Annotated in this window: 59 protein-coding genes, 1 tRNA gene and 1 pseudogene (2 of these 61 only partly in view); 44 read left to right on the top strand and 17 right to left on the bottom strand. The window is 61.2% G+C overall.

The features are described from left to right. Positions 1-3 carry the start of a 2-hydroxychromene-2-carboxylate isomerase gene (locus tag Q7S58_RS11455; RefSeq protein ID WP_304825237.1) on the bottom strand. It extends 615 nt beyond the left edge of the window, so only the first 3 of its 618 coding nucleotides appear in the window; the start codon lies at positions 1-3; the stop codon falls past the left edge of the window. A 148-nt stretch (positions 4-151) separates the two neighbouring features. Between Q7S58_RS11455 and glgX the strand changes: the two genes are divergently transcribed. Then, positions 152-2,275 (top strand): glycogen debranching protein GlgX, encoded by a 2,124-nt coding sequence (gene glgX / locus Q7S58_RS11450; protein WP_304825234.1) that lies wholly within the window; start codon positions 152-154, stop codon positions 2,273-2,275. Positions 2,276-2,574: 299 nt separating this feature from the next. Here the strand turns inward: glgX and Q7S58_RS11445 are convergent, their stop codons facing one another. Together Q7S58_RS11445 and Q7S58_RS11440 are read right to left on the bottom strand one after the other, a co-directional pair. Then, positions 2,575-4,311 (bottom strand): CocE/NonD family hydrolase, encoded by a 1,737-nt coding sequence (locus Q7S58_RS11445; RefSeq protein WP_304825232.1) that lies wholly within the window; start codon positions 4,309-4,311, stop codon positions 2,575-2,577. Positions 4,312-4,340: 29 nt separating this feature from the next. Continuing rightward, entirely contained in the window at positions 4,341-6,008 is a 1,668-nt protein-coding gene (locus Q7S58_RS11440; protein ID WP_304825228.1) for an FAD-dependent monooxygenase, read from the bottom strand. A gap of 113 nt (positions 6,009-6,121) precedes the next feature. On the opposite strand from Q7S58_RS11440, the gene Q7S58_RS11435 reads away from it, so the two are divergent. The 3 genes from Q7S58_RS11435 (at position 6,122) to Q7S58_RS11425 (ending at position 8,933) form a co-directional block, all read left to right on the top strand. Then, a complete protein-coding gene (locus tag Q7S58_RS11435) occupies positions 6,122-6,943 on the top strand; it encodes a hypothetical protein (RefSeq protein ID WP_304825225.1) in 822 nt (273 codons plus the stop codon). Positions 6,944-7,141: 198 nt separating this feature from the next. Next, positions 7,142-7,945 carry an enoyl-CoA hydratase/isomerase family protein gene (locus Q7S58_RS11430; RefSeq protein WP_304825222.1) on the top strand — a complete coding sequence of 268 codons (804 nt, stop codon included), beginning with the start codon at positions 7,142-7,144 and terminating at the stop codon, positions 7,943-7,945. Positions 7,946-8,294: 349 nt separating this feature from the next. After that, complete coding sequence (locus tag Q7S58_RS11425; RefSeq protein WP_304825219.1) at positions 8,295-8,933, top strand: peroxiredoxin; 639 nt, start codon at positions 8,295-8,297, stop codon at positions 8,931-8,933. 140 nt (positions 8,934-9,073) lie between these two features. Here the strand turns inward: Q7S58_RS11425 and Q7S58_RS11420 are convergent, their stop codons facing one another. Further along, positions 9,074-10,765, bottom strand: coding sequence for a protease pro-enzyme activation domain-containing protein (locus Q7S58_RS11420; RefSeq protein WP_304825215.1), 1,692 nt, complete (start codon positions 10,763-10,765; stop codon positions 9,074-9,076). A 274-nt stretch (positions 10,766-11,039) separates the two neighbouring features. On the opposite strand from Q7S58_RS11420, the gene rpoZ reads away from it, so the two are divergent. Continuing rightward, the gene (rpoZ, locus tag Q7S58_RS11415; RefSeq protein ID WP_304825213.1) at positions 11,040-11,234 is read left to right on the top strand and encodes a DNA-directed RNA polymerase subunit omega; all 195 of its coding nucleotides are present in this window, start codon (positions 11,040-11,042) and stop codon (positions 11,232-11,234) included. A gap of 127 nt (positions 11,235-11,361) precedes the next feature. Further along, the gene (locus Q7S58_RS11410) at positions 11,362-12,489 is read left to right on the top strand and encodes an RNA polymerase factor sigma-32 (RefSeq protein ID WP_304825210.1); all 1,128 of its coding nucleotides are present in this window, start codon (positions 11,362-11,364) and stop codon (positions 12,487-12,489) included. Positions 12,490-12,516: 27 nt separating this feature from the next. Here the strand turns inward: Q7S58_RS11410 and Q7S58_RS11405 are convergent, their stop codons facing one another. Both Q7S58_RS11405 and Q7S58_RS11400 read right to left on the bottom strand, forming a co-directional pair. Continuing rightward, positions 12,517-12,870, bottom strand: coding sequence for a DUF5615 family PIN-like protein (locus tag Q7S58_RS11405; RefSeq protein ID WP_304825206.1), 354 nt, complete (start codon positions 12,868-12,870; stop codon positions 12,517-12,519). A gap of 2 nt (positions 12,871-12,872) precedes the next feature. Next, positions 12,873-13,310, bottom strand: a complete 438-nt coding sequence (locus Q7S58_RS11400; protein WP_304825203.1) for a DUF433 domain-containing protein — start codon at positions 13,308-13,310, stop codon at positions 12,873-12,875. Positions 13,311-13,315: 5 nt separating this feature from the next. Here Q7S58_RS11400 and Q7S58_RS11395 point away from each other — a divergent pair, with 5 nt between their 5' ends. The 3 genes and pseudogenes from Q7S58_RS11395 to Q7S58_RS11385 form a co-directional block, all read left to right on the top strand. Continuing rightward, entirely contained in the window at positions 13,316-14,047 is a 732-nt protein-coding gene (locus Q7S58_RS11395; RefSeq protein ID WP_304825200.1) for a molybdopterin-binding protein, read from the top strand. A gap of 35 nt (positions 14,048-14,082) precedes the next feature. Then, positions 14,083-14,652 (top strand): hypothetical protein, encoded by a 570-nt coding sequence (locus tag Q7S58_RS11390; RefSeq protein WP_304825197.1) that lies wholly within the window; start codon positions 14,083-14,085, stop codon positions 14,650-14,652. A gap of 125 nt (positions 14,653-14,777) precedes the next feature. Continuing rightward, a pseudogene (locus Q7S58_RS11385) lies at positions 14,778-15,080 on the top strand (arsenate reductase family protein); the annotation flags it as partial. A gap of 434 nt (positions 15,081-15,514) precedes the next feature. On the opposite strand, the gene Q7S58_RS22180 reads toward Q7S58_RS11385, so the two are convergent. Next, the gene (locus Q7S58_RS22180; protein WP_370655505.1) at positions 15,515-15,736 is read right to left on the bottom strand and encodes a DUF433 domain-containing protein; all 222 of its coding nucleotides are present in this window, start codon (positions 15,734-15,736) and stop codon (positions 15,515-15,517) included. 227 nt (positions 15,737-15,963) lie between these two features. On the opposite strand from Q7S58_RS22180, the gene Q7S58_RS11380 reads away from it, so the two are divergent. Further along, positions 15,964-17,382, top strand: a complete 1,419-nt coding sequence (locus tag Q7S58_RS11380) for an amidase (protein WP_304825191.1) — start codon at positions 15,964-15,966, stop codon at positions 17,380-17,382. Positions 17,383-17,475: 93 nt separating this feature from the next. Here the strand turns inward: Q7S58_RS11380 and Q7S58_RS11375 are convergent, their stop codons facing one another. Continuing rightward, entirely contained in the window at positions 17,476-18,471 is a 996-nt protein-coding gene (locus tag Q7S58_RS11375; RefSeq protein WP_304825188.1) for a LysR family transcriptional regulator, read from the bottom strand. 235 nt (positions 18,472-18,706) lie between these two features. On the opposite strand from Q7S58_RS11375, the gene Q7S58_RS11370 reads away from it, so the two are divergent. Then, positions 18,707-19,876, top strand: coding sequence for an acyl-CoA dehydrogenase (locus tag Q7S58_RS11370; RefSeq protein ID WP_304825185.1), 1,170 nt, complete (start codon positions 18,707-18,709; stop codon positions 19,874-19,876). 373 nt (positions 19,877-20,249) lie between these two features. Further along, a complete protein-coding gene (locus Q7S58_RS11365) occupies positions 20,250-20,615 on the top strand; it encodes a VOC family protein (protein ID WP_304825181.1) in 366 nt (121 codons plus the stop codon). Positions 20,616-20,655: 40 nt separating this feature from the next. Here Q7S58_RS11365 and ispG read toward each other — a convergent pair whose 3' ends face one another. Continuing rightward, positions 20,656-21,801 (bottom strand): (E)-4-hydroxy-3-methylbut-2-enyl-diphosphate synthase, encoded by a 1,146-nt coding sequence (gene ispG, locus Q7S58_RS11360; protein ID WP_304825178.1) that lies wholly within the window; start codon positions 21,799-21,801, stop codon positions 20,656-20,658. A gap of 40 nt (positions 21,802-21,841) precedes the next feature. After that, positions 21,842-22,174: a carboxymuconolactone decarboxylase family protein gene (locus tag Q7S58_RS11355; RefSeq protein ID WP_304825175.1), complete on the bottom strand. Its 333-nt coding sequence runs from the start codon at positions 22,172-22,174 to the stop codon at positions 21,842-21,844. A 422-nt stretch (positions 22,175-22,596) separates the two neighbouring features. On the opposite strand from Q7S58_RS11355, the gene Q7S58_RS11350 reads away from it, so the two are divergent. The 15 genes from Q7S58_RS11350 (at position 22,597) to Q7S58_RS11280 (ending at position 35,019) form a co-directional block, all read left to right on the top strand. Further along, positions 22,597-23,043, top strand: coding sequence for a hypothetical protein (locus Q7S58_RS11350; RefSeq protein ID WP_304825172.1), 447 nt, complete (start codon positions 22,597-22,599; stop codon positions 23,041-23,043). A gap of 174 nt (positions 23,044-23,217) precedes the next feature. Then, positions 23,218-24,429, top strand: a complete 1,212-nt coding sequence (locus tag Q7S58_RS11345) for a CaiB/BaiF CoA-transferase family protein (protein ID WP_304825169.1) — start codon at positions 23,218-23,220, stop codon at positions 24,427-24,429. A gap of 234 nt (positions 24,430-24,663) precedes the next feature. After that, positions 24,664-25,110, top strand: coding sequence for a hypothetical protein (locus tag Q7S58_RS11340; RefSeq protein WP_304825166.1), 447 nt, complete (start codon positions 24,664-24,666; stop codon positions 25,108-25,110). Beyond that, positions 25,110-25,658, top strand: coding sequence for a hypothetical protein (locus Q7S58_RS11335; RefSeq protein ID WP_304825163.1), 549 nt, complete (start codon positions 25,110-25,112; stop codon positions 25,656-25,658). The genes Q7S58_RS11340 and Q7S58_RS11335 overlap by 1 nt, the downstream gene beginning before the upstream one ends. Before the next feature lie 694 nt (positions 25,659-26,352). Beyond that, positions 26,353-26,607 (top strand): hypothetical protein, encoded by a 255-nt coding sequence (locus Q7S58_RS11330; protein WP_304825160.1) that lies wholly within the window; start codon positions 26,353-26,355, stop codon positions 26,605-26,607. A 103-nt stretch (positions 26,608-26,710) separates the two neighbouring features. Beyond that, positions 26,711-27,064 carry a DUF2335 domain-containing protein gene (locus Q7S58_RS11325; protein ID WP_304825271.1) on the top strand — a complete coding sequence of 118 codons (354 nt, stop codon included), beginning with the start codon at positions 26,711-26,713 and terminating at the stop codon, positions 27,062-27,064. A gap of 144 nt (positions 27,065-27,208) precedes the next feature. Further along, positions 27,209-27,283, top strand: a tRNA-Val gene (locus Q7S58_RS11320). Between the two features lie 149 nt (positions 27,284-27,432). Beyond that, entirely contained in the window at positions 27,433-29,373 is a 1,941-nt protein-coding gene (gene thrS / locus Q7S58_RS11315) for a threonine--tRNA ligase (RefSeq protein WP_304825158.1), read from the top strand. Between the two features lie 85 nt (positions 29,374-29,458). Then, positions 29,459-29,944 (top strand): translation initiation factor IF-3, encoded by a 486-nt coding sequence (gene infC / locus Q7S58_RS11310; RefSeq protein WP_304825155.1) that lies wholly within the window; start codon positions 29,459-29,461, stop codon positions 29,942-29,944. A gap of 35 nt (positions 29,945-29,979) precedes the next feature. Further along, the gene (gene rpmI / locus Q7S58_RS11305) at positions 29,980-30,177 is read left to right on the top strand and encodes a 50S ribosomal protein L35 (protein ID WP_304825152.1); all 198 of its coding nucleotides are present in this window, start codon (positions 29,980-29,982) and stop codon (positions 30,175-30,177) included. A 66-nt stretch (positions 30,178-30,243) separates the two neighbouring features. After that, entirely contained in the window at positions 30,244-30,609 is a 366-nt protein-coding gene (gene rplT / locus Q7S58_RS11300; RefSeq protein WP_304825149.1) for a 50S ribosomal protein L20, read from the top strand. A gap of 148 nt (positions 30,610-30,757) precedes the next feature. Beyond that, the gene (locus Q7S58_RS11295) at positions 30,758-31,804 is read left to right on the top strand and encodes a phenylalanine--tRNA ligase subunit alpha (RefSeq protein ID WP_304825147.1); all 1,047 of its coding nucleotides are present in this window, start codon (positions 30,758-30,760) and stop codon (positions 31,802-31,804) included. Beyond that, positions 31,801-34,215 carry a phenylalanine--tRNA ligase subunit beta gene (gene pheT, locus Q7S58_RS11290; protein WP_304825145.1) on the top strand — a complete coding sequence of 805 codons (2,415 nt, stop codon included), beginning with the start codon at positions 31,801-31,803 and terminating at the stop codon, positions 34,213-34,215. Before Q7S58_RS11295 ends, pheT begins: the two co-directional genes overlap by 4 nt. Positions 34,216-34,255: 40 nt before the next feature. Next, positions 34,256-34,549, top strand: a complete 294-nt coding sequence (locus Q7S58_RS11285) for an integration host factor subunit alpha (RefSeq protein WP_304825143.1) — start codon at positions 34,256-34,258, stop codon at positions 34,547-34,549. An 86-nt stretch (positions 34,550-34,635) separates the two neighbouring features. Then, entirely contained in the window at positions 34,636-35,019 is a 384-nt protein-coding gene (locus Q7S58_RS11280) for a MerR family transcriptional regulator (protein WP_304825140.1), read from the top strand. Between the two features lie 387 nt (positions 35,020-35,406). On the opposite strand, the gene Q7S58_RS11275 is transcribed toward Q7S58_RS11280, so the two are convergent. The 4 genes from Q7S58_RS11275 to Q7S58_RS11260 all read right to left on the bottom strand — a co-directional run bounded on the left by Q7S58_RS11275 (position 35,407) and on the right by Q7S58_RS11260 (position 37,049). Continuing rightward, complete coding sequence (locus tag Q7S58_RS11275) at positions 35,407-35,655, bottom strand: hypothetical protein (RefSeq protein ID WP_304825138.1); 249 nt, start codon at positions 35,653-35,655, stop codon at positions 35,407-35,409. Positions 35,656-35,748: 93 nt separating this feature from the next. Then, positions 35,749-35,964, bottom strand: a complete 216-nt coding sequence (locus tag Q7S58_RS11270; RefSeq protein WP_304825136.1) for a hypothetical protein — start codon at positions 35,962-35,964, stop codon at positions 35,749-35,751. A gap of 11 nt (positions 35,965-35,975) precedes the next feature. Beyond that, a complete protein-coding gene (locus Q7S58_RS11265; protein WP_304825134.1) occupies positions 35,976-36,761 on the bottom strand; it encodes an enoyl-CoA hydratase-related protein in 786 nt (261 codons plus the stop codon). Between the two features lie 54 nt (positions 36,762-36,815). Continuing rightward, on the bottom strand, positions 36,816-37,049 hold the full coding sequence (locus Q7S58_RS11260) for a hypothetical protein (protein ID WP_304825131.1): 234 nt from the start codon (positions 37,047-37,049) through the stop codon (positions 36,816-36,818). A gap of 110 nt (positions 37,050-37,159) precedes the next feature. Between Q7S58_RS11260 and Q7S58_RS11255 the strand changes: the two genes are divergently transcribed. The 14 genes from Q7S58_RS11255 (at position 37,160) to Q7S58_RS11190 (ending at position 50,217) form a co-directional block, all read left to right on the top strand. Beyond that, positions 37,160-37,606, top strand: coding sequence for a hypothetical protein (locus Q7S58_RS11255; RefSeq protein WP_304825129.1), 447 nt, complete (start codon positions 37,160-37,162; stop codon positions 37,604-37,606). Positions 37,607-37,797: 191 nt separating this feature from the next. Further along, a complete protein-coding gene (gene gspE, locus Q7S58_RS11250; protein WP_304825127.1) occupies positions 37,798-39,513 on the top strand; it encodes a type II secretion system ATPase GspE in 1,716 nt (571 codons plus the stop codon). A gap of 21 nt (positions 39,514-39,534) precedes the next feature. Continuing rightward, complete coding sequence (gspF, locus tag Q7S58_RS11245) at positions 39,535-40,764, top strand: type II secretion system inner membrane protein GspF (protein ID WP_304825124.1); 1,230 nt, start codon at positions 39,535-39,537, stop codon at positions 40,762-40,764. A gap of 23 nt (positions 40,765-40,787) precedes the next feature. Next, positions 40,788-41,204 carry a type II secretion system major pseudopilin GspG gene (gene gspG / locus Q7S58_RS11240; protein ID WP_304825122.1) on the top strand — a complete coding sequence of 139 codons (417 nt, stop codon included), beginning with the start codon at positions 40,788-40,790 and terminating at the stop codon, positions 41,202-41,204. A 49-nt stretch (positions 41,205-41,253) separates the two neighbouring features. Further along, complete coding sequence (locus Q7S58_RS11235) at positions 41,254-41,796, top strand: prepilin-type N-terminal cleavage/methylation domain-containing protein (protein ID WP_304825120.1); 543 nt, start codon at positions 41,254-41,256, stop codon at positions 41,794-41,796. Further along, positions 41,793-42,206, top strand: coding sequence for a prepilin-type N-terminal cleavage/methylation domain-containing protein (locus tag Q7S58_RS11230; RefSeq protein WP_304825118.1), 414 nt, complete (start codon positions 41,793-41,795; stop codon positions 42,204-42,206). Before Q7S58_RS11235 ends, Q7S58_RS11230 begins: the two co-directional genes overlap by 4 nt. Next, entirely contained in the window at positions 42,203-42,871 is a 669-nt protein-coding gene (locus Q7S58_RS11225) for a prepilin-type N-terminal cleavage/methylation domain-containing protein (RefSeq protein WP_304825116.1), read from the top strand. Before Q7S58_RS11230 ends, Q7S58_RS11225 begins: the two co-directional genes overlap by 4 nt. Then, the gene (gspK, locus tag Q7S58_RS11220) at positions 42,865-43,818 is read left to right on the top strand and encodes a type II secretion system minor pseudopilin GspK (protein WP_304825113.1); all 954 of its coding nucleotides are present in this window, start codon (positions 42,865-42,867) and stop codon (positions 43,816-43,818) included. Before Q7S58_RS11225 ends, gspK begins: the two co-directional genes overlap by 7 nt. Before the next feature lie 31 nt (positions 43,819-43,849). Beyond that, entirely contained in the window at positions 43,850-45,316 is a 1,467-nt protein-coding gene (gspL, locus tag Q7S58_RS11215) for a type II secretion system protein GspL (RefSeq protein ID WP_304825111.1), read from the top strand. Between the two features lie 2 nt (positions 45,317-45,318). Continuing rightward, complete coding sequence (gene gspM / locus Q7S58_RS11210) at positions 45,319-45,963, top strand: type II secretion system protein GspM (RefSeq protein ID WP_304825109.1); 645 nt, start codon at positions 45,319-45,321, stop codon at positions 45,961-45,963. Then, positions 45,956-46,813, top strand: coding sequence for a type II secretion system protein GspN (gene gspN / locus Q7S58_RS11205; protein ID WP_304825107.1), 858 nt, complete (start codon positions 45,956-45,958; stop codon positions 46,811-46,813). Before gspM ends, gspN begins: the two co-directional genes overlap by 8 nt. Positions 46,814-46,917: 104 nt before the next feature. Then, positions 46,918-47,922, top strand: a complete 1,005-nt coding sequence (locus tag Q7S58_RS11200; RefSeq protein ID WP_304825104.1) for an LLM class flavin-dependent oxidoreductase — start codon at positions 46,918-46,920, stop codon at positions 47,920-47,922. 234 nt (positions 47,923-48,156) lie between these two features. Then, positions 48,157-49,707: a tail fiber domain-containing protein gene (locus Q7S58_RS11195; RefSeq protein WP_304825102.1), complete on the top strand. Its 1,551-nt coding sequence runs from the start codon at positions 48,157-48,159 to the stop codon at positions 49,705-49,707. 240 nt (positions 49,708-49,947) lie between these two features. Next, positions 49,948-50,217, top strand: coding sequence for a hypothetical protein (locus Q7S58_RS11190; protein WP_304825099.1), 270 nt, complete (start codon positions 49,948-49,950; stop codon positions 50,215-50,217). 38 nt (positions 50,218-50,255) lie between these two features. On the opposite strand, the gene glyA is transcribed toward Q7S58_RS11190, so the two are convergent. Continuing rightward, on the bottom strand, positions 50,256-51,503 hold the full coding sequence (gene glyA / locus Q7S58_RS11185; RefSeq protein WP_304825097.1) for a serine hydroxymethyltransferase: 1,248 nt from the start codon (positions 51,501-51,503) through the stop codon (positions 50,256-50,258). 167 nt (positions 51,504-51,670) lie between these two features. Continuing rightward, positions 51,671-53,032 carry a hypothetical protein gene (locus Q7S58_RS11180; RefSeq protein ID WP_304825095.1) on the bottom strand — a complete coding sequence of 454 codons (1,362 nt, stop codon included), beginning with the start codon at positions 53,030-53,032 and terminating at the stop codon, positions 51,671-51,673. 162 nt (positions 53,033-53,194) lie between these two features. Here Q7S58_RS11180 and Q7S58_RS11175 point away from each other — a divergent pair, with 162 nt between their 5' ends. Then, the gene (locus Q7S58_RS11175) at positions 53,195-53,878 is read left to right on the top strand and encodes a hypothetical protein (RefSeq protein ID WP_304825092.1); all 684 of its coding nucleotides are present in this window, start codon (positions 53,195-53,197) and stop codon (positions 53,876-53,878) included. Positions 53,879-53,973: 95 nt separating this feature from the next. Here the strand turns inward: Q7S58_RS11175 and Q7S58_RS11170 are convergent, their stop codons facing one another. Further along, on the bottom strand, positions 53,974-54,297 hold the full coding sequence (locus tag Q7S58_RS11170) for a hypothetical protein (protein WP_304825088.1): 324 nt from the start codon (positions 54,295-54,297) through the stop codon (positions 53,974-53,976). Between the two features lie 179 nt (positions 54,298-54,476). Here Q7S58_RS11170 and uppP point away from each other — a divergent pair, with 179 nt between their 5' ends. After that, entirely contained in the window at positions 54,477-55,262 is a 786-nt protein-coding gene (gene uppP / locus Q7S58_RS11165; protein WP_304825086.1) for an undecaprenyl-diphosphatase UppP, read from the top strand. A 22-nt stretch (positions 55,263-55,284) separates the two neighbouring features. Further along, positions 55,285-55,443, top strand: the beginning of a protein-coding gene (locus Q7S58_RS11160; RefSeq protein ID WP_304825084.1) for a DMT family transporter. The gene runs 834 nt beyond the window's last position; the window shows 159 of its 993 coding nt (coding positions 1-159); its start codon is at positions 55,285-55,287; its stop codon lies off the right edge, out of view.

The raw sequence follows: 55,443 nt of genomic DNA, 5'->3' as shown, positions 1-55,443 counted from the left end.
CATATGCGTCCGAAACGATCCTATCGCGCACCGCGATCGATCTCACAACCGATTTTACTTATCATTCACGCGCCGCTCAGCATCGAGCGGTTGAAGATCGGCGAGCGGCTTGCCATTAATTTCGTGCTTCGTCGCGACGCGCCCCCATCCGATGCCAAAAAAAAACCATGAACCATTGCCCGGCGCGCATGCCCCACTCGGCGCCACGTGGGACGGCGCGGGAGTCAACTTCGCGATTTTTTCCGAGCATGCGGCCGGCGTGACGCTGTGCCTGTTCGATGACGCCGATGCCGAAACCCGCATCGCGCTCGCCGATCGCATCGAACACGTCTGGCACGCGTATATCGAAGGCCTTCACCCCGGCCAGCGTTACGGCTATCGCGTCGCGGGCGCTTACGATCCTGCCGCCGGGCATCGCTTCAATCCCGCCAAGCTGTTGCTCGATCCATACGCGCGCTTGCTCGATCGCGAACCTGAGTGGAACGAAGCGATGCTCGGATATCGCGTCGGCGCGCGCGGCGCGATCCGCCCGAGCAATGTCGATAGCGCGGCGTCGATGCCGAAATGCGTCGTCACCGATCCGTCCTTCGACTGGGACGCCGACCGCAATCCTCGGACGCCGTGGGCGGACACGATCATCTACGAGGCGCATGTCAAAGGCATGACGGCGTTGCATCCCGAGGTTCCCGCCGAATTGCGCGGGACGTATGCCGGCCTCGCCACGCCAGCGGTGATCGGATATCTCGCGTCGCTCGGCGTAACCGCGATCGAGTTGCTGCCGGTTCATCAGACGGGGCCTGAGCGGATGCTTCATCACGCGGGGCTGAGCAATTACTGGGGCTACAACACGGTTGGATTTTTCGCGCCCGCGATTCGCTTCGCTTCGCCGCGCGAAGAAATTTCGCCGATCGCAGAATTCAAATCGATGGTGCGCGCGTTTCATCGCGCCGGAATCGAGGTGATTCTCGACGTCGTGTACAACCACACCGGCGAGGGCAATCAGACCGGTCCGACGATTTGCTTTCGCGGGATCGACAACGCGGCGTACTACCGGCTGCGCCGCGACGATCGGCGCCTCACCGAGGATTTCACCGGCACCGGCAACTCGCTCAACCTGATTCACCCGCGCGTGCTGCAACTCGTGATGGACAGTCTCCGCTACTGGGTGCTCGAGATGCACGTGGACGGGTTTCGCTTCGATTTGGCGACGACGCTCGCGCGCGGTCCGCAGGGCGAATTCGGCGGGAGCGCGTTCCTTGCCGCGATTGCGCAGGATCCGGTGCTGGCGAAGGTCAAGCTGATCGCCGAGCCGTGGGATATCGGCGAGGGCGGCTACCGCGTCGCGCAGTTTCCGGTCAACTGGAAGGAATGGAACGGCAAGTTCCGCGACTCGGTGCGCGATTTCTGGCGCGGCGCGAGCTACACGATGGGCGAATTCGCCTCGCGCATCACCGGCAGTTCGGATTTGTACCAAGCGGACAGCCGCGCGCCGCAGGCCAGCATCAATTTCGTCTCGGCGCACGACGGCTTCACGCTGGCCGACCTAGTTTCATACAACGAGAAACACAACGAGGCGAATGGCGAGGACAATCACGACGGCGAGAGTCACAATCGCTCATGGAACTGCGGCGTCGAAGGTCCGTCGCACGATCCCGCCGTGCTCGCGACGCGCGAGCAGCAGAAGCGCAACTTCCTCGCCACGCTGATGCTGGCGCAGGGCGTGCCGATGCTACTCGCGGGCGACGAGATCGGCCGCACGCAGAACGGCAACAACAACGCCTACAGCCAGGACAATCGCACCTCGTGGATCGATTGGGCCAGCGCCGATCCGAACCTGCTCGACTTCACCCGCCGCCTGATTCAACTCCGCCGCCGCCATCGGGTGTTTCGCCGCCGCGGATGGTTCACCGGCCGGCCGCCGAAGGGCGCTCGCGTGAAAGACCTCGCATGGTTCCGGCCCGACGGCGCCGAGATGACGGCTGAGGACTGGGGCGTCGGCTATGCAAAGACGCTCGGGATGTTCGTCAACGGCCGCGCCATCAGGGAGCGCAATCGCGACGGCAGCACGCCAAGTGACGACAGCTTCTTCCTGATTTTCAATGCGTACCAGGAGCCGATGGAGTTCCGCCTGCCGGCGCGGAGCTTTGGAAATCGATGGGTCGTGATTCTCGATACCACGCAGCCGACGATGTCAGAGAGCAAGCGGATTCACTCCGGCGGCGAGGAAGTCCACGCCGCCGGCCACTCGACCGTGATCCTGCGGCGATTGCCGTAAATCGCGAACGGATGAGATTGGAAGACCTGAGCCGAGGCTTCTCCTTTTGTCATTCTGAGAGCTTGTGAATTCTTCGGTACCGAGCGAACCGCACCACTTTGTCATTCAGAGCGGAGGCTGCCGTAGCGAAGAATCCCGGATCTTCTCCTGTCGCGCGACGGCTGCACCCTCATCCGCCTCTCTATCGTAGAGGCGATTCGGCCCTTCGGCCCGAAGTCGGCTTCGCGGCTGGCGCGCTTCGGCGACCTCTCCCGCAACAAAGCGGGCGAGGTATTAGGAGGCGCTTCGGCCTTACTTCGCTACCTCCGCGCCGGGATCACAGGTAGCGTCAGGTACGACGCGAAGCTGGCGTCGTGCATCACGGTTTGCATCGCGGGACGCATCTCGGCGTCGGCGAACAAGTCGTGCCCGGTGTTCGGATTGCGATCGAAGCGCGGGAAGTTCGACGAGCTGACCTCGAGCCGAATCCGATGCCCCTGCTTGAACACGTTCGACGTGCTCCACAGGTCGATCTTGAATTCCTCGACGCGGCCGGGCGTGAGCATCGCGGGTGTCGAGCGCGACTGGCGCCATCGCGCGCGGATGATTCCATCCGTCAGATTGATCGCGGCGCCGCACGGGCTTACATCGACCAGCTTCGCGGTGAAGTCGGTGTCGGGCGACGACGACGACGCGTAGAGAGTAAGCTCGATCGGGCCGGTCACTTCGACGTCGGTTGCGAGCGGCTCGGTCGAGTAAACTAGCACGTCGGCGCGATGCTCAACCGCTTGCTGATCGAATGCGCCACCCTGCAACGCGCCCGCATAGCAGCATAGACCGCCGCCGACCGTCGGCACCGGGTCGATCGGATTGTAGAGAAACGTGTCGGCAGGATCGTGGCCGGGTGCGTCGGTCGAGAGCGCGCCGTCGCCGTACAGGCTGTTGGCGCTGCCGCGGCTATGCAGGTAGTAGCGGCGCCATTCGGTGCGCGCAATCGGCCACTCGGTTTCGTCGCGCCACTCGTTGATGCCCATCACGAAGAGGCGCACCGGCGCGTCGTCACCGGCTGGCTTGCCTTTCAGATATTGATCGAAAAAGCGAAGTTGCGCGCCGTCGATGTCCACCGAAATCGGACTCGAGCGAATGCCGAAATCTACTGCGCCGACGAGATTCGAAAACGGCACCGCGTGACTCCACGGCCCGACGATCAGTCGATTGCCGGTGCGCGCCGCACCCGCCGGTCCATGCGATCGCATCCCGCTGAAATTGCGCAGCGTGCCGCCCTGGAAGATGTCGTACCATCCGCCGATATTGAGCGCGGGCACATTAATCTTCGCGTGACTCTCCTCGATCGACAGCGCCTTCCAGTACTGGTCGTAGGCGGGATGCGCGAGCCAATCGAAGAAGTACGGTGCGCCGGCGCGGAACATCGGGAATTCCTTGAGCGGTGCGAACTTCATTTTCTCGCGCATCACGTCGATCGAACTCATGACTGCGCCAAGTTCGCCGATCACCAACGGATTGTCGCCGCGCGCGCGGAGCAACTGCGGCGGCGCGAGCCCCGCCATCGTCCAGCTAACGTTGAAGAACAGCGAAAACGCGCCGCCCTGATAAGTCCAGCCGTCGTGGTAGTCGCTCGCGGTGATCGACGGGACCATCGCTTTGAGACTCGGCGGCGACTCTTTTGCGGCCAGCCATTGCGTGGCGCCCATGTACGACGCGCCGTAAGTGCCGACGCTGCCGTTTGCCCACGCTTGGCGCGCCGCCCATTCGATCGTGTCGTATCCGTCGCGTGGCTCGACTGTGAAACAATCCCACACGCCGTCGGAGGTGAAGCGCCCGCGGCAATCCTGCACCATCACGTTGTAGCCGGCCTCGGCGGCGCGAATCGCGTCCAGCGTGCCGGTGAACACCATCGGCATCGCCTTGTTGTAGGGCGTGCGATTCAGCAGCACGGGCAACTTTTCCGGCGTGTCGGGCCGGAACAAGTCGGCGCGGAGCACGCATCCGTCGCGCATCGGAACTTCGATATTTTTTTCGACGATTATTCGCGCCATCGGTGCACCTCGATTTTATTTGAGCAATACTATTTTAAAATGTTGCCCAGGTTTGCGAGCAGGCTTGCCTGGTCGGGCGGTTGCGCGCGGAAGCCGACGTAGCCGTCGGGACGGATCAGGTAGATGCATCGCGAACCCGCGCCGTATGCGCGATGAATCAGGTGACTCAAGTCGCGAATCAACGTCACGTGCGGATGAGACTGCGGCGCATCGCTCGCATCAATCAGATGCGCGCTCACGTGAGTGCCGAAGCGACCCTTCACGCTGTCGGCGATCGCAAACAAATCGGAAAGATCTCGATCGTCCTCGATGCCGGAAAAAAGCAGCAGATTGAAGTTCGGCCCGCGCATCACTTCGTTCAGGCGGCGCACCTCGCCCGAATCGATCATCGCGTACTCGACGTCGGGCGCGCGATCGCCGGGCGCGGGTCCGTGCGCGAAGTCGTACCATGCGCCAACGCCCGATGCGCCCGCGCGCTGGATGCTTTCGACCAGTCCGCTCCGATGCTCGCTGACGATCGGGCTACGGCGGTAGTTCACCGCAGTCTCTGAAAGCGCGCGGCTCGCGCGATCCTGCACGACTTCGAGCGCCGAGAAAATCGGCGCGAGCCGATCGCGCACCTTCTTCGCAATCGGGCTTCGAAGCGTGATGACTCGCGTCATCATGTCGGTCTCTCTCAAAACTTCGGCCGCGACTGGATGCCGCTCGGCCTGATAGCTCGCGAGCAACTCGGGTTTAGCGTCGCCGTTCGCGACCAGCGCGAGTTTCCACGCGAGATTGTGCGCGTCCTGCAAGCCGGTATTCATCCCCTGCCCGCCCGCGGGACTGTGGATATGCGCCGCATCGCCGCAGAGAAACGCGCGCCCGACATTATATTGCTTCACGCGGCGGCGGCTGATGCTGAAATGAGCGAGCCAGAACGGATCGTGCGCGCGCACGCCACCCCCGATCAGCTTGTCGAGCATCGTTTGCACTTCTGGAAGCGTCGGCGCCGCGTCGCCCTCGGCGGGACCCCGCGTCCCGACGATACGCCAGCGCTGATGCCCCATCGGGAACAGCACCGCCATCTCTTCGTTACCAGCGTACGCATACAATTCGTCGTCGGCTTCGCGGAAATCGAGCAACACGTCGGCGAGCCAGAAACTTTCCTCGTATTGCTCGCCCTCGAACTCGAGGCCAAGCGTGTGACGCACCGTGCTGTGCGCACCGTCGCATCCGGCGAGCCACGCCGAGTGGCATTTTTCCTCGCGCCCGTCGGCGGCTTTAAGCGTCGCGATGACGCCGTCGCCATCCTGTGTGAAACCGCTCAACTCGACGCTGCGCTCGACCTGCACTCCAAGCGACGCAAGATGTTTCGCCAGCATCCGCTCGGTCTCGTTCTGCGGGAGCATCAGCACGAACTGGTAGCGGCTCGGGATTTGATCGAGTGAGACGTGCGCGATGCGCTTGCCGCCGGAGTATGCCGAAATGCCGTGGCCCTTGTGCCCCGCCGCGATCATCTCGTCCGCGATGGCGATGTTGTCGAAAATTTCGAGCGTGCGGGCGTGGATGCCGAGCGCCTTCGACTTGTCGCTCGCCGCGCCGGCCTTGTCGATGATGCGGCACTCGACACCGTGACGAACCAGCTCGCACGCGAGCATCAGGCCAACGGGTCCTGCGCCGACGATAAGTACCGGGATGTCGTATTTTCGATTCATATTTTTCGACGCGGTGCGATTGTGGCGCAAACAACGCGCGGCTATCAAATGGCGACGTCGATTAGATCGTTGGCGCGATCATCGTCGCGTCCATATGATGTGACTCTCCGATTATGCGAACGAGACAGCTTCGGCCGCTTGCGGCGTCGTACATCGCCACCGCGATTTTGTGCGCGATTCTCGTTGCGAGTTCCGCAAGGGCCGCCGCGACCGGCAATCTCAAGCTCGACGTGATGGGCGAGTTGGGCGCCGGCGCGAAAAATCCCGCCCGTCTGATCGAATCGAACGGCAAAGAGGCTGGCCAGGTGCTCCCGGGTGGCACGATCGCGCTGCCGCCGGGCGAATATAAACTCGTGATGCCGATCATCGGCGGCCAGATCACCAAAGATAACGTGACGATCGAAGCCGGGCGCACGCATACGGTGCTGATCACCAACGTCGCGGTGGTGGAAGTCAGCGTGAAGGATCGCACCGGCAAGGATCCCGGCTTCGGCGTGCTCGTAACGACCACCGATCCGCCGCACACCAAAGTCGCGAGCATGCTGACCGGCGACAAGCATCTGTTCGCGCCGAACATGGTGGACGTGCACGTCGATGCGCCGCCGCAGGGCTACGATTGGCACGCGGTCAAACTCGAGCCGGGGCATCGCCAGCGCCTGACGATGGACGAAGTGGTTCCGGCGGAGTTGCTGGTGCAAACGGTGATGTCGAAAATTCCGCTCGACAATTCGACGCGAGTAGTGATTCTGCGCGCCGGCACGCAGAGCAAAGTGATGGAGAGCGGGCCCGCCAGCGAGCATCGATTCAAGCTCGACCCCGGCGACTACGATATCTATGTGGAGAACAAATCCGGCAAGGGCAAGCCGTTCACAACGACGGCGGGGGTGCATCTAGAGTCGGGCGCGAAGGTGGAACGAACGGTCCCGCTGGACTAATAAGAGAGGATAGATGGCAAGCGAAAGGCAGAAGGAAATCAAGCGTCGGCGCAAACGCAAGAAATCGCGGCTGCAAGCGAAGACCCGCGAGTCGCGCCGGCATACCAAGAAAAAGCGGTCGTAACGACCGCATCCAACCTGAGTACGCGCGGGGGCCGGAGCGCCCCGGCGCGCGCCAGAATCCGCACGGAGTCAGCGATGGCATACGAAACGATCCTGTACGATGTCGCAGACGAGATCGCGACGATTACTCTGAATCGCCCGGCCAAGATGAATGCCTACACCGCCACGATGGGCGCGGAGATCACCGACGCGATGCTGCGTGCCGACGCCGACGACAACGCGCGCGTGATCATCATGACTGGCGCCGGCGAGCGCGCGTTCTGCGCCGGCGCCGATATGAGCATGTTCGCTTCGCAGATCAAGGCGCGCGAAACCAAACAGGACCAGGGCGAGCGGGTTCAACACACGCCCTCGATGCCATTCGTAATGCGCAATCTATCCAAGCCGACGATCGCGTCGATTAACGGCTTCGCGCTGGGCGTCGGATGCACGATGACGCTGCTGTGCGACGTTCGAATCGCGTCGGACAACGCCAAGATGGGCGTGATTTTTCCGCGCGTCGGCCTGATGAGCGAGCTCGGCTCGAGCTACCTGATGCCGCGCCTGATCGGACTGTCGCGCACCGCCGAGATGATGCTGACGGGACGCCAGTATCCCGCGTCCGAATGCCTCGCGATGGGCCTAGTCAGCCGGGTCGTGCCGCAGGCGGACCTGGTCGCGACGGCTCACGAACTCGCCGGCGACATGCTGCAATGCTCGCCGACGTCGCTCACATTCACGCGCCGCGCGCTTTACCAAGGACTCGACGGCACCCTCGAGACCGCGATGGCCTTCGAGGGTTTCGCGCTCGAAAAATGCTACGTCAGCCCCGAGCATAAGGAATACGTCTCGGCGTTTTTGGAGAAGCGCAAGCCTGATTTCGGCAAGATCAAGAAATAAGGGCGAGCTTTCGCGAGCCAACGCCGCAGGCGTTCCCGAGGCGGAGCAAAGCGTAGTCGAGGGGCATATCTTTATAAAACGGAGCTTTCGCGAGCCAACGCCGCAGGCGTTCCCGAGGCGGCGCGAAGCCGATTCGGGCCAGAGGGCCGAATCGCTAATCGGTCAGATAGCGGAGTCGAGGGGCATCTCTTAAATGTCGCACCACTTGATTCATTTTTGACGCGCGAATAATGTTCCTCGTAATAGATAACTTACTGAGTCTGATTTATCATCTTAATCAAAACGGGCCGTAGTTGCGGATTAAAATCCGATGCGGATCACGACCAAAAATAAAGGCAGGTGAACTATTATGGGACTACACATCGGAAGCGTCGCGCCAGATTTCACGCAGGAATCGACGGAGGGAACGATCCGGTTCCATGACTGGATCGGCGACAAATGGGCGATTCTATTTTCGCATCCGAAGGATTTCACGCCGGTTTGCACCACTGAACTCGGCACCGTCGCCAAGCTGAAGCCGGAATTCGACAAGCGCAATATCAAGGCGATCGGTGTCAGTGTGGACGACGTCGAGTCGCACAAGAAATGGATCAAGGACATCGAGGAAACGCAGAACGTCAAGCTGAATTTCCCGATCCTCGGCGACGCGGACAAGAAAGTCGCGAAGCTCTACGACATGATCCATCCCGAGTGGAACGACACGCTGACGGTGCGCTCGGTCTTCGTGATCGATAACAACAAGAAGATTCGGCTGACCTTGACCTATCCCGCGAGCACCGGTCGCAACTTCCAGGAAATCCTGCGCTCGATCGATTCGCTGCAACTGACCGACAAGTATTCGGTTGCAACCGGCGCGGATTGGAAGAAGGGCGACGATTGCATCATCGTGCCGTCGCTGCAGGATCCCGAGGTCCTGAAGCAGAAGTTCCCCAAGGGCTACAAGGTGGTGAAGCCGTATCTGCGCATCACGCCATATCCCGGCGACTAATTAGGATATACCCTCGACTACGCTTCGCCGCGCCTCGGGACTCGCTGCGCTCGTGCGTCGCGAAAGCTCCGCCTAAGAAAGAAAACGGCTCCCGAATCGGGAGCCGTTTTCATTTTCTAAATTGCGCGAGCGACTCGGCCCTAAAAGTTCTCGACGAAGGCCGCGATATCCGGCGTGCCCCATCCGGTCGCAAGATCGAAGCCCGGGCCGGCATTGAAACCGGCCGCGCTGCCGAAGTGATTGTTGCCCGCAGTGACATCGCGAATCGCAGCACTGCCGCTCGCGCCGAGTTGGTACAGGCGCGAATTGATATTGCCGACGCGGCCCGCCGACTTCGATTGCGCGATCAACTGCGCGATCGCCGCCCAGATCGGCGTGCTCACGCTGGTGCCGCCGACACAGCAATTGACCGCGCCCGATTCACCGAAGAAATATCCGGGCGTGTCGGGACTCGCCGCGATCGAAATATCCGGGATATCGCGCTTCTTGTCTTTTTTGGGAGTCACTCCCTGCTGAAACGCGGGCTTTTTGAATACCTTGCTCTTGCCGCCGCCGCTCGCGCCCGCGGAATCGTTCCACACGCCCTCCGCGACGAAGCCGACATCGTTGCCGCTGCCGTCGAAGTTGGCGCTGAACTGCGTCCCGCCGATCGAACTGACGTGTGGCGATGCCGCAATCTCGGTCACGCTCGGCTTCGCACTGGGGTCGCAAGCATGCGTTCGCTTGTTGAATACCAGTCCCGCCGAGCCGGTGTCGCCCGACGCGACGAACACCGATTGTCCTTGCGAATTGGCCTGGGCGAAAACTCCGTCGAGCGCCCGATAGAATTTTTTGCTGCCGCCGCAAACGCCGAAGCTGATCGAGATCGCGCCGCAGCTATTGTCCTTCACCGCTTTTACCAGCGCGTCGAGGATTCCGAGCGCCGTAGTCGAATTGCTTTGATTGCCGATATAAGCCTTGATTGGCGTGCCCGGCGCGGTCGCGTGCGCGTAGTTTATATCCACGATCGCTTCGATTGCGTCGCCGTTGACGCCTGGATCGGTGGTGGGGAACGTTCTCGCAAAGTTGCCGCCGTTGAAAGCAGGCAATTCGAACTGCGAGTTGAACGCGGCGAGGCTCGGCGTGTCGAAGTTCGAATCCTCGACCAGCGCGATACAGTCCGCGCCGCTGCCGTCGATACCCGAGTCGAGCAGCGGAGTCTGGTTATAGAAGGTGTACTGATCGGCGGGCCCGAACGCCGGTCCCTGCCCGTTGACGATCGCGTTGGGAGCGCCCGCGCTCGAGACCGGCGCGTCGGAGCGCCTGCGATGCATCTGCGGAGCCGCATGCAGCGTGTTGTCGAGGCCCTGGATCGAATCGATCATCGGCGCCAGGTCCGCCGGAATCGCGGGGTCAGTCGTATTGGCGAAGGTAGCGCCGTCCGCGGTCGCCGCGATCTTCACGCCGAATGCCTGCTCGGCCTGGGCAACCTTGCCGGTGAAAGTAATCGTGCGGGTCGCCGCGCTCGCCGATTCGACCGTAAAACCACTGCTGCGGAGCCATCGGCTCACCTTTTCGATTTGAGCGGCGGTAGGTCCGAAGCGGCGTGTGAATTCATCCGGCCTGAGCCAACGTCGGTACTCCGGCGACGACGGATTCTGCTGCTCCAAGAGCAGCCGTTCGAGCTCGCCGCGATGATTCAACGCGAGCATCAGATGCATCGTAAGCTGCCGCGAGGCGGGGGCATTGCCCTCCTGCGCCAGCTCGGCCGCCTCGTCGGGATGATTGCCACGGAGCACGGAACTCGCCTCGCCCGCGATCGCATGCGGCGGCGTCGCCGCTGTCGCGAGCATCGCTATCGCCAAGGAAATCGCACCGATCGCGCCGCGGATTGAGCATTTGCGTGCGGATGTGTCGCCGGCATTCATCATGAATCGGTCATCCTTGAGTACCCGCGCCTCTCGTTTCGTTAGAATCACGATCAAACTGAGGGCAACCCGTTTTCTTCGATTTTATCTGCGGAAGTCATTCGGCCGTTAATCATCAGGCTGGTTCGCGAAGTCGCCGCCAGTATGCGCCACCGAGGCGCGTTGACAAGACCCGCCGCGGGCTGGACAATCGATACCAATGGCACGAATTACAGTCGAGGATTGCCTCGAACATATCCCCAATCGTTTCGAGCTAGTGCTCGGCGGGGCGCGCCGCGCCAAGCAATTGCTGAAGGGTGCGCGGCCACTGGTCGAGTCGGACAACAAGGAAGTCGTGACCGCGCTCCGCGAAATCGCAGCGGGCAAAGTCACAATCGAAAAGCCCGAGGAATAGCGGGCTGCCGAAGCAAGGCGGTCAATCCGGTCGATCGGGCTGGCAGTCGGACCGCTTCACCGTCGCGTGCAAAATCTTCTCTGACCCGACGCGGTTTCGATCCGCCGTAGTACTTCAGCCGAAGACGATGCCCCGCAAAACTGGCAAGCCGAAAACTCCCAAGGCCAGCGCGAGCGCGAAGCACAAAGTTCGGCGCGGACGCCGCCGCCGGACGGTGCTCGAACCGCAGCAGCCCGAGCGAGACGAAGTCAGCTCCGCGCCAGACGCATCCGCGGATCGCGCCGCCGACGAAGTAATCGAACCGAATTTTCGTCCGCTCGAACTCGCCGATACCGCCGACGCCCGCGAAAGCGCCCCCACCTCGCTCCCGCCGCCATCGAGCGACGCTGACGAACGCGGCGCGCTGGTACCGATCGATCCGCTGAACCGTTATCTGTCCGAGATTCGGCGCTTCCCGCTGCTGACCCGCGAACAGGAGTCCGAAATCGCCCGGCGCTACGTCGAGCACAAGGATCCCGCCGACGCGTATCGGCTGGTCACCGCGAATCTCAGGCTGGTGGTGAAGATCGCGTACGAATTCGCGCGCGCGACGCGCAACGTGCTCGATCTTATCCAGGAGGGCAACGTCGGCCTGATGGAGGCGGTCAAGAATTTCGATCCGGAGCACGGCATCCGCTTTCCGTCCTACGCGGTGTGGTGGGTGCGCGCGTACATTTATCGCTACCTGATCAATAATTGGCGGCTCGTGAAAATCGGCACCACGCAGGCGCAGCGCAAGCTGTTCTTCAACCTGCGCAAGGAAACCGAACGGCTCGAGGCGCAGGGATTTTCGCCGCAACCGCTGCTGCTGGCTCATCGGATGGGCGTGAAGGAAAGCGAAGTGCGCGAGATGCAGGAGCGGATGGGGCAGAGCGAGGTGTCGCTCGATCAACCGACCGGCAACAGCGACGATACAAGGCTGCTCGACGTGATTCCCGACTCGGAGCTCAATCCCGAAGAGGGACTGGCCGATCGCGAGTGGCGGAATTTCGCCCATAAGCAGGTCGAGCAGTTCGCGGCGACGCTGGAAGGCAAGGAACTCGAAATTTTCAAGGCGCGGCTGCTGGCCGAGGACCCGGAAACGCTGCAGGAAATCGGCGCGCGTTTCGGTATCAGCCGCGAACGCGTCCGTCAGATCGAGACGCGGCTCAAAAGTCGCCTGAAGGAATTTATCGAGAACAAGGCGCCCGACATCGACGACGCCGGCCCTTCGTAGCGGGCTTGCGGGCTGGTGCTCAAGGTTCTACGGACTTTTTCCAATCCGAACGCGGCCGGGTTGTAGCACCGAGAAATTTCCACGCAGTCGATCTCCGCGCAGCGCGACAAGCTCGAGAACAGCCCTCGGTTTCTGGGCGCGGACTTGATTCGGGAATCTAATCAGTACCACGCCCGCATTCTTCCGATGGCGCGCATACACGAGCTTTCCAAAGTCATTATCTTCGGTCAGAAGCACCCGGTCGTCATTGGTTGCGGCCTGAATGACCGCCTCGTCTTCGGCGCCCTGCATGACTTCGCTGATCGCGAGGACGTCGTGACCCGCGATGCGCAAAGCCTCGACGATCTGCGCCGCGCAACTCTCGTCGGCGACGAATCTCACGCTCAGGATTTTGCTGAATTCTGTTGCGGCGAAAGGAAGACAATTTCCTCATGCGCGACACTTGCCGCGCCGTAAGCAATCGCGGCGCGAATGTCTTCCTTAACCAGGTGTGGATGTTCCTCGATCAATTCTTCGGCCGTGGCGCCTTCCGATAGCTTGGACAGAATCAGCTCCACCGTGATGCGAGTGCCTTTGATAACTGGCTTACCCATCATCACCTTCGGATTGATTTCGATTCGATTGGTGGTCATCGGTAGATCTCCACAGGCAGGAAACGATCCGCCTCCGCATAATAGCAGAGATTCAAGGCCATGTGCCCGCGCCGCAAATGGCGCCAGATCGAAGTCCGCGCTGACTTCGGATGCCCCTCGTAGCGGGCTTGCTGTGAGCAGCGTGCGCTTGCGATAATCCCGGTCGAGGCGGTCGCGCGAGGCAGGCAATCGAGATGGGAGAACGCAACTGCGCGCTGGTGGTGGTGGGCAACGAAATCCTCTCAGGCAAGGTGCAGGATTCGAACGCGTTCTTCGCGGCGCGCGAGTTCCGCAAAATGGGCGTCGCGCTCGCGCGTATCGCAACCATCCCCGACGACATCGCAATTATCGCCGAAGAAGTTTCCTACTGCGCGAGCCGCTTCGACTTCGTGATTACCTCGGGCGGAGTCGGCCCCACGCACGACGACCTGACGATGGAAGGCGTCGCGCGGGCGTTCGGGCGTCCGCTCGTGATGCATCCCAAACTCGAAAATCTGATCCGCGAGCATTTCAGGGAACGCTCGCTCGAGGCCGGCCTCAAGATGGCCGAGGTGCCCGACGGCGCGATCCTGAATGATGGCGGCGATATCCGCTTTCCGACCGTGCAGATCGAAAACGTGTACGTGCTGCCGGGAATTCCGCAACTGTTCGAAGCCAAGCTGCTCGCGCTCAGAAGCCGCTTCGCGACCGATCCGTATTTCATGCGCGCGATCTACACCAGCACCGGCGAAGGCAATCTCGCGGAGCATCTGAACGATTGCGTGCGCAACTTCCCTGAGCTGATGCTCGGCTCGTATCCGCGCATCGGCGACCCCGAATATCGCGTCAAGCTGACGCTCGAATCCAAAAGCGCGGAGTACCTGGACCGCGCGTTTAAGCATCTGATGGCGCTGCTGCCGTCCGACGTGGTCGTGAAAACGGAGTGACGATTTTTAATTTGTACGAGGTGGTGGAGGAAATCATGAGGAAGAAAAATTTCGCAATCGCGGCGCTGCTCGCGCTCTTGATACTCGCGATGCCGGCCGGCCCGATGACCGGCCTGGCCGGCGCGCAGAACGTCGGAGCGCCGGCGCCGACGCAGCAGGTGCCGCAACCCGAGCAGGGCGGCGTGAACTGGCCCGGCGCAGGGTACGGAGTCGGCGCGCTGCTGGTGAATATCCTGTATGTGCCGGCGAAGCTGACGTACGCCGTCGTGGGAAGCGTGGTCGGCGGGCTCGCATACGTCGTAACTGCCGGCAACGAGCAGGCGGCGAACGGCGTCTGGCGCAGCGCGCTCGGCGGCGACTACGTGGTGACGCCGCAGATGCTCGCGGGTCAGCAGCCGCTCAACTTCAGCGGGCCGACTGGGACTCCGCCGGAGGCGACCGCCGCGACGACCCCGCCGTACACTCCTGCGACGGCGAGCAATAGCTCGCGCAGCGTCGCGCCGATCGCACCGATACCGCCGAGCGCGCCGCAATCGTCGAACGCGGGCGCGCCGTTCGATCGCGGCGCAGGTCCGGCGAATTTGCCGAGCACCAGTATCGAGTGACGCGAGCGCTCGAGCAGTAAGAATGTGAAGCGCGGGTGGCCGATCCGCCCGCGCGTATCCATCACGGAGATTTGCCAATGAAGAAAGTTCGCCTGCTTTGGAAATCCACCTGAACCACCTGCCGCAACGCAAGAAGTTTCTTGCGCAACGAGCTTGGCGTCGATTCAGACGATCGCGATTACGCGAAGTCGCCATTCAGCGCGTACGAGTTGCAGCAACTGTTCGCCGGCCGCGATCCGCGCGACTTTCTGAATGCCAAAAGTCCGGCGTTCAAGGCGATGGGTCTTGCGGGCAAGACCCTCACGCAGGCCGAGACCATCAAGCTGATGGCGAAAGAGCCAAATCTCATCAAGCGTCCGATCGTGATCGCGGGCAAGGAGATGATCGCAGGCTTCGATCGCGATCGTATTCGCGCCGCGCTGAAGTGAGGCGACCTCAGGCTGCGGTACGGTAGCTGAGCGGCGCTACCTCCTCGTCGATCATCCCGAGCAGAGACTGCCCTCTTATACCTCGCCCGCTTTGTTGCGGGAGAGGAAGCCGAGTCGCCTCGCGACGAGGTAGGGTGAGGGTGCAGTCGGCACATGACAAAAGCCAGAAAACAGATCCGGGATTCTTCGCTTCGCTCAGAATAACAAAAGTGGAATCGGATCGGTGAGTGTTGGATCGCTCTGGCTGGTCGAATATTCGTAAAGCTCGATCGAGATCCTTCGACTCCGGCAGCCTTCGCTCAGGATGACGGAGGGGAGCAGCCTTCGCTCGGAATGACGGAAAAAAGGCAGCTAACGATCGCGAAGGAGGGTGCCTTATCGAGAACTATTAAGTTCAGCGCAGCGCTTGCCAAGATTTTCGTCGAGTTTGATTTTCAAGGTTTGGCTGCGATTGGGATTTCAACGAAACGTTCCCGCGCCATCTCGGCGCCGTAAGCGATGCACGCCATGATGTCGGCTTCCTCGAGTTGCGGGTAGTTTTCAAGAATCTCAGCGGCTGTATCTCCGTTCGCGAGGAAATCGAGAACGAGCGACACCCAAATTTGATGGCCACGGATGCATGGCTTCCCAAAACAGATTTTCGGATCGATCGAGATACGCTTAAGAAGAGTTTCGGTTGGTCATGATCTTTCGCGCCTCTTTCGCTCAGACAATTTTTTGCGGCGCTCATCGCGGCATCGCTATCAGCATAGCATCCAGGAGGCGCTTTTTCCTTGCGATCACGCTCTCGAGTCCGGAGTGCGTGCAATGAAACGTGCGCGATGATATTCCCTCAGCATCGTCTTCAACCCCATAATTCCGGTTGGACATGCGAGGTGCAAAAATGGCTTTTTCGGACGATCTATTTTTCGCCCCGGCTCATCAACTCGCCGCGATGCTGCGTGCGCGCGAGGTCTCTTCAGTTGAAATGGTCTCGGCCTTCATCGAGCGAATCGAATCGGTAAATCACGGCCTGAACGCGGTCGTCACGCTGGTCGAGGAACGCGGCGGGCGTGAGGCCGAAGAGGCCGATCGCCGACTCGCGGGCAAGAATGCGCGTCCGCTCGAAGGGCTGCCGATCTCGATCAAGGATTCCGTGATGACCGAAGGCGTGCGCTCGACCGACGGCATGAAAATTTTCGAGCATTACGTGCCGGACGCCGACGCGCCAACGGTTGCGCGGCTGCGCGCGGCCGGCGCGATCGTGATCGCGAAAACGAATCTGCCCGAGATGGCGATGGACTATGACTGCGACAATCCGGTCTTCGGCGCCACCAACAATCCGTGGAATCGCGATCGCGTTCCCGGCGGATCGAGCGGCGGCGAAGCGGCTGCACTCGCAGTCGGGATGTCGCCGCTTGGACTCGGTTCCGACTACGGCGGCTCGATTCGAATCCCATCGCACTTCTGCGGCACCGTCGGACTGAAGCCGACCTGGGGAACGATTCCCGGCACCGGTCACATGCCGCCGGGACCCGGCGGTGCGCCGCCGCCAATTGCGCACATGGCTACGATTGGTCCGATGGCGCGCTTCGTCGATGATCTCACGCTCTCGTACAACATCCTGAAGGGGCCGCATCATGCCGCCGTGTACACCGTGCCGTCGGCGGACGTGCATCCGGAGAGCGTCGATCTGAAAAAAGTGCGATGCGCGATCTTCACCGGCACCAGCCTGACGCCGGTCGCGAAGGACATTCGCAGTGCGATCGAGCGCGCCGGCAAGGAACTGCAAAACCTGGGCATCCCGGTGGACGACGTGACGCCGCCGGTGGCGGAGGGCGCCGAACTGTGGCCGCAATACGCGATGGCCGACGGCAATCAGCTTGGCCTCGAGGCGCTCAAAGAGCATCTGCATCTGGCGCGCGAGCGCTTCCGCAATCAGATGATCGCGCTGCCGGGAAAATCGGCGGCGGAGTTTTTCAAGATCGCGATGGCGCGCGACGCATGGCGGGTGAAGCTCGCGGAATTTATGGAGCAGTATCCGATTATCCTCGGGCCTGCGTTCTGCGTGACCGCATTCAAGCACGGCGCGTTCGAGGTCGATATCGACGGCAAGAATTTCTCGCTGTATGCGGCGAACTGGCCGGCGCTGTGGGTCAATTGCGCGGGATTGCCGGGCGCGGTAGTTCCAGCCGGCAAGGATCGCGACGGCCTGCCGATCGGCATCCAGATCGTCGGGCGTGCATTCGGCGAGGAGACCGTATTGGCGATCGCCAAAGCTGCCGAGGGCGCTCTGGGCGGCTTTCAGCGCCCGCCGCTATGACCCTAGATCGCGGTCGCGCGACGATACTCCCAAAAAAGAAAACGGCCGGGGCATCAGCACCCGGCCGTTCGTTTTTCGAAAACTGGGGTTCCGCTACGCTGATTTCTCGAGCCGCTCGGAATTTACTTCGGCGTGACGATCGGCTCGCTCGGCGCGAGTCGCGCGCTCGGCCTTGCCGTCGGTTTTCTCGCCACGCGCGCGCGGCACCAGCGTGCTGGTGGTGAGTACTTCGATAAACTTGCGCACGGCCGGCGACAGTTCGCGCCCGCGCTTATAGATGATTGCGAGCGGCCGGAGGAACGTACCCTCCTGGAACTCGAGCATCCTGAGCGTTCCGCGAGCCACCTCGTTCTCGACCGTCATCCGCGGCACGATCGCGCATCCGAGCCCGATCTCGACCGCGCGTTTGATCGTTTCGATATTGTCGAACTCGAGCACGTAGTTCGGTCGGACGCCGTGCTCGCGCAGGATCTTGTCCGACGCCTTGCGGGTCGGGATGTCGCGCTCGTAGCCGACGAACTTCTCGCCCTGAAGTTGCCCGACATTGACCTTGGTGCTCTTGCCGAGCGGATTGTCGGGCGGAACCGCGAGCACGAGTTCGTCGTGCCGAAACGGTACCGATACCACCTGGCTCCGCTTCGATGGATACGCCACGACGCCCAAGTCCACTTTGCCTTCGATCAGATCGTCGTAGATCTTGTTCGATCGCAGATACTCGAGATGTACGTTGACCGCAGGGTAGCTGCGCAGAAATTCCGACAGGTAAGGCGGCAGCTCGTGCAGACCGACGCTGTAAACCGTGCCGACGCGAATCGAGCCGGCCACGACCGAGCCGATTTCGCGCAGGCGGTTCTCAAGCTCGAGGAAGCGGCGTACGATTTCCTTGCTGGCGGTGTAGAGAATCTGGCCGGCAGGAGTTGGTTTGACTCCGGCGCGACCGCGTTCTATCAATCGGCAGTCATATTTCTCTTCCAGGCTCCGGACCTGCTGGCTGACCGCCGACTGGGTTACGAAGTTTTGTGACGCGGCATAAGAAAAGCTTCCGCTTTCGATTATGTCGCAAAAAACTTTCAGCGTTTCAATATGCATAGGGTTACTTCATGTATAAGGCTACGTGATACTCAAGGACGAGGCAAACAATGCGCGACAACGGAGTTTCCATGCCTTGTAAAAGGGTGCGGAACCCGCCGTCGTAGGTCAAGAGCATGCAAGACTAAATAGCATTTCCCAGTCACCTAGATAACTGCCGACATAACGTCGATATAATCGCGATTTATCAAACTTTGAAAAGTAAAACAGTCTTAAGATTTGACACGGAGCTAACATGGCGGATTTGTTAAGAGACCTCGACTTCTTTCATCTGGACGATTTACTCACCGGCGAAGAGAAGATGGCGCGCGACACCGCCAAGCGCTTCGTCCAGCGCGAAATCCTGCCCATCATCGAGCGCGCCTTCGCCGACGAAAAATTTCCGATGCATCTCATCCCGCAAATGGCCGAGCTCGGCATGTTCGGCGCCAATTTGAAGGGCTACGGATGCGCCGGAATGAACAACGTTGCTTATGGATTGATCATGCAGGAACTCGAGGCCGGCGACTCCGGCTTGCGCTCCTTCGCGTCCGTCCAGAGCGCGCTCTCGATGTACGCGATCTACGCCAACGGCACCGAAGAGCAAAAGTTGCGCTACCTGCCGGAGATGGCCAAAGGAAAATTGATCGGATGCTTCGGCTTGACCGAGCCCGACCACGGCTCCGACCCCGGCGGGATGGAAACCCGCGCGCGCCGCGACGGCGACGGATGGATCTTGAACGGCGCCAAGCGCTGGATCACCAACGGCTCGATTGCCGATATCGCGATCGTGTGGGCCAAGGTCGAGGAAGGCATCACGGGATTTGTAGTCGAGAAGGGCACGCCGGGATTTTCGACACGCGATATCCACGGCAAGTTCTCGATGCGCGCGTCGATCACGTCGGAGCTGATTTTCGAGGACGTGCGAATCCCCAGCACGGCTCATCTGCCGGCGGCGCGCGGACTCAAGGGCCCGCTCGGATGCCTCACGCAGGCGCGCTACGGAATCGCGTGGGGCGCGATCGGCGCGGCGCGATCGTGCTACCAGTGCGCGCTCGATTACACCAAGTCGCGCAAACAATTTTCCCGTCCGCTGGCGGGCTATCAATTGGTGCAGGCCAAGCTCGTCAAGATGCTCACCGAGATCACCAAGGCGCAGATGATTTGCCTGCGGCTCGCCCATCTGAAGGACCAGGGCAAGATGCGCCCGGAGCACGTCTCGTTCGCCAAGCGCAACAACGTGAATGAGGCGCTCAAGATCGCGCGCGATGCCCGCGACATGCTGGGCGCCAACGGTATCGTGAACGAGTATCCCGTCATCCGGCACATGCTGAATCTCGAAACGGTGAACACTTACGAAGGAACTTTCGACGTGCACACGCTGATCCTCGGACGCGACATCACGGGCGAGAGCGCATTCGATTGAGAACGGGCTATCTTGGAGGATCGCTCAGCTCAGGCTCCCATGATTCCGGTAGCAGGATCGCGTTGGCTGGCGAGATCGCGCCTGTTCTTTGCCTCGCCCGCTTTGTTGCGGGAGAGGCGCGCCGAAGCGCGTCAGCCGCGAAGCCGACTTCGGGCCGAAGGGCCGAATCGCTCTACGATAGAGAGGCGGGCGAGGGTGCAGACAGCGAGAGCAAAGGATCCGGGATTCTTCGCTTCGCTCAGAAGTGACAAAAAGTGACGGAGGAGAGCAGCAGCGATGACGGCCGTGCGCGCCATGTCGCATCGGCTCGGCCTCGTGCTAGATATCGAATTAGCCTCAGTTGCATTGAAAACTCCGCGGAGGAGCAATCGAAATGGTAAAGACCAAGGGTTTCAATCACGCGGCGTTCCGCGTGACCAACGTCGAGAAGGCGACCGAGTTCTATGAAAAGGTTATCGGGCTGAAGCGGCTGCCTCGCCCCGATTTCGGGATCGGCGGCGCATGGTACGGCGTCGGCAACAATGCCTTGCACATCATCTCGAGCGAAGCGCGCGGCAGTAAGCCCGATCCGCTCGGCGCGCACGTTGCTTTCGACGTCGAAGATTTCGACGAGACCAAGCGCGCGCTGAATGAGATGGGAATCGAGTTTCTCGAGGCGCCGTCGAACATGGGCGCGGGGCGCCAACTTTGGGTGACCGATCCCGACGGCAATACGGTCGAGTTGCGCACCGACAAATAGCGCGTATCGCGCGCGGTGCGCGATCGCGGCGCTAAGATAGTCAGTTCATCGACGCGGACCGCTCCGCGATCAGCCGGTCCAGTTCGACGCGCAACTTCGGCAGCACTTCGTCGTAGCCGAAATATCCGACCTTGCGATCCTTTTTCTTGAGGTTCACAGTGGTCGGTCCGCACCAGAGCCCGAGGTCCGCGTCGTCGGTCTCGCCGGGCCCATTCACGCGGCATCCCATCACCGCGATCGTGATCTTGTACTTCGCCGCGTAGGCGGACATTTCCTTCACCTGCTGCGCCAGCTCGACGAACTTTTCGTTCTCGACGCGCGAGCACGAGGGACACGAGATGATATTCAGGCCAGTGCCGAAATCCGGCACCGAGATAAATCGTCCCGCCACGACATCCTCGATGATCTTGTGACCGACGAGCACTTCTTCGTGCTTGCGATCGTTCGGCAGCGTCAGTGAAACGCGAATCGTGTCGCCGATGCCCTGCGCGAGCAGCTTCTCGAACGCGATCCGCGTCTTGATGATTCCGTCAGGCGGCAAGCCGGCTTCGGTGACGCCGAGATGAATCGGCACGTCGGGTCGGCGCTTCGAGAAACGCCGATTCGCGTCCATCACCTTGGCGGGATCGGAGTCCTTCAGGGACACCACGAAATTGGTGAAGCCCAGTTCGTCCATCAGGTCGCAGTGATACGCCGCCGACTCGACGATCGCCTTGAGCTGGTCGCCGGGATATTTTTTGAGGAACGCCGGCGCGACCGATCCGCAATTGACGCCGATTCGTATCGCGACGTTATTGCCGCGCGCCACCTCCACCAGCCATTTCACTTTCTGCTCGATCGTTTTCGACTTCTCGATATGATGGAGATGGCCCGGGTTGTAGCGAATCTTGTCCACGTGCGGCGCGACGCGATCGGCAATCTTGTAGTTCTCCTGCAAATCGACCGACAGCACGATACCGCCGGTCTGCTTGCGGATTTCCTTTAGCGCCGGAATTTCCTTCTCGCTGTCCATCGCGATTCGCACGATTCCAGCGCCCGCCGCCGCAAGCTGATGCGCCTGCGCGACGGTCTGCTCGACGTCGATCGTGCGCGTCGCGCACATCGATTGCACCACGATCGGCGCGTTGCCGCCGACCTTGGTCCCGCCTATCGATACTTGCGTTGTGTGCCGTTGCGTACTTGCCATTGCCACCGATTCTTGAAGCCGCGCGATGCGGACTTAGCAGCTAGTGCTTGTGCTCGTCCGCGACCGCCATCGCGATCGCTCCATGGCTGAACGCGGCGCCCGCGCGCATCGCAGCCGCGACCCATACCGCCTCCGCGATTTCCTGGTCGGTGCATCCTTTTTCCTTGGCGCGCGAGACGTGCGCCTCGATACACCAGGGGCACTGCGTGACGTGCGCGGCGGTTATCGCCATCAGTTCCTTGGTCTTGCTGGGAATCGCGCCGTCCTTGAAGACTTCCTTGTCGAATTCCAGAAATCCCTTGAACGCATCGGGCGCGTTTTGGCGCAGGTTGCGCAGATACTTCGAGGTGTCCTTGCCGTAGAAATCAGCCATCGTAGTTCTCCCCTAAGCATCGACGTTTAAGCAGCATCGATACCGATTGAGGTTGGAAATCGATACGCGCGACAGGTAGCCGCGCCGCATCGCCATCGATTGACAACGCCCAATAATAACAGATCGCCGATCTTTATCGATAAGGCGGGCCGCCGCGGCGAAATTTGCAGTTCGGTAGCGAAGCACACGGCAGACTGCGCCGCTCGGCTGGACTAATTCAGAGATTTGCGGTCATCGGCATTTTATTGCTGCTTTTAGCGCGCCGAATCGTTTGCAAATTTCCGCCTTTCACACTATTTTTCTCATCCTGTTTCGATTAGCTTGCGTGACGGATCATATTAGCTGAGCTTTTGAAAGGGACTGGCGTGCCGCCGAGAACAAAGAACAGTCGAGCTTGGCGCGTAAGTAGAGGTATTTGAGCGATGGAAACGGTGCGGTCTTCAACTCCAGTCGCCGATCAGCGACCGTTTCCCGACGTAATCCTCCGCAGCCAGTTCTTCGAAATGGTCGGCAAGCGCGCGCTCTCGAGCGAGCAGCGCCTGATGCTTGCCGTGCTCGCCGACGCAATCAACGTCGTGCAGGAGTGCAGCGGTTCGGTGAGTCTGCGCAAGCGCAGTTCATTCCGGGAAGCGTGGAACTGGATCTTCACCACCGGCGTGCGATGTCCCCTGTCGTTCGACAACGTCTGCGACGCGCTCGGGATGAATGCCGAAGGGCTGCGCTGGCGCTTGTCGGAAATGGTGCAAGGCCGCGGCGGCACGCCGATGCGGCTGCGCTTGAAGGAAGCGAGCCGGATGCAGCGTCTGACGGTGAATCGAGTGCGGCGGCGCGATCCGCGCCGCGTGCGGCGCCCCACCCGCCCCCGCTAGATTCATCCCGCATTCAGACTTTCAATCCGAAGTCGCAACCCTATCGCAGCGACTCGCTGCGCGGCGATGCGATCCTCTCGCGAAAGCTCGAAACTCTTCGCAGTGCCATTTCATTCACGCGGGCACTCCTGATAGCAATTCGGATCTAGCTGCGCGAAGGAGATCTCGAATCGGATGGAGCGGCCACTCGAAGGCGTCAAGGTTGTCGAAGTTGCGATGTGGGTCGCGGGTCCCTCGACCACCGCGGTGCTGGGCGATTGGGGCGCCGACGTGGTCAAGCTCGAGGATCCAAAAACCGGCGATCCGATCCGCGGTTTCGTCACCCGCACGATGGGCGATCCGAATGCGCGAATCCGGCCGCCGTTCGAACTCGACAATCGCAACAAGCGCTCGGTCGCGGTGGATTTGCGCCGTCCCGAGGGCCACGCATTCGCGCTTAGACTGATAGAGCGCGCCGACGTGTTCCTCACCAGTCTTCGCCTCGATGCGCTCGAGCGGATGAAGCTCGACTACCCGACGCTGTCGGCGCGGAATCCGCGGCTGATCTACGCGTCGATCAACGGCTATGGGCATCGCGGACCCGATCGCAACCGCCCCGCTTACGACTACGCCGCCGCGTGGGCGCGCTCCGGCTTGATGGCGACGATCGCGGAACCCGGGCAGCCGCCGCCCGCGCAGCGTCCCGCGATGATCGATCATGCGGTCGGGCTCGGACTCGCCGGCGCAATCTCGGCGGCATTGCTCGGGCGCGAGCGCAGCGGACGCGGGCGCGAGGTGATGATCTCGCTCTATTCGATGGGACTCTGGATGAACGCATCGGACCTCACGGTCGGACTGATGACCGGACGCTCGCCCAGGTCGGAAGCGCGCACCGAGCGGGTGAATCCGATCTGGAGTTCATATCGATGCGCCGACGACCGCTGGATTTATTTCGTGATGGTGCAGAGCGATCGTTTCTGGGCGGACTTCTGCCGCGCGCTCGATCAACCGAGGTGGTTTGATGACGCGCGCTTCAAGGATTCATCGGCGCGCGCGGAAAATTGTGCCGCGCTCACGGCGGAGATCGATCGCGTCGTCGCGACAAAAACTTGGGATGAGTGGGCGCCGATTTTCGACGCGCATCATCTTATATGGGCGCCGGTGCGCACCGACGCCGAGGTGCTCGACGATCCGCAGGCACACGCGATCGGCGCGTTCGCCCAAGTTGAGCATCCGCAGATTCCCGGATGCCGCGTGGTGAACAGTCCAATCGAGTTCGGCGGCGCAGAACCGCGGGCGCATCGCGGCGCTCCGGAATTGGGGCAGCATACCGAGGAGGTCGCACTCGAAGCGGGGCTAAGCTGGGATGAAATCGCGCGGCTCAAGGAATCGGGTGCGCTTGGCTGACAACCTGATTAAGGTATCGATTTGTCAGCATTTTCGAGGCGAGTCACGGCATAAAACACAGGTATATTTGCGGCTTTTGATGGTACGGTTTGACTGTCGCCACGACCCATCCGTATCATCCGATCATCGTCACTCGGAGGTCGCCATTTAGTGCGGATGATCGTTCCTCCTCTCGTTCACCGGCGCGAAATTGATCGCAATCTCGCCGAATTTTTTCGCGCCCATCGCAACCCGATGTTCAACCGGGCGATCTCGGCGCTGTGCAAGTATTTCAACGTGCGGCGCCCGCGTATCGAATGGTTCGAGTATATCGATTGGGGAAAAACCGCGGGCCGCACCTACGAGGACGGGCGCATCCATTTGGTGCATCCGGAGAACTGGAAACGCGGCCGCGTTTACTTCAGCGAGCGGCTCTGGATCCAGATGATCTACCATGAGATGGGCCATTACCTTTTCTGGACCGACGCCGAGCGCAAGGCGGATATTTTTTCACGCAGGATGGTGACGGGCCTTCGCACCGCGGCGCGCAGGGCAGTTTCGCGATCGCGGAGCCGCGCGGCGACGGTCGAGGCGCGGCGTGCTGCGACGCGCTCGCGCCGGCGGCGCATGCTGATCGCGGCGTCGCGCAAAGCGAAGACGAGCACGCGCGGAAATTCGCGCAAATCGCGGCGGGCAGCCTGATGGCGCAAAAGCCGACCGTCGAAAATCGATGGTGGGTCGAAACCACCGTCAAGCGCCCGAAGAAGGCCAAGTCCGAGACCGAGTTGCCGCAGTTGCCGGTCGCGATGGCTTTTTACCAGGTCGCGCGCGATTACGATCAGGACCGCGCCAAGGAAGATCTGACCGACAATAATCTGCGCATCGCGCGTGAGGCGAATCCGCCTCAGGGCGACTGGGCTTACGTCGCGATGACCGAGCAGCATTGCCCGCCGAACGTGATCAAGCGAATCAAGGACGAGTTCAGAATCCCGCGCGAGGCGCGCGGAATCGTGATCGATCACGGACGCGTAGTGCGATTGCTGATCTGCGGTCCGCAGCTCGAAGACTGGATGCTGGACGTCACGCTGGGAGACGAGCCGTCGGTGGACGCGTACGTCTGGAGCGTGATGTATCGGGAGCGCATCTTCAAGCGCGCGGAAGAAGCGCTGCGGCAGGCCCGCAAGTGGGCGATCAATCTGCTGCAGTATCCGCCGCCGCGCGATGAACCCTTCCGCGGCGCATTGTTGTAAGGCAATCCGCACAGCGGGCCCGATCGCGCCACCGGGCGGGTACTGGCTGAACTAAGCCATCAAGGGCTGGAAATTACCAGCGAGCGGAGAATGGACGCGCGACGAACATGATTTATGGGCGCGCGTGTTTCTGCGGACGGTGGACAAGCTCTATAAAGTTAGAAAAATGAAACGAGGCCACGCTGCCGCACTCGCGCTTGTGGGCTGGTCCCTGATGATGCCCCAAATGGACAGTTGTTTCAGCGCGTATAATGGTCGTTCGTGTACGGAGACCGCTTTGTCAGAATGGCGAGTATCTAGTACTTACGATTCCCGTGATAAATGCGAAACTTCCCTGAAGCGGTTGAAGGATAAGGGACAATCTTACCTATCGCAAGCCAATCGGAACATTCCAACCGGCAAGCGTGTGTATCTTGACCAAGCGGCGTACATGACTTGGCTTGCTGCGCGATGCATCGCGACCGACGACCCCCGGCTCAAACCAAAATAGGCCACTCTGCATTTCAAAACCGGCCATCGCGCGCCGTTGCCGGATCGGACTCCGCAATCGACGCTCAGAGCCGGATACCAACCGCTCAAATTGCGCGTAATTCCGGGCGGAAAAGTGAGCAAACCTCGATGAGCAGAACGAGAGGGTTCAGTCAAATCTGCATATGGCTTGCGGCCGTTCTCTCGACGCCTTATAAATTAGGGTATGGGAGAAACCAAAGACGTGCAGACGGGGTTTCTTTTTGCCTCTCCGAGCTTCCTATCAGGAATTGCTCGCCTCTTCGATCTATTTTGCCAATTGGATTTTTACAACGTGAGCCGGACTCCAGAGGAGGCCGACGCGCGCGCCACATATTCTGATTGGCGAATTACAGGACAAGACCTTCGCGATGCGTTTTGGGCCTATGATACCGATAGAGAAATGAGGCAGCGCAACTTGTTTGATAGCAAGGTCGCGTAGCAATCGTGGCTGACCCTGATGAGGTTCAGCCTACTCCGGTCGCGGCACCCAAAACCGCAGCCATAGGCTTCCGTGCACAACTCGATTTTTTCTCCGGCCCCCCCTGCCCTCGCCCGAAGTTCTAAGACGGTACAACGAAATATTCCCTGGCTGCGCTGAGCGAATTGTCGCCATGGCCGAGGCTCAGGCGCATCATCGCCAATATCTTGAAAAAACGGTCATCGATTCTAATGTCGCAAGTCAAAAGGCGGGTATGCGATATGGTTTTATTCTGTGCTCGATTGCGTTGATCGGAGGTCTAGGATTATTGGCTCTAGACAAAAGCATAGCCGGATTCACAGTCTTGTTAGCCGATCTGGCTTCGTTCGCGGCGACGACAATTTATCTGCGCTGGAGTCAGCAACGTGAACGCGCGAAAAAGTTGGAGCCGATGCCGCCCGCGCCCGCGCGCGAATAATCGGTGTCTTAATTTCCCGCATCGAGTGGCTTAATTCAGCCAGTGCCCGGCGGCGCGGGTTGGTTGCTCGGATGCGACAGATGAGTTAGCGTGCGGAATTGCTTGCGAACTTTGCACACACCCAATTCAATACCTCGCGCGTGAAGGCACGTAGCTCAGTGGGAGAGCGCTTCCTTGACACGGAAGAGGTCGGCGGTTCAATCCCGCCCGTGCCTACCAGTAGCGCTCAAAAGTTTGATTCGGCCGGCGATCGGTTCGCGCGTCGTGCCGCCGTTTTTGCTCCTCAACGAAATCCGCTCGCGCCTCCTCGCGATCTCCGATGCGTTTGAATTCGCTTCGCGCGCCGCAATGATTACAATCTTCTCTTGATGAGTTCCGAAGTCACCGTCACCGTGAGCGGCGAATCCCGCGCCGTGCCGCATGGCTCGAGCGTGCGCGACGTGCTGAAGCATATCCCGGGACGCGACCTGGTCGCCGCGCGCGTCAACGGCAAGGTCGTCGATCTCACCCGCAAAATCGAGCAGGACACGGTCGTCGAGCCGATCCTGGTGGACAGTCCCGACGGGCTCGACGTGATTCGCCACTCGACGGCCCACCTGATGGCGATGGCGGTGCAACAACTTTTTCCCGGCACCCAGGTCACGATTGGCCCGGTGATCGAGGACGGCTTTTTTTACGATTTCGCGCCCAAGACTCCGTTCACGGTCGAGGACCTGCCGAAGATCGAAGCGAAGATGCGCGAACTAGTTAAGGCCGATCTCAAGGTCGAGCGAATCGAGATCGCGCGCGAAGATGCGATCCGCCAGTTCACCGCGATGGGCGAGAGCTACAAGGTCGAGATCATCCAGGGGATTCCCGACGACACGGTATCGATCTATCGCGAAGGCGACTGGATGGATCTTTGCCGCGGGCCGCACGTCCCCTCGACGCGCTATTTGAAGATATTCAAGCTGACCAGCGTCGCGGGCGCGTACTGGCGCGGCGACGAGCATAACGCGATGCTCTCGCGCATCTACGGCACCGCGTTCGCGACCAAGGAAGCGCTCGACGAGCATCTGCGGCTGATCGAACTTGCGCGCCAGCGCGACCATCGGAAACTCGGCCGCGAGATGGGGCTCTACCTGTTCGATCCGATTTCGCCGGGCTCGCCGTTTTATCTGCCGAAGGGCACGATCATCCTGAATGAACTGACCGACTACATTCGCCGGCTGTATCATCGGTACGGCTTCGACGAAGTCGTCACGCCGCAAGTGTTCAAGAACGAGCTGTGGCATACGTCGGGGCACTGGGAAAATTTCCGCGAGCACATGTTTATCTCGCCGGACCCCGAGGGCGAGATGACCAGCGTCGATACCGGTCCCGACGGATGGCATCACGGGTACGCGCTGAAGCCGATGAACTGCCCGGGGCATACTTTTATTTATCGCGCCGACAAGCGCTCGTATCGCGATTTGCCGCTCCGGATTGCGGAGTTCTCGCGGCTCCATCGCGCGGAGCGATCGGGCACGCTGCACGGCATGATGCGGGTGCGATCGCTCTCGCAGGACGACGCGCATATTTTCTGCCGCGAAGATCAAATCGAAGACGAGGTCGCGCTCAATTTCCAGATGGTGCGCGACGTGTACGGCGCCCTCGGTTTCGAGCGCGTCGAGTTCAAGCTCGCGACGATGCCCGAGCAGCATCTCGGCACCGAAGAGCAGTGGCGCATGACCGAGGCCAAGCTCGGCAACGCGATGAGCCGCAACGAGATCGCATACGAGATAAATCCCAAGGAGGGCGCGTTTTACGGGCCCAAGATCGAGATTTACGTTTCCGATGCGCTCAAGCGCCGATGGCAGGTGGCGACGATTCAGCTCGATTATAATAATCCCGAGCGCTTCGATCTGACGTACATCAATAGCAGTGGCGCCGCCGAGCGTCCCGTGATGATTCATCGCGCGATCCTCGGTTCGCTCGAGCGCTTTATCGGCGTGCTGATCGAGCATACCGGCGGCGTGCTGCCGTTCTGGCTCGCGCCGGAGCAGGTGCGCGTGCTGTCGCTCAGCGAAAAGGTCGAGGACTACGCCAAAGAGATCGCCGAGTTGCTGAAGCGCGACGGATACCGGGCGCATCCCGATATCCGCAACGAAAAATTGGGATTCAAAGTGCGCGAGGCCGAAATCGCCAAGGTGCCGTACATGATCGTCGTCGGCGAGCGCGAAGCGGCCGAGCGATCGGTATCGCTACGGTTGTTGCGCGGCGAAAAGAGCAACGCGATGCCGCTTGCAAATCTGCTCGAACTATTGAAGAAGGAGCCGATTCCGGCTTAGTAAGGATCATCCGGCCGTTTGCCGGAGGAGGTGCTTTATCCGAAGAGATTTCAGAACCCCGCCCTCACGAGAGCCCGCGATTCGCGTGAACAACCAAATCCGCGCTCAAGAAGTCCGCGTAATCGATGCCGACGGCACCCAGGTCGGAATCCTGCCGTTGCGCGACGCGATCAAAGTTGCGGAAGGCCGCGGCCTCGATCTGGTCGAAGTATCGGCAACGGCGGTGCCGCCGGTTTGCAGGGTCACGGATTTCGACAAATATCGATACGCGCAGAAGAAGAAAACGCACGACTCGAAGAAGCACACCGTCACCATGATCAAAGAGGTCAAGATGGGGTCGGCGACCGGGCAGCACGACGTGGACTTCAAAGTGAAGCATATCAAGCGTTTTGTTGAGGAGGGGCATCGTGTTAAGCTTTCGGTTTCGTTCCGCGGCCGTGCTATTACTCATCCGGAACTCGGACGGGCGCTGATCGAGCGAATAATCGGGCAAGTAACGGATATCGCGCAGGCCGAAGGGACGCCGCGAATGGAAGGGCGTAGCATGTCGGTGCTGTTGACGCCGCGATAACGCAAGAATTTTTGAGTTGAGAAGTTAGCGGGACGATGCCGAAAATCAGAACCAGCCGCACCGCGGCCAAGCGCTTCACCGTCAGCAAGTCGGGCAAGGTCAAGTTCAAGCACGCGTACGCGCGGCATATGTTTACGAGCAAAGATCCGAAGCAGAAGGCGCGGCTCCGCAAGACCGGGATTCTCGGCAAGGCCGACGCCGCCAAAGTTCGCGCGATGATGCCGTACGCCTGAACGATCTCAATCGCCACTGATTTGCACATACAATCAAGGCAAAAATCAAGGAAGGACTAAACTCCGATGCCTCGCGTCAAAGGCGGACCCCAAGGCCGCCGCCGTCACAAACGACAATTGAAACTCGCCTCCGGCTTCGTCGGCGGGCGCAAACTTTACAAGCAGGCCCGCTCGACGCTCGAAAAGGGCCTCACCTACGCGTATCGCGATCGCAAGCAGAAGAAGCGCGAGTTCCGCGCCTTGTGGATCGCGCGAATCAACGCGCTCGCGCGGGAGAACGGAATCTCGTACAGCGCGCTGATCGACGGACTCAAAAAGGCCGGCGTCGATGTCGATCGCAAGATGCTCGCGGCGCTCGCAATCGAGCGCGACGGATTGTTTACCGAGCTGGTGCGCGCCGCGAAAAGCGCGCTCGGCTCTGCAGCAGCATAGAGCCGCGCCGCTCAAGCACTGCGCACCAAACACCATGTGGTAAACACCACATGGTGTTTTGTTTTGTGCGCAACGGATCGCGAGAGAGCCGTGGCAGAAAATTCGGACCGACGAACTTTGATGCGGGAACTACGATGCGGGAACTACGATGAAGGAACAACTCGAGGAAATCAGGCGGCGCGCGATGTCCGAACTCGGCGACGACGCCGGCGAGGCGGAAGTCGATGCGGTCCGGGTGCGCGTGCTCGGTCGCTCGGGCGAGCTCACCGAAATCATGCGCCGGATGCGCGAGGTGCCGAACGAGGAGCGCCCCGCAATCGGGCAGCTCGTCAATCAGATCAAGCGCGAAGTCGAGGCGCGGGTCGAGGCGCTCGGCGAGAAACTGAAAGCGGCGACGCTCGAGAAATCGCTCAACGAAAAGCGCTACGACGTGACGCTGCCGGGCATGCGGATCGCGCGCGGGCGAATCCATCCGGTGACCGACATCCTCGAGAAGATGCTTAAGATTTTCGAATCGCTCGGCTTCGAAGTCGAGATGACGCAGGATATCGAAGACGACTTCCACAATTTCGAGGCGCTGAACTTCAAGGAGCATCATCCGGCGCGCGACATGCAAGATACGTTTTACGTCGAGGGCGGGATGCTGCTCCGCACGCATACCTCGAACGGCCAGATTCGCGTGATGGAAAAGCGCCGGCCGCCGCTTGCGATCGTATGTCCCGGCAAATGCTATCGGCGCGACGATCTGAGCGTGCGCGCGGCCCCGATGTTCACGCAGATCGAAGGTTTCATGGTCGATAAAATCGGGCGCGTCACGATGGCGCATCTGAAGGGCGTGCTCACCGAGTTCGCGCAGGCGTTTTTCGGCGCGGCCGCAGTGCGCTTCCGCGCGAGCTATTTTCCGTTCACGGAACCGAGCGCCGAACTCGACATCCACTGCCTGCTCTGCGACGGCGCTGGATGCCCCGTCTGCAAGCATTCCGGATGGACCGAAGTGCTCGGCTGCGGAATGATTCATCCCAACGTGCTGCGCGCGGTCGGCTACGACGCCGCCGAGTACCAGGGCTTCGCTTTTGGAATGGGCGTCGAGCGCACCGGATTGCTGAAGCTCGGCGTCGATGACATGCGGCTGTTCTTTGAAAACGATCTCAGATTCCTCGCGCAGTTCCCGGCTTTGAGTGGAGGCGCGCGATGAAGCTTCCGCTCAGTTGGCTCAAGGATTTCGTGAACCTCGATGCGAGCGCGGACGAAATCGCGCGGCGCTTAAGTTTCGCGGGCCTGGTGGTCGAAAATATCGAGCGGCTCGCGCCCGGATTCGCCGGCGTGTTCGCGGCCAAGGTGCTGCACGTCGAAAAGCATCCGAACGCGGATCGTTTGAATCTTTGCGAGGTCGACGCGGGCGAGAAAGGCAAATTCAAGGTCGTGTGCGGCGCGCCCAATGTGAAGGCCGGAATGGTAGCCCCACTCGCGCTGGTCGGCGCGAGGCTTGGCAAGGAACCGCCGCTGGAAGCGGCGACGATTCGCGGCGTGCAATCGGAAGGGATGCTCTGTTCGGAGCGTGAGCTCGGGCTCTCGCAGGATCACGCCGGCATCCTCGCGCTCAGCGCCGACGCTCCGATCGGCGCGGACGTCTCGAACTATCTGCATCTGGACGACACGATCCTGGACGTCGAGATCACGCCGAATCGCGGCGATTGTCTTTCGATCCTCGGACTCGCGCGCGAAGTGTCGGCGCTGTTCGGCGTCAAGCTCCGCGCACCGAAGTTGCGCGCGACGCATTCGCCCGCATCCCCCGACGCCGCGCAGATTTCCGTGACGATCGACGCGATCGATTTATGCCCGCGCTACGCCGCGCTCGCGATGTCAAATATCAAGCTCGGACCCTCGCCCGCGTGGCTGCGGCGCCGCCTCGAACTCAGTGGGATGCGCGCGCTCAACAACGTCGTCGATGCGACCAATTACGTGATGCTCGAACTTGGGCAGCCGTTGCACGCTTTCGACTGGACGAAAATCGCCGATGGCCGGATCGTCGTGCGACGCGCGGGCGCTACGCGCGCGTTCACGACGCTGGACAACGTCGCGCGCACGCTCGAATCGGATGATTTGCTGATCGCCGATTCAGAGAAGCCGCTCGCGATCGCGGGCGTGATGGGCGGCCTCAATTCCGAGGTCGGCGAAGCGACCGAGACCATCCTGCTCGAGAGCGCGTACTTCGAGCCGATGACGATCGCGCGGACTGCGCGGCGCCTCGGACTCCGCAGCGAAGCCAGTTATCGTTTCGAGCGCGGAATCGATCGCGCCGGGCAGGTCGCCGCGCTGATTCGAGTCGCCGAGCTGATTCGCAGAATCGCAGGCGGCCGCGAATCTTCGATCATCGCGGATTTCGAACCGCGCAAAGCCGAGCCGCGCGAAATCATCCTCGATCTCAACGCGATGGAAGCATTGCTGGGGGTCGCGACTCCGGCCGCGACTGCGAAGAGCCGGCTCAAATCGCTCGGCGCGCAAGTTACGACGCGCAGCAAATCGACGCTCGCGGTGATTCCGCCGTCGTTTCGTTCCGACCTGAACGAACAGGCCGACCTGGTCGAGGAAGTCGCGCGTCTCAGCGGCCTCGAGGACATCCCGGCGGCGATGCCCGCGCGGATCGCGAAGCTCGCCAACGTCAATCCCGAGCGCGAGTTTATCAAGGGCACGCGCGAGGTGATGCTCGGCTGCGGCCTCACCGAGGCGACGACGCTCGCGTTCACCGCGCCGGTCGAGAATCAGCGTTTTCCCGGCGCGCAATCGAGCGCGGCGCCGGTGAAGGTGACGAATCCGCTCTCGGCTGAACTGAGCGAACTGCGACTCAGCCTCGCCGCCGGTCTGGTCACCGCGCTACGTTTCAATCTGAATCGCGAGGCCAACAGTTTTCACGCATTCGAAATCGGCAAGACGTTCGCGATGGAAGGCGATCTGCCGCTCGAGCAGAATCGGCTTGCCGCGATCAGTTACGGAACCTACGCGCTGGCGGCAATCGGCGAGCATGGAGTGAAGGCGGGCTTCTTTTCGATGAAGGGCGTGCTCGAAACTTATCTCGACGCGATTGGAATCGCGTCGCGGGTCGCATTCCGGCCGGTCGCAGATGGCGAGGCGCCGTTTCTTCATCCGGGACGCGGAGCGATCGTTATGCTCGACGGCGAAGCGGTCGGCCTAATCGGCGAATTGCATCCCGCGGAAGCGATGCGGCTCGACTTGAACGACCCATGCGCGCTGTTCGAACTTGACTTAGCGCAACTCATTTCTTATGGTTTCTGGCCGCGCAAAACGATTGAGGCGCCACCGAGATTTCCTGCGATACGGCGCGATCTGGCGCTGGTTCTGGATCGAAATTTCCCGGCGGATGTGATAGTCAGGACCATTCGGGAGTGCGGCTCGTCACTGCTGGAAAGCGTCGAGGTCTTCGACGTGTACGAGGGGACCGCAGTGGCGGCGGGACGGAAGAGCATAGCGCTGGCTTGCCGATATCGGGCGAAGGATCGCACGCTGACAGATGAGGAGGTCAACCGCGTTCATGCGCTGCTGGTGGAGCAGGCGCAGGCGCGATTGGGGGCGGAGTTGAGGCAGTAGAGCGTGCCTGACGCGGGTGGGGAAACATACGCCGCAGGGCATGACCAAGGCAGATCTCGTGGATCTGATCTACGAGCGTGTAGGTTCCTCGAAGAAGGAAGCCTGCGAAGTCGTCGATGCGGTGTTCGCGATTATCCGGGATTCGCTGCGCCAGGGCCAAAAAGTCAAGGTCTCCGGCTTCGGCACCTTTGTGGTAAATCAAAAGCATGCGCGCAAGGGTCGCAATCCGCAGACCGGCCAGCCGATTACGATCGTTTCGCGCCGCGTATTGACCTTCAAGCCGAGCCAGGTTTTGAAGGACCGGGTTAACAACGGTACGAAAAATAAATCATGACTGGAAAAACACGCCATCCATCTGTTCGGAGGCGTAACCCGCAGCCGCCTGCGTCAGGCTCGAACGCGGCAACTCCCGAGCGCGGTTTGAAGATCGGCGAAGCGGCCAAGATTCTCGGGGTCGAGACCTTCGTGCTGCGCTTCTGGGAAACTCAGTTTCAGTTTCTGAAGCCTAAGCACACCCGCACCAAGCATCGCTTCTACCAGGAGAGGGACCTCCAAGTGCTGCGCCTGATCAAGCGATTGCTGCACGACGAAGGGTTCACGATCGCGGGCGCCAACAAGCACATCAGGGAAGCCGGCCTCGACGAGTTGCTCGCCGGCAAATCGAAGATGCTCGCGGCGGCGCAGAAGGCCTCGCAGCAATCGTCGTCGGCGCATCAGGCTCCGGCGCTCGACGGATCGGCGCGGCGCGTGCTGAACGAGGTGCGCGAGGATCTGAAGACGATCAAGAAACTGCTCGAAGACTAGCGCCCCGGCACATACGTCAAAAGCCGAATCGTTCAGCTACAAACGGGCTCACACACCGACAGCGGGTCTGGTCCCCCGTCATCGTGAACCGAATGCCCAATCCGTCATCTTGAGGGGAGGCCTCGCCGGTCCTCATCCGTCATCTTGAGCGGAGGCTGCCGGAGTCGAAAGATCCCGGCTTCTTTTACCTCTCGTTCCGTCACCCGAGTGGCATAGGACGGCAGGCTTCGCCTTGGTGATGAAGCAGTGGCGAGATCACTCATCCGCGAAAAATCATGCGCGGAGCGAGGAATACCATCAATGGGATCCCTCGCTCCGCGAGATTGTTCGCTCCGCGGAGCAATGGCGAGTCCTGTGCGGGCGGAGGCCAGCACATTGCAAGAAAGCCTACTTGGTCAGACCGACCGCGCGGCTCGATTTGGCGCTGCGCTCGCGCGCTGCGAGCAACGCCTCGACGTTTTTCGCGCCGCGATAGCCCATCTGATCGGCCAGATACTCAGCCAGTTTCCGCTGCGAAATCTTCGGATCTGCCTTGATCTTGTCTTCGGCCAGTTCGGAAAGCACGCTGTTCAGCGTTCCTTCGGATTCCTGGAGCGTTTCGAGAATCGGAGAGGGAATCAGTGAGCCATTCCTCATTTTGCACCTATACTGACCATCATAGCACAACCCGATCGGCGGTGCTGCACGACTGATCACTCAATTCGCCGAGTGCTCCGCGTAACCGGAAACTCAGTTTTTGTTCTCCCTGAACTCCGGCCGCAATGCGTAGATCTCTTCGATACCCGGAATCCCGCGCGGCGTCTCGTCGTCGAACAACACCGAAACCACGCCGTAAAATGCCACCATCGTCCAGAACGCCCCGGCCTGGACCGGCGGATACCCGACGCTCGCCGCCAGCAGCGCCAGCGTAGTGATCATCTGCCACAGTTGGTCGGACTCCGGCATCGTTTACTGGATCATTCGCCGGTCCAGTTCGGCTTGCGTTTTTCGGAGAATGCCAACGGTCCTTCGACCGCGTCCTTCGATCGAAACAGCTTCGTAGACAAATCGTAATGCTTCGCGATTGCCGCCTCGGTCGTCATCCCAAGCCCGTTCATCGCCGCTTCCTTCGACGCCCGCACCGACAGCGGCGAGCATTCCATGATCTCGCTGGCCCATCGTTCCGCCGTCGGAATCAGATCTTTCATCGCAACGACTTCGTTGACGACTCCCCAACGATGAGCTTCCTCTGCCGTGACATGCTTGCCCGTGAGCATCATGCCCATCGCGATTTTGAGCGGGATATGGCGCGGCAAGCGATGCACTCCGCCAGCCCCCGCCATCAATCCGACGCGCGGCTCGGGCAATCCGAAGCGCGCGTGCTCGGCAGCGATAATAATATCGCATGCGAGCGCGATCTCGAACCCTCCGCCGAGCGCGAAGCCGTTGACCGCCGCGATGATCGGCTTGGTGATATCGTAGCGCGCCGTGATGCCGGCGAAGCCGCCCTTCCCGCGCAGCGCGTCGGTCACGATCCCGCGATTCTCCGCGGTCCAGCGCAAATCGTTGCCCGCCGAAAACGCCTTCTCGCCGGCGCCCGTGATAATCGCGACCCACATTGCCTTGTCGGCCATGAAGTCGTCCCACACGCCGTCCATCTCGATATGGCAAGGCGGATGGAGCGCGTTCATCCGCTCCGGGCGATTCAGCGTGATGTACGCGATATGGTTGCGCTTCTCATATTTGATGAACTTCAAATCCATGACTTCATTTCCCTCCCGCAGATCGACTCCCGCGGATGTTAGTATTTGCGAACTTCAGCTTTCGTCGAGCAGTTCGAAAAACGCGTCGATACTGCGCATCAGTTGGCGGCGGATTTGCGCCCGCGTGCCCTCGATCAGATGCATCGTTACACGCCCGCTACTGCCATCGGCAAGCGTGACGTGCGCTTCATCGACGGCCGCGATACCCGTCTGCTCGAACAGGCGCATGCCATAGACCAGCGCTCCGCGCTGCGACGCTCCTTTCACCAATGTCAGCTTACGCGCCATCCGCGACTCCTCGCTCACACATCGCTAGCTGTATAGCATACTGTGGTGGAAGTTGGTTCCGTGCGCCGGACGCGTTGACATCGGCGCATCGGGCCAACACAATCGCGCCGATGAATCGATTTTACCTGCCCGCGATGCTCGCACTGACGCTGCTGGCCTTGTGCCAGAGCGGATGCGGTCTCGCGTATCAGACCGGCACGCGCCTCAAGGCGTCGCACATGTCGAATTCGCTGGAAGCCGGCGAGACTTCGCCCGACGTGCATCGCAGATTCGGCGAGCCCGATATCCGGCAGTACCTGCCCGGCAACACCGAAGTCTGGAGTTATCCTTACAAGCCGAACAGCAATGACCTGACCGCGCAGTTGCTCTACACCTCGGCCAAGGACGGCGATTCGGGAACCTTTCTCGATTTGAAGTTTGTCAATGGCAAACTCGTCTCATGGATGCCGGCCGAGCATACGATGGCGCCCAAGCAGCACACCGGCCTTGGCATGGGAATCGGCGGGGGTCCGATCGGCAACGGCACGCAGCTGACGCCGGGAGCCGTGCACTACTAGATCCGGTTGATTCTGGAGCTGCGGGAGACTCGATCGCGCTTGCGTGCTTGCAAGGGGCTTCAAGCATCGTGTCTAATTGAGAGTCGTGGCCTGACTGGGGAGATTTGGTTCGAACTGGGGAACTTCTGTAGCTTTATGACTGAATCGGTATCGTCCTCGAGGCGCCCGCCGGAGTCGATGAAAATCGCATAATGGCGACTGCGCGCAAAAGCTTCGAGGCTATTCTGCTGGATCGATCGTGGGTCTCTCCGCAAGACCTCGACAAGGCTCGCCAGCGCAAGAAGCCCGGCCAGGAACTCGCCGACGTGCTGGTCGAGATGGGCGCGCTCGAGCCGCAGCGCCTGGCGCGCGCGCTCGCGCAGGAATATCGCCTGCCGTTTCAAGCGCATATCGACGAGCATGCGCTCGACCTCGCGCTGGTGCGCAAAATTCCGATCAACTACGCCAAGAAGAACCGGCTGCTGCCGCTTTCGAGCGCCAACGGCACCGTCACGATCGCGATCGCCGATCCCGCGAACTACGAACCGCTGGACGATTTGCGCCTGCTGTACAGCGCGCAGATTCAGCCTGTGATCGCGCCTGCCGAGGTAATCGCCGACGCCACCAATCGCGCCTACGATCAGGCGTCGGCCACCTCCGCCGAAGACCTGATGATCGATCTCGAGGAAGAACGGCTCGACGTCGTCGCCAATGAACTCGCGCAGGAGCCGCGCGACCTCCTCGAGTCCGACGACTCCGCGCCGATCATCAAGCTGGTCAACGGCGTGCTCTCGCAAGCGGTGAAGGATCGCGCCAGCGACATTCATATCGAGGTCTTCGAAAAGGAACTCGTCATCAGGTTCCGCGTGGACGGGATGCTCTACGACGTATTGTCGCCGCCGAAGCGCTTTCAGCCTGCGATCACCTCGCGCGTGAAAGTCATGGGCGGTCTCAATATCGCCGAGAAGCGCCTCCCGCAGGACGGCCGAATCAGGCTGCGCATCGCGGGCCGCGATATCGATATCCGCGTGTCATCGATCCCCACCGCGTTCGGTGAGCGAATCGTGCTGCGGCTCCTCGATCGGGCGCAGGCCGCAGTTGACATCAACCTCGATCAACTGGGCTTCTCGGGCGACAATCTCAGCCGCCTCGATCGCCTGATTCGGCAGAGCCACGGAATCATTCTGGCGACCGGTCCAACCGGTTCCGGCAAATCGACCACGCTTTACGCGTGTCTTAGCCGCATCAATTCGCCCGAGAAAAACATCATCACGATCGAGGATCCGATCGAGTATCAGCTCCGCGGCGTCGGCCAGATGCAGGTGAATCCGAAGATCGATCTCACCTTCGCCAGCGGCTTGCGATCGATCCTGCGCCAGGATCCCGACGTCATCATGGTCGGCGAAATCCGCGACAGCGAAACCGCTGAAATCGCGATTCAGGCCGCCTTGACCGGCCATCTCGTCTTTTCGACGCTCCACACCAACGACTCGTTCGGCGCGGTCACACGACTGGTCGATATGGGTATCGAGCCGTTCCTGGTGTCGTCGTCGATCCTGGCCGTGCTTGCGCAGCGGCTGATCCGCAAACTCTGTCCGGACTGCCGCGAGCACTACATTCCCAGCGCGGACGAACTCGCGCGCATCGGGCTCAAGCCGGAAACGCTGACCGGCAAAGTCAGCCGGCCCAAGGGATGCCGCAATTGCCGCAACACCGGCTATCGCGGCCGCATGGCGGTCCAGGAACTGATGATCATGGACGACGAGATTCGCGCGCTCGTCATGAAAAACGCCGACGCGGCCACGCTGCGGCGCCATTGCACCGCGCGCGGCATGAAGCTGCTGCGCCAGGACGGCGCGGCGCGCGTGCTGCTCGGCGAGACTTCGATCCAGGAGTTGCTCCGGGTCACGCAGGAAGACATCGGCTAGCTCTGGCGCCGAATTTTCACGATGCCCGTATTCGCATACCGCGGACTGGCCGGCGATGGCCACAACGTCAGCGGCGTAATCGACGCCGACAGCGCGCGCACCGCGCGCGGCAAACTCCGCGCCTCGGGAATTTTCCCCACCGTGCTGAACGAGGAAGCCGGCGCCGCCGAACGCGCGACCGCGGTCCGCGAATGGTTCCCCTCGCTGTGGCGCCGCCCGATGCCAGGGGCGGAACTCGCGCTGCTCACGCGCCAATTGAGCGCGCTGCTCGGCGCGGGCGTGCAACTGGTCGATGCGCTCGGGGTGCTTAGCGATCAATCGACTCGCGCCGCGACCAAGCGGATGCTGTCCCAGGTGCGGGAGCGCGTCCGCGAAGGATCGTCGCTGGCCGACGCGCTGATGGCTCATCGCGACACCTTCTCCGAGCTCTACATCGGGATGGTCCGCGCGGGCGAACAAGCCGCCGCGCTGGAAGCCGTGCTCGATCGCCTCGCCGAGTACAGCGAGCGCCAATCTGAATTTGTCACCAAGGTTCGCGGCGCGCTGACCTACCCGATCATCATGATGTGCGTCGGCACCGCAATCATGGGCTTCCTGGTGGCTTACGTGGTACCGCAAGTGGCGACCGTCTTCGAGCAACAGCACGCCGCGCTGCCGCTTGCGACCAAGATCCTGATATCGCTGTCGGCGATACTCACCACTTACTACCTGCCCATCCTGTTGCTGATCATCGCGATCGTGGCGGGGATCATAGCCGGCCTTGCGACTCCGCGCGGACGCAGAATTTACGACACCGCGATCCTCCGCTTGCCGTATATCGGTCCGACGGTGATCCGCGTCATCTGCGCGCGCTTCGCCCGCACGCTCGCGACGCTGCTCTCCAGCGGCGTTCAGTTATTGCCCGCGCTCAACGCGGTCAAAGGCGTCGTCACCAACGGGCTGCTCAAGGACGCGATCGAAAAAAGCCGCGAAAGCATCCGCGAAGGCAGCGGCATGGGGCAGACGCTCTCGGCCAGCGGGATCTTCCCGCCGCTGCTGATCGAGATGATTCGCGTCGGCGAGCGCTCCGGCGACCTCGAGCGGATGCTCGAGCGCGTGGCCGACAATTATGAGCGCGAGGTCTCTCATTCGCTCAGCCAGATGACCACCGTGCTGGAACCCTTGATGACCGTCGCGATGGCGGCTGTTATCGTATTCATGATGCTGGCGGTGCTGATGCCGATCTTCCAGCTCAATCAGTTGATGCAATGAACAACCAAGGGGGAGGATTCGCGATGAAGTCACGCAGGTACAATCAGGACGGTTTCACCCTGATTGAAATCATGGTGGTCATCCTGATCCTCGGGTTGCTCGCGACGATCGTCGTGCAGAGTCTGCGCGGCGCCGCCGACAAGGCCAAACGCGTCAAGGCCCAGGCCGACCTCGCCGAGTACAAGACCGCGCTCGATCGCTACTACCTCGACAATGGCACCTATCCGAGCACCGACCAGGGCCTGAGCGCCCTCGTCACTCCGCCCTCCAGCGGCCGCATTCCCGCCAACTACGAGAGCGGCGGTTATATCGAGCGAATGACCAAGGATCCGTGGGGCGGCGCCTATTTCTATCAGAGCGACGGCAGCGCGTACGTACTCAAATCCTACGGTCCGGACGGGACCGAAAGCGCCGACGACATAGACGCCAGTCGATCGTGACGAGGCTATGATTTTTTCGCCGCGTTCACCCCGGCACACCACTCGCATCATGCGCGCGCGCTCGTCGGCGCGATCTGCAAGTCCCGGCTTCACGCTGCTCGAACTCGCCGTCGTCATCTTCATCATGGGCCTGATGCTCTCGCTGGTGATGCCGTATCTCGGCGGATTTAAGCAAGCCGCGCTGCGCAGCCAGGCCCGCCGCCTGGCGGGACGGGCGACCTTCATGTACGACCAGGCCGCCGGTCACAAAGTCGTCCTGCGCTTGACCTTTAATCTCGACATGAATGCGTATGCCGTCGCGCGGCTCGATCCTTACGCGATTCGCCCGGTGTTTCAGCCCGACCAATCGCCCACCGGCAGGCCTGTCATACTGCCGCCCGAGGTCCAGATTCGCGACGTCACCGTCGAAGGTATCGGCACCGTCAAGCGCGGCGTCATCTCCACCAATTTCTATCCGGAGGGGTACGTGAACGCGACGATCGTCCATCTCCAGGATTCCTCCGGCAACGTGATGACCCTGATGTTCACGCCGCTCACCGGCAAAGTCGTGATTGCGCGGGGCGACGTGATGCCGCGCGGTATGTATCGATGAAAGCGCGCCGCGATCGCGCTGCCGGCTTCACCTTGATCGAAGTGATGTTCGCGATGGCGATCCTCGGCGTCTCGCTGATGGGCCTGCTGAGCTTGCAGCATCAGGGACTCCAATCCGTCATTCGCTCGCAGGACATGACGCAAGCCGCGATGCTCGCGCAGACCGTCATCACGCAAGCCGAATTCGACCGCTTCCCGGTTATCGGCCGAACCAGCGGCAACTTCGAATCGCTCTTTCCCGGCAAGTATCGAAACTACCGGTGGCAACGAATCGTCTCGGCGTCCGGGATGTTTCCCGACGTCCGCAAAGTGACGGTGTTCGTGTACTACGGGCCGAAACTGGGGCGCAGCTTTTCGCTCACCGAATTTTTGCATTCGCCGATGCCGCCCGAGGCTCAGAACCAGCCATGAAATCCGCGCGTAACCGGCTCATCGCCACGTCCCGCGGATTCACGCTGATCGAGATGATGCTCGCGATCGGCGTGCTCGGCCTGATCCTCTCGATGCTCGCCAGTTCCTTCAACGTCGTCGCGCACAGCAAGGTCCACGCCGAGGGCCGCCTCGACGCGAACCGCGAAGGACGCTCGATGCTCTGGCAAATGACCAATGAAATTCGCGGCGCGGTGCAGACGCCGGTCGCATTGAGTCATGTGCTGGTGATCGGCCTGGGCCGCTTCGGCAACAACGGTCCGATCGACACGATTTCGCTCTGCACGCTCGACGCCGGACACGGACGATCGCTCACCGGCGGCAGCGCCGAAGCGCTAATCAGCTACAACATCGTGCCCAATCCCGCGCACACCGGCTGGTACATGCTGCAACGATCCCAGCAGAGCGGATTGCTGTTTTCGCCGGGCCGCCCGGTTTATTTCACGATCGCGGAGAATCTGCTCTCGCTCCATATTCGGTACTTCGACGGCCAGCGATGGAGCGAAAGCTGGGATTCCTCGAGCCTCCCGCGCGGCCGCCAGTTGCCAATCGCGGTCGCGCTGCAACTCAAGATGGCCTCGACCGGCGGCGGCACGATGGATTTTGCGACGCAGGTCACCGTGCCGATGGGAATCACGCAATGGTGACGCGGCTCAAAAAAAACGAACGCGGCATCGCGCTGCTCGCCGTGCTGCTCGGCATCGCGCTGATGACCATGCTGGTGGTGGACTTCGCGATGTCCGCGGGTCTCGGCTACGTGTCCGCGGCGAATCAGGCCAATGAACTCCGCGCCTACTATCTCGCGCGCTCGGGAATCAGTGTCGGTATCGCGCTACTCGCCGCAGATGCGCGCGCGCAAACCCAGACCGAATCGCCCGCCGACTCGCTGCTCGACCGCTGGGCGATGCCTTTCCCGCCGATGCCGCTCGAGGGCGGCGTCGTCAGCCTGTCGGTCGTCGATGAAGCCCGCAAGCTGGCAATCAACTCGCTCATCGATCCCAACAAGGGCGTGCCGAACGCCGCCGCAGTCCAGCGCCTCATGCGCCTGTTCACTATCCTCGGAGTCAGTCCCGATCTCGTCCCCGCGATCCTCGATTGGACCGATCCCGACGAGACGGATTCGCCGGGCGGCGCCGAAGCGAACTACTATCTTTCGCTGAGGCCACCCTACCAACCCCGCAACGGCCCGATGCCTACCCTTGGCGACCTCAGGATGGTTCGCGGCGTCAGCGAGGCGGTTTACAACCGGATCGCGCCATTTCTTACCGTGATGCCCGAGTTGCAGGTAAACGCCAACACTGCTTCGCCACAGGTGCTAGCATCGCTCGAGCCGGAATTGATGGAGGATCCGAAAATCGTCGAACAGATCATGGCGGTGCGCCTGGTCCAACCCTTTACAAAGGTCACCGACGTCGCCAATCTGCCAAGCGTCGGCACCATCGGCACGCGCCTTACGCAGGACATCACCACGCGCAGCCAGTTCTTCACGATCCGTGGAATGGGAATTTTCGCCGGCGCGCGCAAGACCGTTTCGGCGACCTTTCATCGCGAACAGAATGGCACCGGCACCCTCGCAACCTGGAATGAAGACTAGGATGATAGGGATCGGCATCGCATAAAATATCGTGGCTCAACGAATCCTCGCGCTGCAATTGATCGGAGATCGGGTGCGCGCCGCCTCGGCGGAGCGCTCCTGGAATTCCTTTCAGCTCACCGGCGTGTTCGAGAAGGAACGCGCGCCCGACGAGCCCGATCTGAGCGGCGCGCTGTCGCGGCTCGCGGTCGAGGCCGGCGAGATCGATATCGTGATCTCGGCGCTGCCGTCGGATCAGGTCGCCAAGCGCCTGCTCGAATTGCCGTTCAAGGACGGACGCCGTCTGCATCAGGTGGTTCCGTTTGCGCTCGAAGAGCATCTTCCGTTTCCCGTCGATAATGGCGCCGTCGCCTTTTCGCGCGTCGGGCAGCGCGACGGCCACTCGCTGGTGATGGCTGCGATGGTCCGCAAGACCGATCTGCAACAGCATATCGATTTGCTCGCCAAGGCAGGCCTCGATCCGAAGATGGTAACGCTCGCGCCGCTCGCGCTCGCAGCTTTGATCGGGCGGGCGCGCAACGGCGCAGTTCCGACTGCGCACATGGTCGTCGAAGGCGACGATTGCTCGACCACGCTGGTCCTCGTCGATGAGTCCGGAACACCGCGCGCGCTACGATCGATTCACGGCGGCCTGATGACGGCCGACGGCACTGCGGTTTCGTCCGACGAGGCGTCCTCGATTCTCAACAGTCTGCGCCAGACGCTGCTCGCGCACGGCGGCGAACTCGAACAGACCGACATTATTCTCGCCGGCGCCGCGGGCACCCTGCCGCAACTCCGAAGCCTGCTCGCCGATTCGCTCGCATTGGCGGTGCGCGACGGCGGCGACTTGGACTACTCGCCGATCTTCGAAGGCCAGGCGCCCGATACCGGAAAGTTCTCGTCATGCGTTGCGATGCTCGCGAGCGAGTTGCCGACGGCGCCCGCCAACCTGATCAATTTTCGCCAGGGCGAATTTCTTTTTCGCGGGCGCATTCGCGGCGATCTGACGCCCTTCTACACTTCCGGAATTCTTGCCGCTGTGTTGTTCGCCGCAATCCTCGTGCACTTCGCCCTCGGCGTCTCGGCCCGCCTTCATCGCTTGAACCTGATCAACACCGAAATCGAGAAAGTCGTCGCGCCCGTGCTCGGTCATGCCGATCCGGCCAACGCGCGCACCGAACTGAGGGACGGCATCGCGAAGATGAATCATCGCCTGCGCCTGATCGGCGGCAATCTCTCGCGGCATTCGCCGCTCGAGACCCTGGCCGCGATCTCGGGGGCATTGCCGCCGCGATTTCCCGTCGAAATCAACGACATGCAGATCGACGGCAACGCAGTGCACATCACCGGCCAGGCTGATTCATTTGCAACCGTCGATTCCGCCAAGCAGGCGCTCGATAAGAGCGGATATTTCGGAGCGATCGAAGTCAGCCACGCGAAAGCCGGTTCCGATCCGAACAAAGTCGATTTCCGGCTCGACGCGAGCTTCAAGGACAGCGGCCCGGCGGCGGAGTGATCATGTTTAGAGAGCGGCTCGAACGATTGCGCGCGCGCCTGATTGCGCTGATCATGCCGTACCTGGGACAAATCTCCCGGCGCATCGATCCGCTGCTTGGTCAGGCGCGTGGCCGTTATCAGAAGTTCGAGCCTCGCGAACGACTACTGGTCCGCATCGCCGCGGGACTGTTCGGCGCGTTCATTCTCTACAATGTCGTTTACCTGCCGATCGTTGGTATCGGCGCCGGTCTGAATGACAAGATCGAGCAGCGCCAGCGCGATCTTTCGAGTATCCGCCGCCTTGCCGCGAACTACGCGGCGCTCAAAGGCGACCTCGCCAGTGCCGAGCATCGCACCGTCCCCGACAACCGGGACTTCTCGCTCTTTTCGGTGCTCGAAGCCTCGCTCACCAGCAGCCTTGGCCACGACAAGATCGCTTCGATCACGCCCGGCTCCGATCGCAAGCTCACCGACGGCTTCACCGAACATAGCGTGCAGTTGAAACTGCAGAACGTGGACCTCGCGCAACTGGTGGGCGCGCTCTACGCGATCGGATCGATGTCGCAGCCGGTCGGCATCTCCGCCCTGCGCATCCAGCGGCGCAGCGAAAATACTCACGCCTACGACGTTGACCTCACCTGCATTGCGCTCGCCCGGAATGCTTGATTCGCGCCGCGAAGTCCCGGCGCAATCTTCGCAAATCTGGCTCGTCCGCTCGAGCTATGCGCTCTTTGGCGTCGTCCTGTTCCTCGCTTTCGTGATCGCGACCTTCCCCTACTCTGCGACCTTGACCAACCTGCTCGCGCCGATGGCGATGCAGATCTCGATCGCCGATCAGCACCTCGATTTTCCATTCGGCGCCCGGCTAAGCGACGTTCGCGTCACCTCGGCCACGTCGGGCGCGCCGGTCTTCGAAAGCCCTGCCGTATCGGTGACGCCATCGTTCCTGTCACTGCTGATGCTTCATCTCGGCGTCCACGTCAACGCCGATCTCTACGGCGGCGTCGGCAAAGTGACCGCGCGTCCGAGCGGCGGCGGCACCGCGCTCAGCTTCGATCTCAAAACGGTGGACATCTCGCGCCAGCATCTCTACCAGTTGCCCGGCGTGACCGCGTCGGGAATCCTCTCGGGCAACGGCGAATTCTGGATCTCGCGCGACGACTTTGAAAAGAACACCGGCCGCGGCGATCTCAGCGCATCAAGCCTGCTTCTCAGCACGGTCATCACGCCGATTCGACTCGCCAACGCGGTCGCAAAGTTCAAACTCGATCAGGGCGTCCTGACGATCGAGAGTCTGAAGACTGCGGGCGGCGACCTGATCCTCGACGCGAGCGGAACCATTCAAATCGGTCCCGACGCCGATTCGACCATCCTCGCGTTGCAGTTCACCCTTACGCCGACGCCCGCCGGGGCGGACCGGTTTAGATTCTTGCCCGCGCTGCTGCCGCCGCATCCGCCGGGTTCCCCCGAGGCCTATCAGATCACCGGCGCGCTGAGCGCTCCGCGAATCCGCTAGCGCATCTCCTAAATCGATTCGAGAAACCGCGGCGCCAGGCTTGCCTTGCGGCGATGCGCGATTAGTTACACAATCCGTGAAAATCTCGTCGCGCGGAAACTTCGATGCCATCAGAAAAAAAGCTCGGCCTGCACACCTCGATATTCGGCGCCCCGCTCGCCGATCGCCTCGCAATTGTCAGCGAAGCCGAACAACTCGGCTACACCTCGCTCTGGATCGCCGAAGTCTCCGGCCCCGACGCTTTCGTCAGCCTCGCCGCACTCGCGCTCAACACCAAAAAAGCCGAACTCGCAACCGGCGTCGTGCCAATTCAGATTCGCACGCCCGGCGTGATGGCGATGGGCTTTCTCACCATCAATGAACTCTCGGGCGGACGCGCGATTGCGGGTCTCGGCGTCTCGAGTCCGGTAATCGTCGAGCGATGGCACGGCGCATCGTATAGAAAACCGGTCACCGCGATGCGCGAGTGCGTCGCGATCATGCGCCAACTCTTCACCGACGGGCGCTCGAAGTTCGAGGGCGAGGTTTACAAATCCGACTTCCGCCTCGGGATGCGCGCGACCGCGCCGCGACCGCCGAAAATCTACCTCGCCGGTCTGAATGCGCCGATGCTCCATCTCGCCGGCGAAATTGCCGACGGCGTCCTGATGAACTACTCGCCGCCGGATGCGATTGCGCCGATGGTCCAGCATATTCACGCCGGCGCCAAAGCCGCGGGCCGCGATCCCGCCGCAATCGACGTTGGCATCTACATCCGCATGTGCATCACCGAGGAGGAAGACAAGGCCGTCGATTCGTTCCGGCGCGAGTTGGCCGGCTACGCGTTCGTCGATAGTTACAACAAGATGTTCGCGCGCTACGGGTTGTCGGCGGAGTTCGAGGAAGTGCGGCGGCTATGGAAGGAAGGCAAGCGCGACGACGCGCCCACGGCAATCAAGGAAGAGTCGTGCCGCAAAATCGCGGTGTTCGGACCCGCGCAGGCCGGCCGCGATTTCGTCGCGCGATTTCGCGCCGCCGGCGTGACTCATCCAGTCGTGTTTCCGATCGGTCCCGCCGCGACCAGCGCCCGCGATTATTCCGCCACGATGCGCGCCCTCGCGAATGCCTGAAAATGTCGCGTTGATCGCGCCGCCTTTGAGTGTCGCGACGCTGTTGGCTCTCCTGCTTCTATTTTCGCGCCGCGTGATTGCCCGCGCCGGGTTCTCTTCATTGCCGCCGGGTCGATTTGCGCAAATCAAAGCAGTTGGCGCATCATCGAAAGGAAACGAAGACGGTCCGGCGCCGCTCAAACGATAAGTAGGCGCGATGCCGCTATATCTCAACCATTTTGAGGCAAGGTATCCATGAACAAGCGGAACCAGACAGTTAAGACTTTCCTGTTTTCGATAACCGCATTGGTGATAGGGCTGTCGTGGGCCGGAATTGCGTCGGCGTTCTCGACCAACACCAAACTGGGCGACGGCGCACTAGCAAGCGTCACAACTGGCACTGACGATACCGCGATCGGCGCCAATGCGCTCAATGCCACCACTTCTGGCGTGCAGAATACCGCGACCGGTTCGGGTGCTCTGCAAAACAACACCACCGGCAATCTCAATACCGCGAACGGAGTTCAATCGCTCAACAGCAATACCACCGGCAAAAACAATACTGCCCTTGGATGGCAAGCATTGTTCGGCAACAATACCGGACACGACAACACCGCCACCGGATTGGCGGCTCTGCAAAGCAACAGCTCGGGCTTCTTCAATACCGCGACTGGCGTGAACGCGCTGGTCTTCAACTCGACGGGCAACTACAACACCGCCGATGGAACGAAGGCCCTCGAGGCGAACACGACTGGTTTTCAAAATACCGGCAGCGGTGTGCAATCGCTCTTCAGGAACCTCACCGGCCATGACAACACGGCCGCCGGATTTCAATCACTGTTCGACAACACCACCGGTTATAACAACACCGCCAGCGGATCGGGCGCTCTATTCACCAACGATTCCGGCACCAACGATACCGCTACCGGCCGGCGCGCGCTCTATGGCAACACCACAGGCCTCAATAACACAGCGACCGGCTCGGTGGCGCTTTACACCAACAGCACCGGCAACAATGACACTGCCACCGGTTTGCAGGCGCTCTTCAACAACACGACCGGCAACAACAATAACGCCTACGGGGTGAACGCCCTGTTCAAGAACACTACCGGCCAGAACAACATCGCTCTTGGCTTCAGTTCAGGGTTCAATCTGACTACAGGCAAGAACAACATTGACATTGGTAATCAGGGAATCGCGGCTGAATCAGCCACCATTCGAATCGGTACTCAAGGCGTCCAGACTGCGACCTACATTGCAGGCATCCTCGGCAGCGCGGTGAGCGGCAGCGACGTAGTGATCAATGGCAGCGGTCGCCTTGGAATAGTAGTGTCTTCCGCCCGCTACAAGCACGACATCGATGACATGGGAGCCTCGAGCGAGGCTTTGTTGAAGCTCCGTCCGGTAACGTTTCGGTACAAGGACGACCAGCTAGGCACGAAACAGTACGGTCTGGTCGCGGAAGAAGTCGAACGCATCTATCCGGAGTTGGTGGTGCACGCTATGGACGGAAAAGTTCAGTCGGTGCGCTACTCGATGCTATCGACGATGTTATTGAACGAGTTGCAGAAAGAGAGCAGGCGAAATGAGCACCAAGCCAACCAGCTCGTTGAGCTGACAAGAACGAATCAGACTCAATCTGCTCAGCTAACTCAGTTGAAGGCACAGATGGAAGAATTGAGAGCAAGTAATAAGCGTGAGCTTCATGCTATGAGCATCGCGGTAGCAGCACGTCTAACGACTCTCGAGCAATCGATTCGCGCCGGTAGTGGACCTCGCAAGGTGGAAGCCGCCTTCAATCAGTAAAGGTAGTCGCTACCTACTCGCGAAAGGCCAGTTCCTGGCGTCACGTCATGCTGAGCGAGCTACGCCCTCGCGTCACAAGCCGACCGGAATTTTTTTTCCGCTCGCAGTACCTTCAATTACGCGCGCAGGTAATTTGAATTTATTACAAGGAACAATTTGCGCAGAGATCAGGGCGTTGCGCCTACTGACAAATCGCTGGCGCCGATGATGCTCCAAAAATCGACGACGAGGTGTACGTCGATGCCTTCGAGAAGCCTGAACAGCCTAAGAGTTGCGATGCTGCTGATCGCCGCGGCGTCGATGCCTGCGTGCTTGCAGCCGGCGAATCCCTACGTGATTGGACCGTATCCTCACAGCCACCAGGAACGGCAGCTTGACTTAAGACCGATGCATACCGTGTGCGACAACCGCGGCGAGAATTGCATGGCCTGCGATCCCGGCAATACCAACTGTCGCCGATTCCCGATGGGCGGGATCATCGCGTCGGACGCTTCCCGCCAGCGGCTATAGGCGAGCGCACAAATCTTGATGCGAAATCGCTATTGCTCTTACGGCAAGTACAGGCCAGGCGCCGGGAACTTGCGGCACATCTCGGTGACCTCGCCCGCGATGCGCTTCAGCACCGCCTCGTCGCTTGCCTTGGCGATCGCTTGATCCATCCACGCCGCGATTTGCCGCATTTCAGCATCGCCCATCCCGCGCGACGTCACCGCGGGCGTGCCGAGTCTGAGACCGCTCGGGCTAAACGGTTTGCGCGGATCGTAAGGCACGGTGTTGTAGTTGCAGACGATCCCTGCGGCCTCGAGCGCCTTCGATCCTTTTTTACCGATTACCTTCTTGTTGGTGAGATCGACCAGTATCAGGTGATTGTCGGTGCCGCCCGAAACGAGGCTGAAGCCGCGCGCGAGCAGTTCTTCGGCCAGCGTCTTCGCGTTGCTCACGGTTTTTCGCGCATACGTTTTGAACTCCGGAGTCGCAGCTTCCTTCAGCGCGACTGCGATCGCCGCCGTGGTGTGATTGTGCGGACCGCCTTGCAGGCCGGGGAAGACTGCCTTGTCGATCGCGTTGGCGAATTGCTCGCGGCACAGGATCATCGCGCCGCGCGGACCCCGCAGCGTTTTGTGCGTGGTCGTCATGATCACGTCGGCATACGGCGCTGGATCCGGATGCACTCCGCCGACGATCAATCCGGCGACGTGCGAAATATCGGCCAGCAGCAGGGCGCCCACTTCTTTGGCGATCTCGCTGAATGTTTTGAAATCCCAGAAGCGCGGATACGCGGTGCCGCCGGTCACGATTATCTTCGGCCGCTCTTTCTGCGCGAGTTTGCGCACCTCGTCGAAATCGATCACGTGGCTTTCGCGATCGACTGCGTATTGCGCCGAACGCCAGAACGTCCCGGTGACGCTGACGGGCCATCCGTGCGTCAGATGCCCGCCGTGCGGCAGCGCAAGGCCCATGATCGTGTCGCCCGGCTTGAGCAGCGCGAAGTACACCGCGACATTGGCCGGCGACCCGGAGTATGGCTGTACGTTGGCGTGCTCGACCTTGAACAGCGCCTTGGCGCGCTCGACGGCAAGCGTCTCGATCTCGTCGATATTGCGCTGACCCTCGTAGTAGCGCCGTCCCGCGTAGCCTTCCGAATACTTGTTTGTCAGGATCGAGCCGGTCGCTTCGAGCACGGCCTTCGAGACGTAGTTTTCCGAGGCAATCAGCCGAATCGAATCGATCTCGTAGCGTTCTTCGCGCTTGATAAGGTCGTAAATTTCGGGGTCAGTCCGTTGCAGTTCGTCCACGCCACACCTCCTGTCGCTCAGGATGAAAGCCTATAGGCATGGAATTGCCGAGGCAAAACTTGAGCTGCGCAGTCTTTTGATTACCCTCGCCTCCGCTCCGGACTCCGGGCTCGCTGCGCTCGCGCGTCGCGAAAGCTCCGCCTCGGACCGCAAATCTTTCGTCGAATCTATTGAAGATCGGGCGGCGTGACCTTGGCGATCCACGCGCGATAGCTGCCGTCGTAGCCGACCGAGAGCTGGCGCTTGCGCACCATGTACCGCAGATTCTCGACCGCCTGCGCGTCCAGCTTGGGCCGCGCAGCCATCGCGTCGGCGATCCGATTGCCCTGCGCCGCCGCCACCCGCCGCGCGCCCTCCGCGAGATCCACCGCTTCGCCCGACAATCCAAGATACGCCTCCGCGACGCGGATTCCGATCTCGGTGCCGCTCTCGAGCGAATCCTTGATGTTACCCTTGCCGGTCAGCACGTTGCCCGCGGCGAACACCGCGGTCGGTCCGTCGATCAGCAGCCCGATTTTCTGATCGGCGTAGGTGTAAACTTCGCCCTTCTGCGGGATTCCGGGAATCGGCTCCGGGATGCTGCCGATCGAGCAGATAGTTAGCTTGGCGCGCGCGGATTCGCCGCCGTCGGGCAGGATGCGCACCTGGCCGTCGGCGACTTCGGTCCGGCTGAAATTGACGCCGACCATTTGGCCATCTTCCGCAATCACTCCGATCGGAGCGCGCAGTTCCTGGAACTCGAACAGATATTTGCGCTGCGCCTTCTCGAGGATCTTCGCGCGCGCCTGCCGGAGCGCGTCGGCGCGTTTCTGGGGCGCGTCGGGCGGGATATCCGACAGCGGCATATCGAGCACCCGGCGGCGATAGAATAATTTGCACGGCGCGACGCCCAGGTCCGCATACTTGAGATTATTCGCCGCCAGCACCGGCTCGATTCCCTCGCGCTCCAGCTTCAGCATGTCCGTCTCGAGGCCGCGCGCCTTGAGCGCGCGCATCGCCGTCTCGATCTGCAGCACCTTCATCACGTCGATCGAGGCGAGGCCGCCGCCCACGACGATCGCTCCATCGCTGATTTCGTAGCGCGGCCCCTCATACTTCGCTTCGAGGTAGTGATTGAACCAGTAAATCAGCTTGTTCTGATACACCAGCCCGCGATCGATAAACTGATCGGCGCCCTCGACCGGGAATGGCCGGTCGCGCCACGCGCCGTGCGACAGCACGATCCCGCTGAGGCCCCATCGCGTGCGCAGATCCTCGAAATCGACATCGGCGCCGAGCCGCGTCGAAGGGACGAACTCGATATTCGGATGATCGAGGCGCTGGTTGATCTCTTCGTACTCGTCCTTGCGCTGCTTCACGTGCCATCGCGGCAGCCCGTCCTCGATCTTTCCGTACGGCCGCGGATTCTGTTCGAAGACCAGCACGAGTACGCCGCGATCGGCGAGGATGTGCGCAATTTCGGAACCCGCCGTAGCGCCCCCGACCACCGCCATCACGTGGCGCGAAGATGCCGTGTCGTTATCAGCCATAAGCGATTAATTGATTACCGTGTGAGAGAAACTCGCGCAATCGCCGCCGATAAACCCGGCCGCGGACGCCGGGTCGCTCTTTCGCATCCCGACGCGGCTTGCGCGCGCAATGATCGCATGGTTTCCTAGCTGGGCGCGGTTTCTTCGATCATGCGATTAATCATGTTTCGCCGATTTCGGCAACTCGCAGGCATCGCGGCGTTGACCCTCCTGACGCTGATCGCCGGATGCTACGCGCCTTACTTCGCCAATCGGGCAGCCGGGGGCGGCGTCGATGCCGCTGCGGGCGAAGAGCATGACGTCCCCTACGACGTTCACGACGCTTTCGTCCTCACCCAGGATGCGCTCCGCGGCGAGGGCGTGCTGTTCGAGGTCAAGCCCGACAATAAACTGATCACGCTGTGGCGCGACGCCGACGAGCAGTCAGGCGTGCTCGGGAGCCTGGTCGGGGTCAAGCCGCAGTATCGCTACGAAATCTCGGTGGTGCCGCAGGGCGATCGACGCTCGCGAATCGTGGTGAATGTCCGCACGCAAGACATGGGCGACCAGAACCTCGCGAAATACCAGCCTACTGCGCGGCTCAATCTGTTCGCCAAGATCGACCAGCTTGCCGCCGCGAGCCCGCCGACCGGCGGGACGCCGAAAGCTGGCGGCGTCAATTACGCATTGCTGCCGAACGAGGATCTGAAGGCGCTCGCGAAGCGAGTCACCGGCAGCGAAAACAATTGGCGACAAATCGCGCAGGACAACGGGGTCAAATCGCCGACCGATACGGCCGGCCTGCCGAGCGTATGGGTCCGCAACACTCTGCTGCCCGCGGCGTCCCGCGACTCCGGTTCACCGTGACGCGAAGAGGTCGCGCCCCGGGACAACGAAATGCCCGCGCAGCGGAGGCTGGCGGGCATCGTGGAGAAATTCATCTCGCGCGTGAAGTTTATCCGTCAGTCGTTCGGATACGACGCCTCACTCGGATCGTATTCGGGGCTGAGTCCCGCCGGGCTGACGGCGGCGACCACCGCGAGAAACTGCTCGAAGGTCATCTGAAGATTGAGGAAGCCGCCTTGGCAGAATACCCACCCGTAGTAGTCAAGAATCTCGTCGGGGATCATCACCGGCAATCGCGGCAGGGTCGATACGACCGGGAACGGTTGCGGATCGCCGGGATGGATATCGTCGTAAATTGCGGATTGGTCCGGGACGCCGTCTTCGGCGACCACGCTTCCTTCGCGCAGAGGGATCACCTTGCCTCTGTTGGTTCGAGTCATAGGTAATTTATCCTCCCAGCTATCCACTTCGTTATCCACAGGCCACGCTTGATTCTAGACCAAGCAACTCCCCGGTCAAGGGGAAAGGCGGCAAATCGATGCTCCCGATAGGCAATTCCGACAAAACTGGCCAGCCCGCTCTACGAGCCATCAGATCTTTTTAAGTACTTGATATTATTATGTTTTCTACCTTTCAAGCGATAATTTTGGGCGCCGTTCAGGGTCTGACCGAGTTTCTGCCGGTCTCCAGTTCCGCGCATTTGATCCTCGTTCCGTGGCTGCTCCATTGGCAGGATCCTGGCCTGGCGTTCGACGTCGCGCTGCACTTGGGGACGCTGCTGGCGCTCCTGGCCTACTACTGGCGGCAATGGCTCGAGATGGGATTGTCGCTCGCCAACGGCCAGAAACTTCCGCGACGGCTGCTGTTCCTGCTGATCGTCGCGTCGATTCCCGGCGCGATCATCGGTTTGCTGCTCGAGAAGCAGGCCGAGACGATTTTCCGCTCGCCGCTGCTGATAGCGATCGACCTCGCAGTGATGGGTATCGCGCTCTGGGTGGTGGATCGAGTGGGCGCTCAGCGCCGCACGATTGATGATATTGGGCTAATCGACGCGCTGGTAATCGGGCTTAGCCAGGCGCTCGCAATCGTGCCGGGAGTGTCCCGGTCGGGTGCGACGATTACGGCGGCGCGGATGCTCGGCATCGATCGCGAGAGTGCCGCGAACTTCTCGTTCCTGATGGCGACGCCGATAATCGCCGGCGCCGGCATGATGGAAATCCACAAGGCGCTCCGCGGCGGCCTCACCGCGCAGATTAGTTGGGGATTCGTGGCCGCGGCGATATTCGGAGTGATCGCGATCGCCGGCCTGCTGCGATTCGTGCGGCTCCGCAGCTATGCCGCGTTCTCGATTTACCGGATCGCGCTGGCAGTGCTGGTCGCGATCGTTTTCTTCGCCCGCGGCTGAGTTCGTCGCGCCGGAGTCTCGAATGAAAAGCGAAACTGCCGCGCCGTTAGGAGTGTCCGGGTCGCCAGCCGATTCGATTCGGGAGCGCGCCTTCAAAGTCGGGCTGACACTCGCGATCATCAGCACGATACTCGGCGCGGGCCAACCCGTCATCACGCGATGGGGCGCGATCCACCTAGAC

It is taken from the genome of Candidatus Binatus sp. (assembly GCF_030646925.1).
Classification (GTDB): Bacteria; Desulfobacterota; Binatia; order Binatales; family Binataceae; genus Binatus.
The sequence above is the reverse complement of the archived record's forward strand: the minus strand, read 5'-3'. Positions and strand labels throughout refer to the sequence as shown.

What these genes read in the sequence shown, in the direction of transcription:
- glgX (WP_304825234.1), top strand. Translation starts at nt 152, where the DNA reads ATGCCAAAAAAAAACCATGAACCATTGCCCGGCGCGCATGCCCCACTC.
- Q7S58_RS11445 (WP_304825232.1), bottom strand. Translation starts at nt 4,311, where the DNA reads ATGGCGCGAATAATCGTCGAAAAAAATATCGAAGTTCCGATGCGCGAC.
- Q7S58_RS11440 (WP_304825228.1), bottom strand. Translation starts at nt 6,008, where the DNA reads ATGAATCGAAAATACGACATCCCGGTACTTATCGTCGGCGCAGGACCC.
- Q7S58_RS11435 (WP_304825225.1), top strand. Translation starts at nt 6,122, where the DNA reads ATGCGAACGAGACAGCTTCGGCCGCTTGCGGCGTCGTACATCGCCACC.
- Q7S58_RS11430 (WP_304825222.1), top strand. Translation starts at nt 7,142, where the DNA reads ATGGCATACGAAACGATCCTGTACGATGTCGCAGACGAGATCGCGACG.
- Q7S58_RS11425 (WP_304825219.1), top strand. Translation starts at nt 8,295, where the DNA reads ATGGGACTACACATCGGAAGCGTCGCGCCAGATTTCACGCAGGAATCG.
- Q7S58_RS11420 (WP_304825215.1), bottom strand. Translation starts at nt 10,765, where the DNA reads ATGCTCGCGACAGCGGCGACGCCGCCGCATGCGATCGCGGGCGAGGCG.
- rpoZ (WP_304825213.1), top strand. Translation starts at nt 11,040, where the DNA reads ATGGCACGAATTACAGTCGAGGATTGCCTCGAACATATCCCCAATCGT.
- Q7S58_RS11410 (WP_304825210.1), top strand. Translation starts at nt 11,362, where the DNA reads ATGCCCCGCAAAACTGGCAAGCCGAAAACTCCCAAGGCCAGCGCGAGC.
- Q7S58_RS11395 (WP_304825200.1), top strand. Translation starts at nt 13,316, where the DNA reads ATGGGAGAACGCAACTGCGCGCTGGTGGTGGTGGGCAACGAAATCCTC.
- Q7S58_RS11390 (WP_304825197.1), top strand. Translation starts at nt 14,083, where the DNA reads ATGAGGAAGAAAAATTTCGCAATCGCGGCGCTGCTCGCGCTCTTGATA.
- Q7S58_RS11380 (WP_304825191.1), top strand. Translation starts at nt 15,964, where the DNA reads ATGGCTTTTTCGGACGATCTATTTTTCGCCCCGGCTCATCAACTCGCC.
- Q7S58_RS11375 (WP_304825188.1), bottom strand. Translation starts at nt 18,471, where the DNA reads ATGCATATTGAAACGCTGAAAGTTTTTTGCGACATAATCGAAAGCGGA.
- Q7S58_RS11370 (WP_304825185.1), top strand. Translation starts at nt 18,707, where the DNA reads ATGGCGGATTTGTTAAGAGACCTCGACTTCTTTCATCTGGACGATTTA.
- Q7S58_RS11365 (WP_304825181.1), top strand. Translation starts at nt 20,250, where the DNA reads ATGGTAAAGACCAAGGGTTTCAATCACGCGGCGTTCCGCGTGACCAAC.
- ispG (WP_304825178.1), bottom strand. Translation starts at nt 21,801, where the DNA reads ATGGCAAGTACGCAACGGCACACAACGCAAGTATCGATAGGCGGGACC.
- Q7S58_RS11355 (WP_304825175.1), bottom strand. Translation starts at nt 22,174, where the DNA reads ATGGCTGATTTCTACGGCAAGGACACCTCGAAGTATCTGCGCAACCTG.
- Q7S58_RS11350 (WP_304825172.1), top strand. Translation starts at nt 22,597, where the DNA reads ATGGAAACGGTGCGGTCTTCAACTCCAGTCGCCGATCAGCGACCGTTT.
- Q7S58_RS11345 (WP_304825169.1), top strand. Translation starts at nt 23,218, where the DNA reads ATGGAGCGGCCACTCGAAGGCGTCAAGGTTGTCGAAGTTGCGATGTGG.
- Q7S58_RS11340 (WP_304825166.1), top strand. Translation starts at nt 24,664, where the DNA reads ATGTTCAACCGGGCGATCTCGGCGCTGTGCAAGTATTTCAACGTGCGG.
- Q7S58_RS11335 (WP_304825163.1), top strand. Translation starts at nt 25,110, where the DNA reads ATGGCGCAAAAGCCGACCGTCGAAAATCGATGGTGGGTCGAAACCACC.
- Q7S58_RS11330 (WP_304825160.1), top strand. Translation starts at nt 26,353, where the DNA reads ATGGGAGAAACCAAAGACGTGCAGACGGGGTTTCTTTTTGCCTCTCCG.
- thrS (WP_304825158.1), top strand. Translation starts at nt 27,433, where the DNA reads ATGAGTTCCGAAGTCACCGTCACCGTGAGCGGCGAATCCCGCGCCGTG.
- rpmI (WP_304825152.1), top strand. Translation starts at nt 29,980, where the DNA reads ATGCCGAAAATCAGAACCAGCCGCACCGCGGCCAAGCGCTTCACCGTC.
- rplT (WP_304825149.1), top strand. Translation starts at nt 30,244, where the DNA reads ATGCCTCGCGTCAAAGGCGGACCCCAAGGCCGCCGCCGTCACAAACGA.
- Q7S58_RS11295 (WP_304825147.1), top strand. Translation starts at nt 30,758, where the DNA reads ATGAAGGAACAACTCGAGGAAATCAGGCGGCGCGCGATGTCCGAACTC.
- pheT (WP_304825145.1), top strand. Translation starts at nt 31,801, where the DNA reads ATGAAGCTTCCGCTCAGTTGGCTCAAGGATTTCGTGAACCTCGATGCG.
- Q7S58_RS11285 (WP_304825143.1), top strand. Translation starts at nt 34,256, where the DNA reads ATGACCAAGGCAGATCTCGTGGATCTGATCTACGAGCGTGTAGGTTCC.
- Q7S58_RS11275 (WP_304825138.1), bottom strand. Translation starts at nt 35,655, where the DNA reads ATGAGGAATGGCTCACTGATTCCCTCTCCGATTCTCGAAACGCTCCAG.
- Q7S58_RS11270 (WP_304825136.1), bottom strand. Translation starts at nt 35,964, where the DNA reads ATGCCGGAGTCCGACCAACTGTGGCAGATGATCACTACGCTGGCGCTG.
- Q7S58_RS11265 (WP_304825134.1), bottom strand. Translation starts at nt 36,761, where the DNA reads ATGGATTTGAAGTTCATCAAATATGAGAAGCGCAACCATATCGCGTAC.
- Q7S58_RS11260 (WP_304825131.1), bottom strand. Translation starts at nt 37,049, where the DNA reads ATGGCGCGTAAGCTGACATTGGTGAAAGGAGCGTCGCAGCGCGGAGCG.
- Q7S58_RS11255 (WP_304825129.1), top strand. Translation starts at nt 37,160, where the DNA reads ATGAATCGATTTTACCTGCCCGCGATGCTCGCACTGACGCTGCTGGCC.
- gspE (WP_304825127.1), top strand. Translation starts at nt 37,798, where the DNA reads ATGGCGACTGCGCGCAAAAGCTTCGAGGCTATTCTGCTGGATCGATCG.
- gspF (WP_304825124.1), top strand. Translation starts at nt 39,535, where the DNA reads ATGCCCGTATTCGCATACCGCGGACTGGCCGGCGATGGCCACAACGTC.
- gspG (WP_304825122.1), top strand. Translation starts at nt 40,788, where the DNA reads ATGAAGTCACGCAGGTACAATCAGGACGGTTTCACCCTGATTGAAATC.
- Q7S58_RS11235 (WP_304825120.1), top strand. Translation starts at nt 41,254, where the DNA reads ATGCGCGCGCGCTCGTCGGCGCGATCTGCAAGTCCCGGCTTCACGCTG.
- Q7S58_RS11230 (WP_304825118.1), top strand. Translation starts at nt 41,793, where the DNA reads ATGAAAGCGCGCCGCGATCGCGCTGCCGGCTTCACCTTGATCGAAGTG.
- Q7S58_RS11225 (WP_304825116.1), top strand. Translation starts at nt 42,203, where the DNA reads ATGAAATCCGCGCGTAACCGGCTCATCGCCACGTCCCGCGGATTCACG.
- gspK (WP_304825113.1), top strand. Translation starts at nt 42,865, where the DNA reads ATGGTGACGCGGCTCAAAAAAAACGAACGCGGCATCGCGCTGCTCGCC.
- gspM (WP_304825109.1), top strand. Translation starts at nt 45,319, where the DNA reads ATGTTTAGAGAGCGGCTCGAACGATTGCGCGCGCGCCTGATTGCGCTG.
- gspN (WP_304825107.1), top strand. Translation starts at nt 45,956, where the DNA reads ATGCTTGATTCGCGCCGCGAAGTCCCGGCGCAATCTTCGCAAATCTGG.
- Q7S58_RS11200 (WP_304825104.1), top strand. Translation starts at nt 46,918, where the DNA reads ATGCCATCAGAAAAAAAGCTCGGCCTGCACACCTCGATATTCGGCGCC.
- Q7S58_RS11195 (WP_304825102.1), top strand. Translation starts at nt 48,157, where the DNA reads ATGAACAAGCGGAACCAGACAGTTAAGACTTTCCTGTTTTCGATAACC.
- Q7S58_RS11190 (WP_304825099.1), top strand. Translation starts at nt 49,948, where the DNA reads ATGCCTTCGAGAAGCCTGAACAGCCTAAGAGTTGCGATGCTGCTGATC.
- Q7S58_RS11180 (WP_304825095.1), bottom strand. Translation starts at nt 53,032, where the DNA reads ATGGCTGATAACGACACGGCATCTTCGCGCCACGTGATGGCGGTGGTC.
- Q7S58_RS11175 (WP_304825092.1), top strand. Translation starts at nt 53,195, where the DNA reads ATGTTTCGCCGATTTCGGCAACTCGCAGGCATCGCGGCGTTGACCCTC.
- Q7S58_RS11170 (WP_304825088.1), bottom strand. Translation starts at nt 54,297, where the DNA reads ATGACTCGAACCAACAGAGGCAAGGTGATCCCTCTGCGCGAAGGAAGC.
- uppP (WP_304825086.1), top strand. Translation starts at nt 54,477, where the DNA reads ATGTTTTCTACCTTTCAAGCGATAATTTTGGGCGCCGTTCAGGGTCTG.